Genomic DNA, 55,525 nt, shown 5'->3' with positions numbered 1-55,525 from the left:
CCTCGCCGGGCAGGCCATAGAGCGCTTCGAGCTGTTCGACGCTGGTGATCATGGACATGTTTTCGTCTCCAACCTTTGCCGGCGCTACTCCAGACGCATGACATTTTCACGACACGATGCCCGTTTGTCCGTCATCAGGAAACGGGTGTCGAGGGACCGCGAACAAGCGCAAACCGCTTTCGTGCTGACAGAAACGGAGGCCAAAATGGAGAAACCGCTCGGCCGGCGACGCACCGCCATGGAACTTATTGAAAACATGTTCAATGTTGAAATGCGTTTCCTGCAATCAGGCTCGGAGAGCCTCGATATGCTTGCCAGCGCATTTCATGTCGAGATTGTCGTGCATGAGCCTCGCTCCCTGCCCTATGCCGGTGGCTGGAACGGCCTCGACGGCGTTGGCGCCCTTTTCCGCAAGATGCGGGAAATCTGGAGCGACGTGGCGGTGGAGGACCTCCAGGTCGCCCAAAACGATGACATGGTGTTCATGAGCTGCACGCTTTCGCTGACATCGCGAGCCAATGGTGCAACCATCAAGCAGCCGTTTGCCGAAGTCTTGCGCTTCAAGGATGACCGGCTGATCGAAGGCACGCCGTTTTATCACGACACCAGCGAAATACTGGCGATGCTGCGTTGACCGGAGCGTCCCGCGAAATCAGTCAGCGGTCGCGGCTCAGCCCCTTCTCTTCCAGCTCGGCGAGATAGGCGGCCCAGCGTGCATCCTTCTCATGACCCAGCGTATGCAGGTAATTCCAGGTGAAGATGCCGGTGTCGTGGAAATCGTCGAAGGTGATGCGCACGGCATAGTTGCCGACCGGCTCGATCTTAAGGATCGCTACATGGCGCTTGCCGGGAACGGTGACGCGCTGTTCGGGCGAATGGCCCTGCACCTCGGCCGACGGCGAGGCAACACGCAGCAGCTCGGCTGGCAATTCGAACAGCTGATGGCCCGGAAAGGTGACGGAAAGCAGCTTGCGGTCCTTCGAGACCCTGAGTTCCTTTGGCGCTGTCATGCTGGTCGATCCTGCGGAAGACAGCCTTCCCTACGCCGCTTCGCGTTGAGGGAAAAGGCCGTTTCAGAACTTCCGACATGATCTGTCGGCGTCGGGATGTTACCGAAGATCGCGAGCTTCTATCTTGAATGGCCAGTTGGCGCGTATCACATAGCCATATATAACGAAGCCGTTCACGGCCACGGGAAGCGCATAGCATGGATATGATCGATCCTTTCGGTCGCACGATCACCTACCTGCGCGTGTCGGTCACCGACCGCTGCGATTTCCGCTGCACCTATTGCATGGCCGAGGACATGACGTTCCTGCCCAAGAAGGACCTGCTGTCGCTGGAAGAGCTCGACCGGCTTTGCACGGTCTTCATCGAAAAGGGCGTGCGCAAGCTCCGCCTCACCGGCGGTGAGCCGCTGGTGCGCAAGAACATCATGCATCTGGTGCGCCAGCTTTCGCGGCATCTCGAGAGCGGTGCGCTGGAAGAGCTGACGCTGACCACCAACGGATCGCAGCTTTCACGCTTTGCCGCCGAGCTCGCCGACTGCGGCGTCAAACGCATCAACGTCTCGCTCGACACCCTCGTTGCCGACAAATTCCGCCAGATCACCCGCTGGGGCAATCTGGATAAGGTCATGGACGGCATCGACGCGGCGCAGGCGGCGGGGCTGAAGGTAAAACTCAATGCGGTGGCCTTGAAGGACTTCAATGATGCCGAATTGCCGGAAATGCTGCGCTGGGCGCATGGCCGCGGCATGGATCTGACGGTCATCGAAACAATGCCGATGGGCGAGATCGACGCCGACCGCACCGACCAGTATTTGCCGCTGTCGCTGCTGCGCGCAGCACTCGAGCGCCAGTTCACGCTGAGCGATATTCCCTATAAGACCGGTGGCCCGGCCCGCTATGTCCACGTCGCCGAGACCGGCGGGCGGCTCGGCTTCATCACACCGATGACGCATAATTTCTGCGAAAGCTGCAACCGGGTCCGGCTGACCTGTACCGGCACGCTTTACATGTGCCTCGGCCAGGAAGATGCAGCCGACCTGCGCGCGCCGCTGCGTGCGTCCGAAGGCAACGAGCTGGTCGCCGACGCCATCGACGAAGCAATCGGCCGCAAGCCGAAAGGCCATGACTTCATCATCGATCGCCGCACCAACCGTCCATCGGTGTCGCGGCATATGAGCGTCACCGGCGGCTGATTTTTCACCGATTTCGTGCAAGAATAATCGCCTTGGCATCGGCTTCGAGGCAAGGCATGCAGCGGCTTTTTGCAATCCCGACGTTTTTCGGAGTGATGGCGGGGACCATGGCAGTTGCCGCGCCATTCACCTATACGAACGAGCGCTTCGGTACCGTCTGCACTTTTCCGGATGAGATCTTCACTCTTCGCCAGCCTGAGCCGGACAATGGCGATGGACAACAATGGCTCACTGCCGATGGCGCCAGCCTGATCTGTTCAGGCATCCTCAACATCGATGATGAAACTCCGACAGCCTTCGTCTCCGCCGAGAGGGCCAGCAAGGAACTTGGCTACAAGATTACCTACAGTAAAACCGGCAAGGACTGGGCGGTGCTGTCGGGCATCAGAACATCTTCTACGAACGCCGCCTGTTCGGAAAAGACGGTGTCATCCGTACGGTCTGGATCGACTATCCGCCAACCTTGAAATCGAAATACGACCCGCTCGTCGGTGCCATCGCCGGCAGCCTCAGGGGACCGTGAGCATCCGGCGACGTCAGAACGTATTCGCAGCCCGTTGTTTTTGCTAACGAGTCACGGCTGGCGCGTGTAGTCATACCGCACGGCAAGCCATTTCTTGCCGCTGCCATTGGCCTGGAGGAAATGCTGCTCGGCCACTTCGTGATTGTCGCCGTCCCTGGAAATGACGAAATCGGAGGCAGTGAATCGCCCTTCGACCTCAGGCCCGAAGCCGACGAAACCAAGCGGCTCGAAAAGCAGCGAAATCTTGCCGTCCTCCTCGCCACCAAAACTCCAGGCGGGCATGATCCCTGCCGGGAAACGGGTATCCATCGAGACATACTTCCAGCGGCCCTCCACCCGGTCATAGCTCAAATAGGCTATCCGCTGGAAGTCTGGGATTTTCGACCCGGGCGCCGGTCGCATCACCTCCTGCATGAAGGGGCCGATCATCGTACGCTCGGCCACCAGCCCGGTCATCACAATCGGCTGGGCGCCGGGCGTTGGCCAGATCGTGTTGACGACGGACCATTTCCCGACGCGGCGAGCGAGTTCATCCGCTTCGTGACCCGGCGTGGACATCCGTTCGACTGCCGACGCCGAAGCGCCGTTCTCGGCGAAGGCAGGCGCCATCGCCATGAGGATAACCGCCAGTGCAGAAGAGAACCGGGAAGCCGACGAAACGTGCCGCCTGCTGCCTGTGCCAAGCATGTCCGCATTGCCTCGTGCATTCATCATGGACCACCTCCCCAGACAAGATCAGAAGCCTACAATGACCAATTTGGTGAATCTTGCCGAGCAAATTTGATCTCGTCGAAAAATTTTCCTCGAGCCGCAGTGTGATCGATTTGCCCTCCGAACCCATCCTTTGGAACGGCACATTTCGGGATCACACCCAGAAAAGGTCTTGTCCGCAAACGGTTACCGGATTTACCGCAAGCCCGTTCGGGCCTAGCCTCTGCTCTGGAGCGGTTCTTCGCCCAGTGGGGGAATACGATATGCACAAACTCATTCTTTCTGTTGCATTGCTCAGCTTCGCGGCCCTGCCCGCGGCGGCCCAGTCGATCGGCGGCACCTATGCCGTGGCCGGCACCAACTTCGATGGATCGTCCTATGGTGGCGACGCGACGATTACGCTGACCAGCGAGACTACCTGCACGATCCATTGGGAGACAGGCGGCTCGTCCTCGGACGGCATCTGCATGCGCAACGACGATGCCTTCTCCGCCGGCTATGTCATGGGCAAGGCGGTTGGCCTTGTCGTCTACAAGGTGCAGGAAGACGGCTCGCTGCATGGCCTGTGGACGATTGCCGGCAAGGAAGGCAACGGCACCGAGGTGCTGACGCGCAAATAAGCCTGCCGCTCTTGCGAGGTAGATGTCACGGGCCACAGAAAGGCTGTGGCCCAGCCCTTTGACGTTGCTGTTTTGCGGGTGCCTGCTAGACGCTTGCTGCAGGACTCACCCGGTAATCGCCTTGCCTCTTTCGCCAAATCTGCGCGGCGCGTTGTTCATGATGGTGGCCATGATTGGTTTCACCCTCAACGATGCAATCACCAAATTCTCGTCGGAATCGATGAACATGGCACAGGTCATGCTGATCCGCGGCGCCTTCGCTTCGCTTTTCGTTGCCCTGCTTGCGTGGCAACGCGGCGCGCTTGCCCGGCCTGGCTCGATGCTGCAGCCGACAGTTGCGCTGCGCGTCGCCAGCGAGGCCGGCGCCACGGTGTCGTTCCTGGTTGCTCTGGCACATCTTCCGATCGCCAATGTGTCCGCCGTGCTGCAGGCGCTGCCGCTGGCTGTGACGATGGGCGCCGCGCTTGTGTTCAACGACGGCGTCGGCTGGCGGCGCTGGCTGGCCATTGCCGTCGGTTTTGCCGGCGTGCTGATCATTGTGCGGCCGGGCTTCGAAGGGTTCAGCATGTTTTCTCTGCTGGCACTGGCTAGCGTGGCATGCTGCGCGGTGCGCGACCTCGCCACCAAGCGGATTCCGCAGGCAATTCCGACATTGCTGGTGTCGACCGCCACCGCTCTTGCCATGACCGTTCTGGGCGCAGCATTGCTTTCGCCGATGGGCGGTTGGACGCCGATGACGGGAAAAAGCACGGCATTCCTGGCGCTGGCGGCGGTGCTCGTGCTCATTGGCTACCAGTTCATCATCATGGCGATGCGGGTGGGCGATATCTCCTTCATCGCGCCGTTCCGCTACACCGCCCTGCTCTGGTCGATCCTGCTTGGCTTCACGATCTTCGGCGATGTCCCCGATCTGCCGATGATCGTCGGTGCCACGATCATCATCGCCTCAGGCCTCTATGCGCTCTACCGCGAACGGATCGTCGGCCGGCGAAAGACAGCTGCCGAAAGCGCTGGACCGGACATGGCGCCGGACGGCATATAGGCGCGACCGTTGACGACCGTCTGATTTGAAAACTTGATTTGGTCATAGGGTCTAGCAGCAAACGATGGGCCGAGATATCGCAGGGATCATTCTGGCCGGCGGCCGGTCGAGCCGGATGGGCGGCGGCGACAAGACGCTGCTTGCGCTTGGCGATGCGACCCTGCTCGACCGTGTCGTTTCGCGCCTTGGCCCGCAGGTCGGCCCGCTGGCGCTCAACGCCAATGGCGATCCGGCACGGTTTGCCGCGACGGGGCTTCCCGTGCTTGCCGACACCGTCAAGGGTTATGCCGGGCCGCTTGCCGGGATCCTGACCGGCCTCGAATGGGCTTCCGACACCACTTGCCAGGCGCTGGTCACGGCTGCAGGCGATACGCCTTTCCTGCCCAAGGATATGGTCGAGCGGCTGCTCGCGGCAGCCTATGCACGCCCGGGCTCGATCGCCGTTGCCTGTTCCGGCGGCAAACGGCATCCGACGTTTGCGCTCTGGCCGCTGGGGCTCGACCAGGCCTTGCGCCAATTTCTCGTCGAGGAAGACAACCGGCGCGTTTCGGCGTTCATCGACCGGCACGGTTTTGTCGAAGTGGATTTTCCCATCCTGAAATCCAGAGGGGCCGAGATCGATCCCTTCTTCAACATCAACACTCCCGACGACCTTGCCCGGGCCGCGCATCTGTTGCAGAGCATCGAGCCATGAACAGACGTATCTTCGGCATCACTGGCTGGAAGAACTCCGGCAAGACGACATTGACCGAAAAGCTGGTAGCCGAACTCGTCCGGCGCAGCTGGAAAGTGTCGACTGTAAAACACGCCCATCATGATTTCGACATCGACAAACCTGGAGCGGATAGCTTTCGCCATCGCCAGGCGGGAGCGATGGAGGTGGCGATCGTGTCGGGCAGGCGCTGGGCGCTGATGCACGAATTGCGTGGCGAGGACGAGCCGACGCTGGAGGCGATCCTGTCACGGCTGGCACCCTCCGACATCGTGCTGGTCGAGGGCTACAAGCGCGAGGCGCACAAGAAAATCGAGACGCGACGGCTCGAGGCCAAGGACCGGACACCGCTCTCGGCAGGCGATCCACACATTATCGCCGTCGCCTCCGACTTTCCCATTGTCGGCGAAGACTTGCCGGTCTTCGATCTCGACGACACGAATTCGATAGCCGACTTCATCGAACGCGCCACCGGCCTGACGCGCTGAGATTGCGGCCGCGGGGAGCTTCCCGCCACTTTCTCTCCATTTAGGCGTTTGACCCAGCGTCACCGTTTTCTGAACATGACCTTCCCTCAAGCGGCGGTTTTGCAGTTGCTTTTTCTTGGGAAAGAATGGGAGTATCGCGCCAGCGGGCGGTCAAAAGCACCGCCCACAGAGCCGTTCGGGAACGACGGCCGGGACCAACAGAGAGGACCATTATGCGTATTGCACTGCGTATCGCGCTCGCCGCATCGGCTGCGCTGCTGACGCTTGGCGTTGCCCAGGCCCAGGAAAAAACCTTGAGGATCGGCACCGAAGGAGCGTATCCGCCATTCAACAACCTCACCGCCGACGGCCAGCTCGTGGGCTTCGATATCGATATCGCCAAGGCACTGTGCGACGAGATGAAGGTGAAGTGCACTTTTGTCGCGCAGGACTGGGACGGCATCATTCCAGCCCTTCAGGCAGGCAAGTTCGACGCCATTGTCGCGTCTATGTCGATCACCCCGGAACGCGCCGAGAAGGTCGACTTCACCCACAAATATTACAATACGCCGCCGGCAATCGCCGCGCCTAAGGACACTGATATCAAGGGTGTCACCAAGGAAGATTTGGCCGGCAAGACGATCGGCGTGCAGGCATCCACCACGCATTTCAACTATTCGACCAAGACTTACACCGACAGCACCGTCAAGCCGTATCCGACCGCGCAGGAATACCAGCTCGATCTGGCCAATGGCCGGCTCGATGCCGCCAATGACGACATCGTCGTGCTGCAGCAATGGCTGGATTCGCCGGACGGCGCCTGCTGCAAGCTGGTCGGCACAATCAAGCCCGTCATCGAAATCCACGGTCCGGGCGCCGGCATTGCCGTGCGCAAAGGCGAGACCGACCTGGTCAACCAGTTCAATGCGGCGATCGACGCGATCCGCGCAAACGGAAAGTACAAGGAAATCAACGACAAATACTTCAAATATGACGTTTACGGCGGCGAGTCCTGATCGACCGACATAGGACAACGTGAACGGCGGGAGATTCCCGCCGTTCTTATAAGGATGCCGCGCACGAGGGGTGATGCGGTACGGGTCTCAACGAGCCTTAAGGAGAACAGGCAGGCGGATGCAGAGCGCACTGACGCTTCTCAGTTGGGGACCCGAAGGCTGGCTCGACGACATCGCCGCGGGTGTGTTTGTCACAGTATGTCTTGCGCTGGCCACGCTGCCCTTCGGGCTGACGCTCGGCTTTTTCGTGGCGCTGGCCAAACAGTCGGAAGAGCCGTCTCTGAGACTGGCCGGGAACATCTACACCACGATCTTTCGCGGAATACCCGAGCTGCTCACGCTGTTTCTGATCTTCTTCGGCATCCCATTAATCCTGCAATACATTGTCCGGCTGGTGAGCCCCGGGACATCGGCCGACGTCAACAGCTTCGTCGCCGGGATGATCGCGCTGTGCTTCATCTTCTCCTCTTATTCCAGCGAGGTGTTTTTATCCGCCTTCCGCGCGATTCCAAAAGGGCAATATGAGGGAGGCTATTCGATTGGCCTGTCCAGCGGCCAGACGATGCGGCTGATCGTACTGCCGCAGTTAATCCGCATCGCATTGCCCGGACTTGCCAATCTTTGGCTGATCCTGCTCAAGGACACCGCGCTCGTCTCGGCCGTCGGCCTCAACGAGATCCTCCGGCAGAGCGGGGTTGCCGCTCGCGTCACCAAGCACGCCTTCCTGTTTTACGGTTTTGCCGGCCTGATCTATCTCCTGCTAGCGATCGTCTCCTCCTTCGGCATCAATGCGATCGAACGAGCGGTTGGCGGCAGCGAGGTCAAGAGATGAGCCTGGCCACCGACACGCTGAAGGTTGACCGGCCGCCGCCGCCCGCACGCGGCTGGTCGCGCCAACGCATCCTCGGCCATGTCCTGGTCGGCCTGTGGATCGCTCTCGGCATTGGCGTGGTCGTCTACCTAGTCACTGCGTGGAACCCGGAGTTCTTCCAGAAATATGCACCCGGCTACATATCCGGCCTTGGCATCACCCTGCTGCTGGTTGCCATCTCGATTGTGCTTGGTGCGATCCTGTCGGTGCCGATCGCCTATGCACGTATGTCGAACAATCCGATCCTTTCGGGGTTCGCCTATGCCTATGTCTATTTCTTTCGCGGCACGCCGCTGTTGGCGCAGACCTTCCTGGTCTACTACGGGGTCGGCTCCTTCCGACCGGAGCTCGAGATGGTCGGCCTGTGGGGCTTCTTCCGCGAAGCGTTCAACTGCGCGATCTTCGCCTTTTCGCTGAATACGGCCGCCTACCAGGCCGAGATTTTGCGTGGCGCGATCGAGAGCGTGCCAAGGGGCCAATGGGAAGGTGCCGCCTCGCTCGGCCTGCACAAACTGCAGACGATGTGGAAAATCATCCTGCCGCAGGCGCTGATTGTGGCGCTGCGCCCTTATGGCAACGAGATCATCCTGATGATCAAGGGCTCGGCAATCGTCGCCATCATCACGGTCTACGATTTGATGGGCATCACCCGGCTCACTTATGCGCGCACCTTCGACTTTCAGTCGTATATCTGGGCGGCGATCATCTATCTGGTCATCGTCGAAACATTGCGCCACGGCGTCGAGTGGATCGAACGGCGTATCACCATCCATCTGCACCGCTGACTCCCATCCCCTTGCCTGATCCGATAAGAAGGCCGCAAAGCAGGTTTCTAAGGGATTCGAAAACATGGCTTCGGTGGCATTTCTCGGTCTTGGCGTCATGGGTTATCCGATGGCCGGGCATCTCAAGAACAAGGGCGGTCACGACGTCACTGTCTACAACCGCACCAGGGCCAAGGCCGAGCAGTGGGTTGCCCAGCATGGCGGCAGCTTCGCCGTGACGCCGGCAGAGGCGGCCGAGGGCAAGGACTTCGTTTTTTCCTGCGTCGGCAATGACGACGATCTGCGCTCGGTGACGACCGGCGCCGGAGGCGCCTTCAATTCAGTGAAGAAGGGCGCCATCTTCGTCGACAACACCACGGCATCGGCCGAGGTCGCGCGCGAACTGGCGCAGCAGGCGCAAGCGCTCGGGTTTTCGTCCCTCGACGCTCCGGTCTCCGGCGGTCAGGCAGGCGCTGAGAACGGCGTGCTGACCGTGATGGTCGGCGGCGAGCCAGACGCCTTCGACAGGGCCAAGCCGGTCATAGATGCTTATGCCCGCATGGTCGGGTTGATGGGACCGGCAGGGGCTGGCCAGCTCACCAAGATGATCAACCAGATCTGCATTGCCGGCCTCGTTCAGGGACTGGCCGAAGGTATCCATTTCGGCAAGCAGGCCGGGCTCGACATCGAAAAGGTGATCGAGGTGATTTCCAAGGGCGCGGCCGGTTCCTGGCAGATGGAGAACCGCCACAAGACGATGAATGCCGGCAAATATGATTTCGGCTTCGCCGTCGACTGGATGCGCAAGGATCTTGGCATCTGCCTCGCCGAGGCCGACCGCAACGGCGCCAAACTGCCGGTGACGGCACTTGTCGACCAGTTTTACAAGGACGTGCAGGCGATGGGCGGCAAGCGCTGGGACACGTCCTCGCTGCTGGCGCGGCTGGAGAAATAGGATTTCACCGTGGCCGAGCTTTCGCCTCAATCCAGCGCCGACGAAATCGTCGCTCATCTGCGCTCGATCGCCTCGGAGGAAAATCGCCTTGGCATGCTGCGCTACGGCATCAAGATCGAACGTGCGCTCGGTATCTCGCATGGCGTGCAGCGGCAGATTGCCAAGAAGATCAAGCGCAACCATGACCGTGCCTTCGAGCTTTGGCAGACAGGCATCATGGAGGCGCAGTTCATCGCCTCCGTGACCGCCGATCCAGAGCGGTTCTCCGCCGCGGATGCAAGACGATGGGCGGCGACTTTCGACTCGTGGGATATCGTCGACGGGGTCTCCGATCTCTTTGTCGATACGGATTGCTGGAGGGAACTGATCGCCGAATTCGCGGTCGACGAACGGGAATTCGTTCGGCGCACGGCGTTTGCGATGATGGCTTGGTCGGTGGTCCACCGGAAGAAGGAACCCGAGGCGACCTTCCTCGAATTCCTGTCGATCATCGAAGCGCATGCGACCGACGGCCGCAATTTTGTGAAGAAGGCGGTGAACTGGGCGCTTCGTTCGATCGGCAAACGATCGATGAATTTGCACGGCCCTGCCCTTGCCCTGGCGCAAAAACTAGCGGCCTCGACAGACAGGACTGCGCGCTGGATCGGCAAGGACGCCGTGAAGGAACTTTCCGATGCCAAGACGCTCGAACGGCTCGCCGCCAGAAAAGCTTGACCTGAGCAAAGTGCGCTTCACGGAGGTGACGCAATCGACGCGCGCTGATTTCGAAAACCTGTTCGAGCAACCCGGCGGGCCGAAATATTGCTGGTGCATGGCCTGGCGCAACCTCGACCGCCGCGAGCATGTCGAGAACGACGAGAAGAAACGCGCGATGATGGCGCTGATCGAGGCTGGCACGCCGGTCGGCATTGTCGCCCAGATCGATGGCCGGACCGTCGGCTGGTGCTCGGTCGCGCCGCGCGAGACCTACCGCAGGCTGTCGCGGCAGCAGGACGATAGCGAGATGGGCATCTGGTCGATCGTCTGCTTCTATGTACCGAGAGCGCTGCGCGGTGGCGGGCTGGCAAGCGCATTGCTCGACGCGGCCATCGATCACGCCGTTGCCAAAGGCGCCAGGATGATCGAAGCCTATCCGGTCGACGATGCTTCGCCGAGCTACAGCTTCATGGGGTTTCGCGGCATGTTCGTCGCCCGTGGCTTTCGCGAGATTGGCATAGCCGGCTCGCGCCGGCATGTGATGCGGCTTGAGCGTTGACCAGTGGACAGCGGCAGCTTTACTTGATGGCCGCAGATCAAGGCTCAACAGCGGAGCAGCGATGAGCAACCGTTTTAAATCAGGCGCGGTCTTGGCGACTGCCTTGTTGGCGTCCGCCATCGCGGCAAGCGCTTCCGCTGGGACCATGCACATTTTCTGGAAGGATCTGCGCCCAGCGACCCAGGCAGCCGCCGAAAGCGTCGGACTGCCAATGATCGCGGCCAAAATGCCGGATCATGGCGAAACGCTCTCTCACGATTTGCAGGACCAGACCGTGCAGCTCGCGGGCTACGCACTGCCGGTCGATCGCGACGGTGATCTCGTCTATCAATTCCTGCTGGTGCCCTGGACAGGGGCCTGCAGCCATATGCCGACGCCGCCGCCCAACCAGATCGTCCTCGTTACGCCTGCGCAACCCTACCGGATGTCCGAGGCCTACCAGCCGGTTTCGATAACTGGCGCACTAGAGCCAGGCATGGAGAAGAGCCAGCTTTTCATCCTTGACGGCGTCAGTGTCATCCAGTCGGGCTACACTGTGCGCAAGGCCGAGGTGGTCAACGTCGACACCGTGCCGGACACGATCACGCTGCCGGTCAACTCGCCATGGACTTTCCTCAACAAAAAGAAGAACTAAGCAGAAGAATCTCAAGCGGCGTTGGCGCCGGACTCCTTGTCGAGCACCATGTAATCCAGCGGCATCTCGGTGGTGTATTTGATCTGCTCCATGGCGAAGGAAGACGACACGTCGCGGATCTCGATCTTGGCGATCAGCCGCTTGTAGAAGGCGTCGTAGGCGGCGATGTCGGGCACCACGACGCGCAAGAGATAGTCGACATCGCCGCTCATGCGGTAGAATTCGACCACTTCGGGAAATTCCTGGATGACCTCCGAAAAGCGCCGCAGCCATTCATGGCTGTGCGAATTGGTGCGGATCGACACAAACACCGTGACCCGCACATTGACCTTTTCATGGTCGAGGATGGCGACGCGCCGCTTGATGACGCCCTCTTCCTCGAGCTTCTGGATGCGCCGCCAGCACGGCGTCGTCGACAGGCCGACCTTCTTGGCGACGTCGGCGACCGCAAGCGTCGCATCCTCCTGCAGGAGGCGGAGGATTTTTCTATCGAGGCGGTCCATTGGGTGCTCCCCCTGATGCAAGTCGTCCAAAGTGCGCAGCGGCTTTGGCACAACGATATGCATAAAAACAAGAATTTAAAAGCGCGTCCCCTCATGCGCTACGCGCTTCGAGGAATAGATTACCATATTCCCTCTTGTCATGGCCTTTTACAAGAAAGAAATTCTGTCGGATAGCGCGAAAGCGAGTGATTTCTTGCTGAATGCCTAGCCGATGCGATAGCGGATTTCCGATCTTAGAAATGGCAGCAAATCCATTTCAAACCATGGATTGCGCTTCAGCCAGCCGGTGTTGCGCCAGGACGGGTGCGGCAGCGGCAGGACTTTCGGGTCAGTCGGTGCCGCCCAGATGGCGCGCCAGTCCAAGACTGTTTCTGTCAGCGAGGGACGGCGCGCCGCGCCCATATGCCAGCTTTGCGCGTAGATGCCGATCGTCAGCACCAGATCGACTTGCGGCATCAGCGCCATCAGCGATACGCGCCAGGCCGGCGCACATTCGCGGCGCGGCGGCAGGTCGGCGCCCTTGGCGTCCTGACCCGGAAAGCAAAAGCCCATCGGCACAATGGCAAACTTGTCCGTGTCATAGAATTCCTCGCTGCCGACGCCGAGCCAGCTTCGCAGCCGGTCGCCGGAGGCGTCGGTGAACGGCATGCCTGACACGTGGACCTTGGTACCCGGCGCCTGGCTGGCGATCAGGATGCGGGCGCTCGAAGATGGCCTGAGCACCGGACGCGGCTGGTGCGGCAATGGCCTGCCGGCCGGCTTATCGACGCAGATGCGGCAGGCGCGTACCCTCGCTGCCAAGGCTTCCAACTCTTCGCTCATTCGGAACTCATTGTCAGGCGGCGGCACTCGGCCGGCTTGAGATTGCCCGATACCAGCGCAGCACGTTGGTGCACTCTTCGGGTACCTTGATGCGAGCCGGCTTCATGAAGTCGATGGCGACCAGCCCGGTGATGTCGGCGATCGAATAGGTATCGCCGGCGACGAATTCCCTGCCGGCGAGCTCAGTGTCCAGAAATCTCAGGAATTCGATCGCCTTCGGCTTGTTGGCCTCGCCCCATTCGGGGATTTGCGGGATCTCCCATTCCCTCATTGCGGGATGGATATGCCGGAACGCCGCGGAGACGCAGCCGAACAGATTGAACTCCACGCGCCTTTGCCACATCTCGACGATTGCCTTGCCCAGCGCACCACGCCCGAACAAAGCCGGCTCGGGGTGCAGTTCCTCGAAGTAACGGCAGATTGCGACGGACTCGGTGATGATGGTGCCATCGTCGAGTTCGAGCACCGGCAGACGCTTCAGCGGATTGCGCGAGCTGACCGGCTGCTCTTTGTGCTCCAGCGCACCCATGTCGACCGGCACCAGCGGAACTTCAACTCCCTTTTCAGCCAGGAAAATCCGAACCCGACGTGGATTGGGCGCGCGCCCGCCGTCGAACAGCTTCATCTCTATCCTCCTCGTCCGTACGACGAATTATAGGCGCAGCTCACCAGAAGCGAAAAATCTCCCGCAGGGCGTCGCCGATCGACGCCAAGGTGCCGTGTTTTCTTTCGACCAGCTCGTGCCCGTGGCTCTCGCGCCAGTTCTTCGGCTCGTCGAAAGTTCCGGCCCAGATGCCGACCTTGCCTGCGCGCGCAGCGGCTTCCTCGGTCTCGAAGTCGCCAAAGGCGACCGCCCAGCCGGCCTCGACCTGAGCGCGGTTGAGATCCTTGCCGCCGACCTTGCAATCGCCGAGCAGCCTGCCGTAGCGGTCGCGCTGCCAGCCGCTGCAGGAAACCGCTTTGCCGGCAATCAACCGCACCAGGGACTGCCGCGCGAGCTTGCCGCAGGGATAGTCGGCACCGTCCTTGCGACAGATCTGCGAATATTCCGGCGCATCGATGCCACGCATGCGGACACGCTCGCTGCCGAGGGTGATGCTATCGCCGTCATTGACAATCGCCGCGCCCTCCGTCTTGCGCGTCTCCACCCGGTCGAGGCGCGCCGCCAGGAGCATCAGCAGCCCAAGCACGATGAGCGTCAGCCCATAGTCCATCAGCCTGCGCCACGGGCTTCGCGGACGCGGCGCATAGTATCGCTGGCGCGGCCATCGCGACCACGAACGGCTCATATGGCAAACCGTTGGTTAATCATTCGAACGTAGCTTAACGATTTGAAATTGCTGCCCGCGTAAATTGAAGACTTCATGCCCCTGCAACGCTCGACCACGGCGGACAAGTTTATTGTGGACCGCAGGAAACGCCATCGCAACAGCGATGTCGCGCGCGCGGTGCGCAAGACGCGCGACCGTCTTTCGCAGCAAGCCGGAAATCCCGACTTCGACCGCGAGCTGTTGAAGCTCCACGCGCTGTCGATGACCGGCGGCGTGGTCGTCATCCCGCTGCTCGTTCTGGCAACTGCCGCCGCAGGCTTGTTCGCGGGCATCGGCAAGGAGATCGGCGTCTGGGCGCTGTTCACATTCATCTGCTACACCATCGTGGCGTTCATGGCGAGACGCGTCACGCAAGCGTCCGAGCTCAACCCGCTGGAAACGCATAGGGATTTCCTGATCGGCCATTTTCTTTGCGGGCTTGGCTGGGCCTGGTTCGCATGGCTCGGCTGCGAAACTTGCCAAATCGATCAGTTCCAGGTCGCCAAGGCGGTGGTGCTGCTGCTCGCCATGTCGGCAACCGCGATCCTGGCATCGTCCCTGCGCGGTGCGCTGTTGGCGACCTTCGCCCTCCCGGTCGCCATCTATGCCTATGCCAGTGCAAAATTATGGCTGCCCGTCGAGGTGATCATGGCAGGTTTGCTGATCGCCTCGCTACCTTTCTTCGCCTATGTGGCGCGCCAGCTCAACCGTTCCTCGCTGATGCTGCTGTCGTTCCGCTCCGAAAAGGATGCGCTGATCGCCGAACTGGAGACGGCGAAATCGATGTCGGACGAGGCACGGCGGCGGGCGGAAGACGCAAATCTGGCGAAATCACGTTTCCTGGCCTCGATGAGCCACGAACTGCGCACACCGCTCAACGCCATTCTCGGCTTTTCCGAAGTGATGGCCAACGAGGTGCTCGGCCCGATGAGCAACCCGACCTATCGCGACTATGCCCGTGACGTGCATGACTCCGGACAGCATCTGCTCGACCTGATCAACGAAATCCTCGACTTGTCGCGCATCGAAGCGGGTCGCTACCAGCTCAATGAGGAGCCGATGATGCTGCTCTCCGTCGTCGAGGATTGCTGCCACATGATGGAGCTGAAGGCGCGCAACAAGGACATCCGCATCGTCCAGGATTTCGAAAACGCCTTGCCGCGCCTGTTCGCCGACGAACGCGCGGTGCGGCAGATTGCGCTCAACCTCTTGTCCAATGCCATCAAGTTCACCGCCACCGGCGGCGAAATCCGCGTGCGCGTCGGCTGGACGGCGGGCGGCGGGCAATATCTCTCCGTCAAGGACAATGGGCCGGGCATACCGGAAGACGAGATCCCGATCGTACTCTCGGCCTTCGGCCAGGGCTCGATCGCCATCAAGAGCGCCGAACAGGGCACCGGGCTTGGCCTGCCGATCGTGCAGGGCCTGCTGGCCATGCATGGCGGCGAATTCCAGCTCCATTCCAGGCTACGCGAAGGCACCGAGGCGATCGCCATCTTCCCGCTGAGCCGGGTGATGGAGGAACTGCCAGCGCTGCCGACCAAGGCGGTTGCTTCGCGCCGGCGCTGAATGCTTAACCGCGGACCGCGGCTGCCATGCCGGAGCTGGTCAGCGCGGCCGCCTTGACCAGTCCAGCGGCAAGAGCCGCCCCTACCCCCTCGCCCTGGCTGACGCCCAGATCGAGCAGCGCGCGAAGGCCGAGGCGCTCGGCGGCCTTGGCATGGCCCGGCTCCGGCGATAGGCTTGCGAGGAGACAATGATCGAGCGCGGCGGGGTTGGCGGCATATAGGGCGGCAGCGGCCGCGGTCACCGCAAACCCATCGAGCAGCACCGGGATCTTCTGCATCCGCGCCGCCAGAATGGCGCCGCAGATCGCTGCGAATTCCCGTCCACCGACCCGGCGAAGCGCTTCCAGCGGATCCTTGAGGCTCGCGCCGTGAAACGCCATCGCGGCATCGACCACCTCCGCCTTGCGCCTCTGCATCGCTGCGTTGGCCCCCGATCCAGGGCCGACCCAGTCGGCGCCGGTGCCGCCGAACAGCGCCGCGCAAAGAGCCGCGGCGACAGTCGAATTGCCGACGCCGAGGTCGCCAAGGCAAAGCAGGTCGGTGCCGCCGGCAATCGCTTCCATGCCGAAGGCCATGGTGGCGGCGCAACCGCGCTCGTCCAGTGCCGCGTCCTCGGTGATGTCGGCTGTTGGAATGTGCAGAGCCAGATCGAACACCTTCAAGCCGAGATCGTTGGCGATGCAGATCTGGTTGATCGCTGCACCGCCGGCGGCGCAGAGCTCGACCGCATTTGCCGTGGCGGCGGCGGGGCGCGGCGAAATGCCGTGGCGGGTGACGCCATGATTGCCGGCAAAGAGCGCCACCAATGGCCGCGTCACCGCCGGTGGCGCGCGGCCGCTCCAGCCGGCGAGCCAGGCGGCGACGTCCTCGATGCGGCCGAGCGAGCCTTTGGGCTTGTCTGCCTTGGCAAACAACTGGCGCACGCGGGCGTTGGCCGCCATATCTGCCGGCGGCAGGCTCACCAGAAGGTCGCGAAAATCGTCGAAAGGCAGCGCGCTGGTCATGTCGATGGCGATCGTCCCTGTGAATTGGTGAGCGGCATAGCCGCCTTGGCCAGCCGGCACAACCTCGGCGTAACTTGGCGGTATTGACGCGAAAGCACTTGTTGGCGGCGCACCCCGGAGGGCTTGCATTGACTTTGTCGTTGCACCATGTGGAGGCTAGCCAAGGAAATCCTCATGACGGCCATTGAATCCCCGTGCATCCTGGTCTGCTCGATCGACATGAAAACCGGTTTCTGTTTCGGTTGCGGGCGCACGCGCGAGGAAATCGCCGCCTGGATCGACATGACCCCGCAAACCCGCCGCAGCGTCATGGCCGAGCTGCCGGCAAGGCTGGAAACGGTCGAGCGACGCCCCCGCCGGGAAACCCGTCGCAGCCGCATGGCACGCGAACGCGACGCCCTCTCGTGAACCGGCCGCAGAGATGAACCGACTGTTGTGGATTCTGATCGTCGCGATCGGGGCGGGTGTGCTCCTGCTCATGCTCAACGATTCCGCCGGCAGCACGTTCGGCATTGAGAATTACGATTTCAGCCAGCTGATCTGGCTTGGCGCTTTAGCGGCGCTCGTCGGCGCCGGCCTGCTCAGATCGGGCAGGCCGTTAGGCACCATGGCCCGCAGCCTCGGCGCCTGGGGTGCCATCGTGCTGGCGCTGATCGCCGGCTATCAGTACCGCTATGAGTTGCAGGATTTCGCCAGCCGCGTCACCGCCGGCTTTGTTCCCGGCAGTCCGCTGGCACTGGGCGTGGACGAAGGCCATGCCACCGTCACCCTGGACAAGGCCGGCAACGGCCATTTCGAAGCGCGTGTCACGATCAACGGGACGCCGATCCTGACGGTTGTCGATACCGGCGCGACCAGCACCGTGCTGACCGCCGAGGACGCACTGGCGGTCGGGTTCAATTCGGCGGCTCTCCGCTTCACCATACCGATCTCTACCGCCAACGGCATGACACGCGCCGCCGCCGTAAAAACCGATGAGCTGTCGATCGGCGGCATCGTGCGCAAGGACATGCCCATCATGATCGCCGCACCCGGCACGCTCGGCCAGAGCCTGCTCGGCATGAATTTCATCGGCTCGCTATCGGGCTTCGACGTCCGTGGCGATCGCATGATTTTGCGGGATTAACTTCTTTCCTCAGGCCGCCTCTGCGGTCCTGCCGAAATCGACTTCTGCGAAGGCCGCCTTGAGCACCTGCGGTCCGGCACCCGGCTTTGTCGCCTCGGTGGAAAGGATCTGCCGATAGCGGCGTGCACCGGGCAGGCCGTGAAACAGCCCGACCATGTGCCGGGTGACATGCCCGAGGCGTCCACCCTGCTCGATATGGCGTGCCGCGTAATCCGCCATGGCATCGATCAGCGCGGCAAAATCGAACGGCTCAGCCGTGCCGCCGTAAAACGCGGCATCGATGCCGGTCAGTATCCCGGGCGTGTGATAGGCGGCGCGGCCGAGCATAGCGCCATCGACATGGTCGAGATGCCTCAGCGCCTCTGCAAGAGATTGAATGCCGCCATTGATGCCGATGAATTTGTTTTGTTTTCTGGCTTTCAGCCGATATACGCGGCCATAGTCGAGCGGTGGGACGTCGCGATTTTCTTTTGGGCTCAGACCTTCCAGCCAGGCCTTGCGGGCGTGCACCCACAGCGCGTCGGCGCCGGCCGCGAAAACACCGTCGGCCAAGGCATCGAGTGCCGGTTCCGGATCCTGCTCGTCGACGCCGATGCGGCACTTGACGGTAACCGGTATTTTCACCGCCGCCTTCATCGCAGCGACGCAATCCGCGACGAGCACCGGCGTCTTCATCAGGCAGGCGCCGAACGTGCCCGACTGGACGCGGTCGGACGGACAGCCGACATTGAGGTTGATTTCATCATAGCCGAAGGCTTCGCCGATGCGCGCCGCCTCGGCCAGCTTTCCCGGATCGGCGCCGCCGAGCTGCAGCGCCACCGGATGTTCGCTGTCGTCGAAGCCGAGCAGCCGCTCGCGTGCGCCGTGGATGACCGCATCTGCCACCACCATCTCAGTGTAGAGCAGCGCCTCGCGCGTCAATTGGTGATGGAAGAACCGGCAGTGCCGGTCCGTCCAGTCCATCATAGGTGCAACGGCAACTTTGTGTCCTAACATCCTAATTTTATTATCTTTTTTATGCGTCAGTCCGTCCAATACCCTGTTGGAACGACTGAGCAATTTGGAAAGAAGCGCGTAGCCAAACGTAACCGAATTTACGACTATGCTGGCGCAAACTGAAGGCCATTTAGCACATCACGCCGCTCACTGCACACGTGGTGCACACGAAATCTTCCGTCATCCCACCGGCCCGACCATCGATCAGATGACCATCAATAGCTTCGCTTGGCTGAACAAGGCCTTGACACGCAACTGGCATGCACACTGCCTCAACCACTTTAGTGACAGCATCGGGCTGTATCGACTTCAAAGGCGTTGCCTGCGGCTTATCGGCGAACTGAATTTGCTCTCCGCTAGTCTGAGCAATGTTATGCGTCAGCCCGAGGCCAGCCTGACCGGTTGGCTGTTCGGCTGCCGCGCGGAAAGCAGGGCCGCGAACTGGTCCACAGCCTGTCCGGCCCGCGCCAGGACTAGCGGATCCACGAGCTTGCCATCGGCAAAGTCGCTGTCGCTGCCGTAGACGGCGCTCGGCACGGTCAGTGCGGAGTAAAAGCCGAACAACGGGCGAAGCTGATGCTCGACCACCAGAGCGTGGCGCTGGCCGCCGCCTGTCGCGCCGATCAGCACCGGCCGGTCGACAAGCGCCAGCGGATCGATGAGGTCGAACAGATGCTTGAAGAGGCCGGCATAGGAGCCGTTGTAGACCGGCGTCGTCACGATCAGCGCGTCGGCCTGTTCGACAGCCTCCACCACATTCAGCGCCTCCGGCGTCAATTCCTTTCGCGTGAACGCAGCACCCAGACCACGGCCGGCATCGACAAGATCGAGGAAATTCACCGTGGCGGATAATCTTTCGCGCAGTGCCTCACCCAGATGATGCGCCAGCGTCCGTGATTTCGATGGCCTATGGGTGTTGCCTGACAAAACGACGATGCTCTGGCGCAGCCGTTCGACATGGAAATTCATGGGCTCTCTCATCTGTCCGAAACGATTGGAGACTCTGGCGGGCCGCCGGCCCCGCCAGTCCACAGCTGACCGTCAGGCGGCGCGCAGAGGCCGCGTCAGCGGGATCGGTGCGGCCGGCTCGGAACGCGGCACGCGGCCTTCGACCGGATGGCTCGGATCGTTGAATCGGTGCGTCGAGGCATGGCCGGCTGTGACGAGGCGGTCGACAAAGGCCTCGTCTTCAGCGGTCAGCCTGAAGTCCAGCGCCTTAGCGTAGCTGTCCCACTGTTCCTCGGTGCGCGGGCCGGCGATCGCCGCCGTGACCAGCCGGTTGTTCAGAACCCAGGCCAGCGCAAAATCGGCGGCGGAGACGCCGCGTGATTTTGCGTGCGCCGCGATCTGCCTGGCGATCTCAATCGATTCCGGGCGCCACTCGGTCTCGGCGATACGCTTGTCGCCACGGCCGGCCCGCGTGTCGGCAGCTGGCGCCTGGTTCGGCTCGTATTTGCCGGTCAGCACGCCGCGCGCCAGCGGGCTGTAGGAGACGACGCCAAGACCAAAATAGGCGGCGGCCGGCAGTTGCTCAGCTTCGGCGGTGCGGTTGACGATGTTGTAGAGCGGCTGGCTGGCCACCGGCCGGTCGATGCCGAGTTCATCGGCGAGATGCGCGACTTCGGCAATGCGCCAGCCACGGAAGTTCGACACGCCGAAATAGCGCAGCTTGCCTTGGCGGATGAGGTCTGCAATCGCCCGTACCGGCTCCTCCAGCGGCGCATCGAAGACGGCACGGTGGAAGTAGAACAGGTCGATGTAATCCGTCCCGAGGCGGCGCAGGCTGTTCTCGACGGTCTGGATTACCCATTTGCGCGAATGGCCGCCAAGATTGGGACCCTTGTCATGCGAGTTGACGAATTTGGTCGCTACAACCCAATGATCGCGCGTCGCCTTGATGCCGCGGCCAACGATTTCTTCGGACTTGCCGTTGTGGTAGACGTCGGCGGTATCGATGAAATTGATGCCTTGCTCGCGCGCCTTGTCGATGATGCGGTGTGCGACATTTTCCTCGGTCGGCCCGCCAAACATCATCGTGCCGAGGCTGAGCGGCGAAACCTTCAAGGCGCTGCGGCCAAGATAGCGGTAATCGGACATTTTTCTGCTCCGTTGAACTTTCAGTTGAGGGTTGGTTCGGCGTAGTGGCAGGCGACGTGGTGTCCCGCCGCGATCGCCCGGAATGCCGGCTCCTGCGAACGGCAAAGATCGGTCGCCAGCGGGCAGCGCGTGTGAAAGCGGCAGCCGCTCGGGATGTTCTGCGGGCTCGGCAGGTCGCCATGGATCGGCGCGGCCTGACGCCGGCGCGACGGGTCCGGCACGGCGTCCATCAGCGCGCGCGTGTAGGGGTGCTTGGGCGAGGTCCACAGCGTCGCATTGTCGGCGCTTTCGACGATGCGGCCGAGATACATGACCAGCACCCGGTCGGCAAAATAGCGGACCACCGACAGATCGTGCGAGATGAAGAGGTAGGACAGGCCGAGCTGCCGCTTCATGTCGACTAGCAGGTTGAGGATCTGCGCCTGGATCGAGAGGTCGAGTGCCGACACCGGCTCGTCGCAGACGACCAGTTCCGGATTGAGGATCAGCGCCCGTGCTATGCCTATGCGCTGACGCTGACCGCCGGAAAATTCATGCGGGTAGCGACCGAGCGAATCCTTCGGCAGACCGACACGCTCGATAATGTCCTCGACGATGCCGCGCCGCTCGGCCTTGTTGCCGATGCCATGGACTTTCAGCGGCGCGGTCAGGATGTCGCCGATCGTGTGGCGTGGGTTGAGCGATGCGAACGGATCCTGAAAAATCATCTGGATATTGCGGCGCGCCGCCTTCAGCCGGCTGGCGTCGAGAACGGTGATGTCGGTGCCGTTGAACTCGATCTTGCCGCCGGTCGGATCGACCAGCCGCATGATCGTCTTGCCGAGTGTCGATTTTCCGCAGCCGCTTTCGCCGACGAGACCAACCGTTTCGCCGCGCCCGACCTCGAGGGAAACGCCGTCGACAGCGCGCAGCGCACCGCCCTGGGCGTGGAAATGCGTCGAGAGGTCAGAGACCGAGAGCAACGCCATGCGCAACCTCCGGAATGAAGCTGTAGGGACAGGCAACGAGGCGATCCTCGCTCACCTCGACGAGGTCGGGTACGAAATGGGCACAGCTGTCGCGCGCCACCGCGCAACGCGGCCGGAACGGACACCCTCTCTCGCCGGCAGCCGAGACGATGCTGCCGGGAATCTCCGTCAGTCTGGCGTCGCGGTAGTGGAGATTGGTCTTCAGCCGCGGCGACGCAGCCAGCAGGCCGCGCGTGTAGGGATGAAGCGGTGTTCTGAACAGCGCGCCCGGCAACGCCTGCTCGACCTTGCGGCCGGCATACATGACGACGACCTTGTCGGCCCATTGCGCGACGACACCGAGATCGTGGGTGATCAGCACGACCGCCATCGACAGTTCGCGGCGCAGCGTATCGAGCAGGTCGAGCACCTGCGCCTGGATGGTGACATCCAGCGCCGTCGTCGGCTCGTCGGCAATCAGCAGGCGCGGCCGGCAGGCAACGGCGATGGCAATCATGACGCGCTGGCGCATGCCGCCGGAAAGCTGGTGCGGATAGTCGTCGATGCGCCGCTGCGGATCGGGAATGCGCACAAGCGAGAGCAATTCGATCGCCCGCGCCCGCGCTGCCTTGCCGCGTATGCCCTCGTGCAGCGTCAGCACCTCGGTGATCTGCCGGCCGATGGTCAGCACCGGGTTGAGCGAGGTCATCGGCTCCTGGAAGATCATCGCGATCTCGCGCCCGCGCAAGTTCCGCATCGCCTTCTGGTCGAGACCGAGCAGATCCCTGCCGGCGAACTCGATCCTGCCATTGGGGATCTTCGCCGAGCGCGGCAGAAGCTGCATCAGGGCAAGTGCTGTCAGCGATTTGCCGGAGCCCGATTCGCCGACGATCGCCAGCGTCTCGCCTTCGCCAACCTCGAAACTCAGCCGGCTGACCGGCTCGGTGGTCGGGAAGCGAACCGTCAGATTGTCGACCCTGAGCAAGGGAGTGGCCATCTCTAGCGCTCCTGCGAGAAGCGCGGATTGAGCGCGTCGTTGAGGCCGTCGCCGATCAGGTTCAGCGCCAGCACGGTAAAGACGATCGCTAATCCCGGCAGTGCCGTCAGATACCAGGCGGTTCGGATCAGCTCTCGACCGGCTCCGATCATCGAGCCCCAGCTGACGACATTGGGATCGCCGAGGCCCATGAAGGACAGCGCCGATTCCATCAGGATCGCGGTTGCCACCATCACCGACGAGGTCACGATCAAAGGTGGCAGCGCGTTGGGCAATATCTCGCGGAAGATGATGCGGGCATGGCCGTAGCCGAGGCTGCGGGCAGCCATGACGAAATCCTTCTCGCGGATGGCCCGGAATTCGGCACGCGTCAACCGCGCCACCGTTGGCCAGGTGATGACGGCGATCGCCACCGTCACCACAGGCGCCGTCGGCTGCGCGATCGCCACCATGACCACCAGAAGCACGAAGCTCGGTATGGTCTGAAAGATTTCGACCAGGCGTACCAGCAGGTCGTCGATCCAGCCGCCGAAATAGCCGGCGGTAGCGCCGACGAGGATGCCGAAGCTGAGACCGAGCGCGGTCGCCATCAGCCCGACGAACAGCGAAATCCGCGCGCCATGCAGAATGCCGGAAAGCACGTCGCGGCCCATCGAATCCGTGCCCAGCGGGAAGGCCGGATTCTGCCCCGGCCACAGGAAGGGCCGTGCTACCATCGACAGAGGATCGGCCGGATAGAGGACGGGCGCCAGCAAGGCTGCCAGCACGACAAGCGACAGGAACACCACGCCGAACATGGCGTTGGGATTGCGCAGGAAAACCTTCAGCGCCCGGCCACCGGCCGCAATCGGTACCGACGCCGCAGAGGCGGAGCGCGCGTCGGGCGCGTGAAGATTGCTCCAGCTCTTCGCCTCGGGTTCAGCCGGCACCGCAGGCTCGCGGGTATCGGCATAGAGGCGGCGGGAGCGGGCATCGCCGGCGGCGAATTCGGTGGAAGCCATCAGCGTACTCCGATGCGGGGATCGAGCCAGGCGTGCAGCAGATCGACGGTCGCATTGGCGACAATGACCAGCAGCGACGACAGCAGCAAGATGCCGAGCAGCACCGTGAAATCACGGCCCATGACCGCCTCGAAGGCGAGACGCCCGAGGCCAGGCCAGGAATAGACGGTCTCGACGACCACGGCGCCGCCGAGCATGCCGCCAACATGCATGCCGGCCATGGTGGTGATGGGGATCAGTGCGTTGCGCAGGACATGCCGGATGGTGATGACGGTCGGCGACAGGCCCTTGGCGGCGGCGGTGCGCACATAGTCCTGCGACTGGACTTCCAGCATCGCCGCCCGGGTCAGCCGCGCATAGATCGCCACGTAGAACAGTGCCAGCGACAGCGCCGGCAAAATCATGTAGCGCACCTTGTCCCAGAGGCCGGCAAGGCCGGTCAGGTTGCTGCCGATGGTTCCCGAACCGCCGCTCGGCAGCCAGCCGAGCTTGACCGAGAACAGGACGATCAGCATCAACCCGATCCAGAAGCCCGGGATCGAATAGAACAGCAGCGAAACGACCGAAAGCAGACGATCCGGCAGGCGTCCCGAAAACACCGCCATCAACGATCCGAGGACGAGACCGAGTGCGATGGCGATGGTCAGCGCCACCGCCATCAGCAACAGCGTTCCCGGCAGCCGCTGGCCGATCAGGTCGGCGACCGGCATGCCGTAGCGCGGCGAAAAGCCAAGACTGAAATGCGCCAGATTGTAGAGATAGTTGAACAGCTGGACGAGCAGTGGATTGTCGAGTCCGAAGCGCTGGCGCAACGCCGCCATGGTTTCCACCGTGGCCGAACCGGCCTCGCCGGCCATGACGTCGGCGGCATCGCCGGGCGCAAGCTGCAGCAGAAAGAAGTTCAGGATCACGATGCCCAGAATGGTCGGCACCGCCTGGATCGCGGTGCGTCGAAACGTTCGGCCAATGCGCGTCAGGGTCGACATCATTTTTGCTTTCCCGGCTGTGGCTGACGATGCGGGTTTGCTGTTTCCCGGAAAGTTCCGTGCTTTTTAGTTGACAAGATTTATAGACATTGTCAAACCTGATTTAAGAAATTTTGTTCTGCAAATGCCGATATTGCAGAATAGAATTTTATTTCATACTACAAAAATCGCGGTTTGAAGTATGAAATCTTAAGCGTGAGGGCGGGCCGGCCAAATCTTTTCACAAACGGGTCCGCTTTTGGAACGAGGGATTTTTCATCCAGCGGCCGACGACCGGCCGATCGATGGCTGCAGCAAAAAAAGGACTACGGCTCCATGTCTGATTTCCTCATTGCGAACCGCCGCAGGTTCCTCGGCATCTCGGCCGCGGCGCTCGGAGCGACGCTGTTGCCGGCGTCGCGCCGCGCCTACGCCGCAGAGCCGAAACAGGGTGGGACAGCGACGCTGCTGCTGTCGGCCGAGCCGCCGGTGCTGACGACCATCGCCCACACGGCGTTCAATTCCGTCTACGTCTCAGCCAAGACCACCGAGGGCCTGCTGACCTATGATTTCGATCTCACGCCGCGCCCGTCACTCGCCAGGCAATGGTCGGTCAGTGACGATGGGCTGCAATACACCTTCAAGCTGCGCGAAGGCGTGACGTGGCATGACGGTCAGCCGTTCACCGCCGCCGACGTCGCCTACTCGATCGCCACGATCAGAGAGGTTCATCCGCGCGGCCGCAACACCTTCCTCAACCTTGTCGATTTCCAGACGCCGGATCCGCTGACCGTTACGCTGGTTCTGTCGAAGCCGGCGCCTTACCTGATCACGGCGCTGGCCGCGGCCGAAACACCGATCGTGCCGAAGCACCTCTATGACGGCACAAGGGCAGCCGAAAATCCGGTCAATGTCGCTCCGGTCGGCACCGGCCCGTTCGTCTTCAAGGAATGGGTGCGCGGCAGCCACATCGTCTATGAACGCAATCCCGATTATTGGGACGCGCCGCGCCCCTATCTCGACCGGCTGATCGTCCGTTTCATCCCGGACGCTTCGGCGCGCGCCCTGGCGCTGGAGACGGGCGAGGTCGACCTGGCGCCGGCAACGCCGATCCCGTACAGCGATTTGCAGCGTTTCGAAACACTGCCGCATATCGGCTTCGAGAAGCAGGGCTATCAGTATTCCAACGGCATCAGCCGGGTCGAGTTCAACCTGGAGAAACCCTATTTCCAGGATGTTCGCGTCCGCCGCGCCTTCGCCCATGTCATCGACCGCAACGTCATCCGCGACACCATCAACTATGGCTATGGCGAGACCATTCCCGGTCCGATCAATCCCAATCTGAAGAAGTGGTTCGTCGCCGATTTGAAGACCTATCCGGTCGACATTGCCACTGCCGAGAAACTGCTCGACGAAGCGGGCTTGCCACGCGGTACCGACGGCATCCGGCTCAAGCTGGTCCACGACTATGTCCCGAGCGGCGAGACCTACAAGCGCGGCGCAGACTACATCAAGCAGGCATTGGCCACAGTCGGGGTCGAGGTCACCGTGCGCAGCCAGGATTTCGCCACCTACACCAAGCGCATCTACACCGACCGCGATTTCGACTTCACCTTCAACGGCATGAGCAATCTGTTCGATCCGACGGTCGGCGTGCAGCGGCTCTACTGGTCGAAGAATTTCAAACCGGGCGTGCCGTTCTCCAACGGGTCGAAATACAGCAATCCCAAGGTCGATGAACTTCTTGAAGCTGCCGCCGTCGAGGTCGATCACGAAAAGCGCTTCGAGCAATGGGCCGCGATCCAGCAGATCCTTGTCGAGGACCTGCCCGACATCGGCATCGTCAGCCAGCCGGAAATCACCCTCTACAACAAGCGCATCGCCGATCACACAGTGGGCGCCGAGGGCAATGCCGGCAGCCTCGCATCAACCCATATCGTCGCCTGATCCGCCGCCCCATGCGCGGTCTTTCGCGCATGGCATCTCTTTCTCCTTCCCCGAGAGATTCCCCCATGACGCTCGCCCACAAGCCTGGTTCCATCGTCGGCACGCCCTTCTTCAAGGCGCCGACCGACTATCCGGACAGCCCGCTATCGAAAGCGCTTCAGCAGCCGGTGCTGCTCGGACTGTTCCTGCCGATCCAGGCCGGCGGCTGGACCAACTCGACCCTGCCGCGCTCGACCGACTGGCGCTTCGATTACAATCGCGACCTGACGCTCAAGGCCGAGGAGCTTGGCTTCGACCTCGTCTTTGCGCTCAGCCAGTGGCTGCCCAAGGGCGGCTATGGCGGGGTCTTCAACGGCCAGGCGCTGGACAGTTTCGTCTCCATTGCAGCCATGGCCGCGATCACCAAGAAGATCATGCTGATCTCGACCATGCATGTTCTCTACGGCCCGTGGCATCCGCTGCATCTGGCCAAATTCGGCGCCACGCTCGATCACATTTCTGGCGGCCGCTGGGGCATCAACGTGGTCACCGGTCATCGCGCCGTCGAACACGAGATGTTCGGCTGGAACCGCATCGAGCACGACCGTCGCTACGAACTCGCGGCCGAGTTCGTCGAAGTGCTGCAGCGGCTGTGGCAGGACGACGAGAATTTCTCCTTCTCTGGAGAATCGAGCTGGAAGCTTAATGGCGGCTTCGTCACGCCGAAGCCGAATTACGGTCGGCCGATCCTGGTCAATGCCACCGGCTCCGATGCCGGCATTTCCTTTGCCGGCCGTTATTCCGACATCGTCTTCGTCACCAGCCCGGCCGGCTCCGACATCGCCAGCGCGCTGGAGGCGCTGCCGGCGCATACGAAGAAGGTGAAGGACGCCGCCCTCGGTGTCGGCCGCACCGTGCGCACGCTGCTCAATCCGCTGGTCATCAGCCGTCCCACTGAGAAGGAAGCCTGGGCCGTCGCCGACCAGATCGTCGCCCGTGCCGACAGCCGTACGCCGAAAGGGTTCCAGACCTTCAACAGCGACGCCCAGGCCTGGAAGGGCCGCGAAGGCCGCGACGATCCCTACGCCAAGGTCGGCGGCAACATTTATCTCATCGGCACGCCCGAGCAGATCGTCGACCAGTTCGTCAAGCTCAAGGACGCCGGCATCGATGGCCTGCAATTGTCCTTCTTCGACTTCAAGCCGGACCTCGAATTCTTCGGCGAGAACATCCTGCCGCTGATGAAGCAGGCCGGCCTGCGCAACGCCTGAGGAGCACTCATGACCACGACTGCGATCTCCGAAATCTGGTACACACGCTGCCCGGTGCCGACGCCTGTCGGGCTTGCGGCGCAGCTCGGACTTCTCGACGAAACCTTTCGCAAGGAGGGGATCGAATTGAAGTCGATCATCGATTCACCCAACCGCGACATCCGCCAGAGCCATTTCAACCACACACTCGACTGGTCGTTCCGCCACGGCGGCAACGTGCCGCCGATCCGTGCGCGGTCCGAAGGGCGCAAGACGCGTCTCGTCGGCATCACCTGGACCGACGAATTCCAGGCGATCATCACCTTGCCCGGCACCGGCATCAGAACAACCCAGGACCTGAAAGGCCGCCGCTTCGGCATCGCCCGGCGTCCGGAAGGCATCGTCGACTTCATGCGGGCGACGGCGCTGAAAGGGCTGGTCTCGGCGCTCTCGCTTGAAGGCCTCAGCCATGCCGACGTCGAGATCGTCGACATCGCGCTGACCGACAGCGTGCTCGACAGCCAGGAAGGGCCGTCGCTGTTCGGCCTCAAGCGCAAACAGGCCTATGGCGAGGAGGCAGCCGCGCTGATCCGTGGCGAGGTCGACGCCATCTATGTCAAAGGCACGGCCGGCATCAATGTCGCCAATCTGATCGGCGCCATCCAGGTCGCCGAATTCGGCTTTCATCCCGACCCGAACATCCGCATCAACTCCGGTTCGCCGCGTGTGCTGACCGTCGACGATTTGCTGACCGAAGAGCGCCCTGATCTGGTCACGCGCCTGATCGAGACGATCCTGCGCGCCAGCGCCTGGGCTAAGGCGCATCCGGAAGAGACGCGGCGCTTCGTCGCCCGCGAATCCGGCGCCACCGAAGAACAGGTGCTGGCCGCCAACGGTCCGGATGTCCACAACCATCTCGGCCTCGGACTGCAGCCTGAGCTCGTCGCGGCGATTTCCCACTACAAGGATTTCCTGCGCGACTGGGGTTTCCTTGCCAGCGATTTCGACGTCGAGGCCTGGGTCGATCGCCGGCCGCTCGATCAGGTGACCATCCGCGCCGCCGCCTGAGAGGAAGCCAGCATATGACCTCGACGATCCCCGAGTTCCCACAACTCCTCGACACGGTAGCGAGCCTGGCCGACGACTTCGCGCTGACCGCCGCACATCACGACGCGACCGGAGAATTTCCGTTTGCCAATTTCGGCCGGGTTCACCAGGCCGGTCTGCTTGGCCTGGTCACAGCGCGCGAGCATGGCGGCCTCGGCGGCGGGCTGACGGAAGCCCAGGCGGTGATCGCCGAGATCGGCCGCGGCGAGCCGTCGACGGCGCTTGTGCTGGCCATGCATTACAACAGCCAGTATGCGCTGCGGAAATCCGGAAAATGGCCGCGCCATCTGGTGCAGCGGATTGTCGAGGCCGGCCGTCTTGGCCCTGCCTTGATCAATGCCGCCCAGGCCGAGCCGGGGATCGGCTCGCCCGCCCATGGCAAGCCGCCCGAAACCATTGCCCGGCGCGACGGCAATGTCTGGCGGATATCCGGCCACAAGAACTACGTCACCGGCATTCCCATCCTGAAATGGGTGAACTTGCTGGCATTGACCGACGAGCCGCAACCGCGCCTCGCCTCGTTCCTGGTGCCGACCAATGCGCCGGGATTGCGCGTCGAAAAGACATGGAACGCCGCCGGCATGCGGGCCACCGCCAGCGACGACGTCATTCTGGATAATGTCGCCGTGCCTGCCGAGGACATCACCGAGGCGCAGCCGGCGTCCGAGCCACTGCGGCGGGAGGAAGGTGCGACGGCGTTCTTCTTTTCGCTGATCGGCGCTGTCTACCACGGTGCCGCCCGCGCTGCCCGTGACCGGCTGGTCTCCTTCGTCACCACGCATGCGCCGGCGAGCCTCGGCGCGCCGCTGTCGACCGTGCCGCACATCCAGGCAGGGCTGGGCGAGATCGAGGTCAGGCTCGCAACCAGCACGCGGCTGCTGCGCTCGCTCGCTGATGACGTCGACGCCGGCCGACCGGTCGGCACCGACGGCATGACCGTCAGGCATGTCGTCATCGACAATGCCGTGGCAGTTACCTCGCTGGCGCTGGAGCTTGCCGGCAATCCCGGTCTTAACAGAGACTTCCAGCTCGAGCGTCACCACCGCGATACGCTGACTGCCCGCTCGCACGCACCGCAGAACCATATGATCCGCACGATCGCCGCCAAGGCGGCGCTCAGCCGCCACGCTGCCAGCCAAGTGGCCGAGCCGCCGGCTGTTGCCGCTGTCAAACCCAGGCTCAAGGCGGTCGGGTGAGCGACGCCATGATCTCCGAACATGTCGAAGTCGCTATCATCGGCGGAGGCCCCGGTGGCCTGACATTGGCGCAAGGCCTGAAGAAGAACGGCATCAGCGTCGCGGTCTTCGAGAAGGATCGCGCCCGCAATGACTACGTCCAGGGTTTTCGGCTGCGCATCCGCCAGCGTGGCATCGATTCGCTGATCGCCAACTTGCCGCCGGAACTCTACGAGGCCTTTGTCGCCACGCTCGGCCGAGCGCCGGACCGCAACATCCTGCTCGACGAAAATTTCGAGACCTTGGGCGAGGACGCCTGGGGTGGCGGCAACGCACTCGGCGAGGCCGACGACACGCATATCGAAAAGTCGGTGAGCCGCATCACGTTGCGCCAGGTGCTGCTTTCCGGCCTCGACGGCGTCGTGCGCTACGGCAAGGTCTATTCCCGCTACGAAGAGCAGCCGGACGGTTCGGTGATCGCGCATTTCGAGGACGGCTCGACAATCCATGCCGATGTGTTGGTCGGTGCCGACGGCGCCCGCTCGCGCGTGCGCCAGCAGCTGGTGCCGCATGCGCGAAGCTTCGACACCGGCGTCAGGCGCCTGGCCGGCAAGATGACGCTGCATGCGGCTGCCCTTCACCAGATCTCGCCGCTGCTGCTCGACTACAATGTCGGCGTCAGGCCGACGGAAGGTCACGGGCTGATGGTCACCAGCCATCGGGTCAATGTCGAGGCATTTCGGAAGCATGGGCTGATCGGGCTGGACGACGACACCCACAAGGACATTGCCGGTTTCCATTTCAACAACACCACCAGCTATGTCTGGTGGAACACCGCCTATGAAAATGACGAACTCGCTACGGACGAAGCGCTGGCAAAGTTCTCCGGCTCGGAGTTGCTCGGCCTCTTGATCTCGAAGATCGGCCACTGGCATCCGGAGATCCTCAACCTCATTCGCTACACCGACCCGTCGACGGTGGCGCTGCTGCATGTCCACAGCTCAGAGCCTGTCGATCCGTGGCCGACGAAACAGGTGACACTGCTCGGCGATGCCATCCATGCCATGACCTATTTTCGCGCGCTCGGCGGCAACACCGCGATCTATGACGCCGGGCTGCTGGTGCCTGAACTGGTGGCCGCTAAACGCGGCGACAAGCCGCTGCTTGAAGCCCTGTCAGACTATGAGGCGAAGATGCTGAAGCACAGCGCCAATGCGGTGCGGTCTTCGCTGACGGCGATGCAGAAGAATGTCCTTTCAGGCCGCCGCCGTCAAAAGGAAGCCGCCGAATAGCTGCCTCCAAAAATCGCCCGACAGCTCCTGCCCTACGCCGCTTCCACCAGGCTGGCCGACTGGAAGTCATGCTGGAGGATGGCGATCTCGTAGCCACGGCGCTGCAGCCAGTGCGCCGTCGTCGCCGCGCGGACACCGAGCAGATCGTCGATCAGCACGACACGGGCGCCACGCACGGCAATGGTTCGATAGGCGACGCCGAGCAACTGCCCGCCCTCCGACGCGATCGAGCCCGGAATGTGGCTTGCCGCGAATTCCTCCGGCGTGCGCACATCGAGCTGGTAGGTCGTGCGCCTCTCGTCCTTCGCCCAGGCTGCGGCCGTCGCCGCATCGATGCGCGGGAAGCTGTCGCCTTCGGCAAGTTTTGCGATGCGCTCCTCGGCGAATCGCTTCGCGTCCTCGCTCGCCGAACCATAGGCAGCAGTCCTGCCGGTTTCGAGCGCAAGGCCGGCCTCGCGCCACGCCTTGGTGCCATCGTGCAGATAAGCAACTTTGTTGGGCACGCCGGCATCGATCAGCGTCTGCGCGCCGATGTGGCGCGCGGCAGGCCGGCGCAGGAGACGATCACCTGCGTGTCCGGCGACGGCACCAGGTCGGCGAAGCGCAGCACCAGCTCAGCACCCGGAACGCTGATGGCGCCCGGTACATGGTCCTTGTCGAATTCCGCCACCGTCCGGCTGTCGAGCACGACCACGTCGGCTTTCTTGGCCTTGAGCGCCGCAAGCTTTGCAACGGTAATGACCGGCGTCCCCTTCTCGTCGCGGATCGCCAGCGAAAAATCGACGCCCGGCGTGTCGAAGGTCGGCAAGCCTTCCACATCGTCCTTCGTCCATTCCGGAATTCCGCCGGCCAGTGCGAACACCTGGCTGCGGCCGCGCTCGGCAAATCGCTCAGCAAGCCGCTCGGCGACGCCGCTGCCGTCATCCGCCAGCACGGTGCGCACCGCCTTGCGCGGGATGAAGCGGTCGATCTCCGCCTCGACCTGTGCTGCGGGCAGATTGGTGGCGAACAGCGGCGAGGCATATCCGACAATCGCGCTGTCTCGGATATCCAGCACCGCAAGTTCCTCGCCATCGGCCAGCCATTGGCGAAACGTCTCCGAATCGATCGTGCTCGCGCTCATGATGCTTTCCTTTCCTGGTGTTCGGTGGCGCCGCGGACCGGACGCGCAAGGCCGAGATTCTCGCGCAACGTCCCGCCCTCGTAAGCGGTCCGGAACAGGCCGCGCCGCTGCAGTTCCGGAATGACGAGATCGACGAAATCGGTGAGGCCCGTCGGCAGGATCGGCGGCATGACGTTGAATCCGTCCGCCGCGCCGCCGACGAACCATTCCTCCATCATGTCGGCCACGTCTTTTGGCGTGCCGACGATCTGGAAATGGCCGCGCGCGCCGGCAACGGCGAGATACAATTGCCGGATGGTCAGGTTCCGGCTCGAGGCCAATTCGGAGACGACTTTCAGGCGGCTCTTCACCGCATCGGAACTGCCCAGTTCCGGCAACGGTCCGTCGAGCGGATGGCCGGAAAGATCGACGCCGCCGAGCAATCCGGAAACCAGGGCGACGCCGACCACGGGATCGACCAGGCGTTGGATGGCGTCGAACCTGTCCTCGGCTTGCGCGCGCGTCGGCGCGACGACCGGGAAGACACCGGGCATGATTTTCAGGGAATCGGCAGAGCGGCCAAACGACGCCAGCCGGCCTTTCAGCTCGGCATAAAAACCGCGCGCCGATTGGATGGTCGGATGGGCGGTGAAGACCACTTCCGCCGTCCGCGCCGCCAGATGCTGGCCGGCATCGGAAGAACCCGCCTGGACGATGACGGGATGGCCTTGCGGCGGGCGGGCGACGTTGAGCGGCCCTTTGACCCGGAAATGCCGGCCGGCATGGTCAGGGGCATGGATGCCATGCCGGTCGATGGCGATGCCCGAAGCCTTGTCGGCGACGAAAGCATCGTCGTCCCAGCTGTCCCACAGCTTCTGCGCCACGGCGACGAACTCCTCGGCGCGGTCATAGCGGTCGGCATGAACGGGATGCTGGTCGCGGCTGAAATTCGCCGCCGCCGGCGCATCGGCCGAGGTGACGACATTCCAGCCTGTCCTGCCGCCGCTCAGGTGGTCGATCGAGGCAAACAGCCGCGCCAGGTGGAAAGGTTCCCAATAGGTGGTCGAAGCGGTGGCCACCAGCCCGATCCGTTGCGTGATGGTCGAGAGCGCCGACAGCAGCGTCAGCGGCTCGAAATGCACGACATGGCCGGTGCGCTCGAAAGTCTCGATCGGCTGCTCGCCATTGCGCGCACTGAGGCTGTCGGCAAGGAAGACCATGTCGAAGAGACCGCGCTCGGCGGTGCGCGCGGCCTCTGCGTAGTGCTGAAAGCTCAGGCCCGGATTGGCGGGGACATCAGGATGGCGCCAGGCAGCGACATGATGTCCAGGGCCGCGGATGAAGGCTCCAAGCTTTATCTTTCGATCTTCAGTCATTGGGGCTCTTCGGGGGCGTTTCTCGGGCTGGTCGCAAAGGCCTTTCATCTCTAACGCCTGCCAGACCCGCTGAGCGAAAGAATGCCTTTCGCCAGCTGGCAATTATTGTTTTTTGACATCGGGTTATGGGACAGCACGATGGTCGCTGCCGGGGTGATGGGCTAGAGCCACGGACCGCCGGCGTCGTAAGGGTCCTTGATGCTTCATACTTCTTCCTCCCCGCGTTCGATCCCTCGTTCAATCATCATTGTAGGCGGCGGCTTTGCCGGCGCGGTTACCGCGATCAAGCTGCTTGACCGTTCGACCGAACCACTGGCGATCACCATCATCGAGCGCCGGGCGGAGCTCGGTCGCGGCGTTGCCTACAGCACCGTCGATCCACAACATCTGGTCAACGGCGCGGCGCGCATCTTCTCGCTGCATCCGGACGATTCCGATCACCTCGTTCGCTGGCTCGTGGCGAATGGGCCTGAGCATGGCTGGACGCCGCCCGAAGATGTCCCGGACTCCAGCCCGCCGCGTTGGCTATTCGGCAGCTATGTCCAGTCCGAACTGACGAGAGCCGTCAGAGAAGCGGACGGGCGTTCCTCGCTGCGCCACGTCAAGGCGTCCGCCATCGACATGCTGACCGGTCCATCGGGTGTCTGCGTCGGCACCAGCGATGGCCAGCAATTGCCGGCCGACGAGGCGGTGCTGGCAACCGGAGTGTTCCAGAGCGAGCCATCCGCCACGGAAGCAGCCATCGTCAGCGATCCCCGCCATGTCGCCAATCCCTGGGATCCGGCGGCACTCGACCGGCTAGCCGGCAGCAAGGAACTGCTGCTGATCGGGTCCAGCCTGAGCATGGTCGACGTCGTCGCCAGCATGGAAGCGCGCGGCTTCGAGGGCAGCTACCGTGTCGTGTCGCGGCGGGGACAGATTGTCGAGCCACGGCGCAACACCGAGGCATGGCGCGACTTTCTCGCCGAGCGTCCGTTGCCGAAAACCACCAGGGCGCTTCTCGTACTGGTCAAGGCCGAACGCCGGGCAATCGAAGCCACCGGCCTGGACTGGCAAGGACTGCCGCTGACGATCCGGCCATGGATCCTGGCTCTGTGGCAAGGCGCTACCGACAGGGAGCGTCTAAAGTTCACACGCCATCTGCGCGCCTTCTGGGACGTCACCGCGCACCGGGCGGCGCCGCCGAGCTTTGAGCGCGTTGCGCTGGCGCGAAGCCAAGGCCGATGGGTGGGTGGAGCTGGACGGGTGCTGGCACTCCATCCGCAGGCCGACGGCATTGCCGCTGAGATCCGCTGGCGCGATAGCGGCGCGGTCGAACGGCTGCGTTTCGATGGTGTCGTCAACTGCCGCGGCCATCAGGAGCATGACTGGCGGCGGGTCGCCGATCCATTCGTCCAAAGCCTGCTCGATAACGGCATCGTCAGGCCGCATGCGACCGGCTTCGGCATCGACGCGACGCATGGCGGCCAAGTGATTGCCGGTAACGGCAAGACCCACGGCAATCTGTTTGCCGTCGGCCATCCGCTGCGCGGCGTTGCCTGGGAATCGAGTTCCATCAGTGAACAGCTGGCGCAGGCCATCGCCCTGGCTGGCCTTCTGGTCGGCGCCAGCCCAAGGCTGCGTGCTCTGGCCTGAGATTGCAGCCCCACAAATGACAGAAACGAAAAAGGGCCGCATCGACATGCGGCCCTTTTCTTTTCGGTCATCCGCTGGTTCAGGCGTTCGGATCGATATAGGCGTCGGCGAAACTGGCCGACAGGCCTTCCGCACCCGGCGCGTAGTTCTTGACGGTTTTGCGGGCGATGATGATGGTCGGCGATGCGATCAAATTGATGATCGGCAACTCGTCGGCGATGATCTCCTGGAACCTGAAGAACAGCTGCTTGCGTTTGGCTTCGTCGAGCTCGACGGAAGCGGCTTCCAGCAGTCGGTCGACCTCAGGGTTCTCGTAGTGCGCGCCGTTCGAGAACGGCAGCCCGATCTTGATGTTCTTCGACCAGTAGAGCCGCTGTGCGCCGGCGCTCGGGTCAAAGATGTTGCCGCAGGATTCCGTCGACAGGTCCCAGGTCCGGTCGGTGTAGATGGTTTTGACATAGGTGCCGAAGTCGAATTTCTGGATCTCGGCGTCGATGCCGATCTTCGCCAACGCCTGTTTGAGGAAGTCGGCATAGCCCCACGGGTTATACGGGTTGTTGGTGAGCCTGAGCTTGAAGCGGATGCCGTCCGCTCCCCGCTTGAAGCCCGCCTCGTCGAGCAGTTTTTCCGACAGCGCCGTATCGACGGTCGCGGCCTTCACATCGGGATCGAAATACTTCTTGTTGACGACACTGATCGGCGTCGGCGACACCTGCCCATAGCCGTAGAACACGATGGCATTCACCGCGTCGAGGTCGATCGCGTGCGCGATTGCCTGACGGACTTTCTTCTCCTTCAGGATCGGGTTTTCGAGGTTGATGATCAGCTGGTGCAGCGGGCCGCTATAGGCGAAGACCATGCTGTCGACGACGAATTGCGGCAGCGCCTTGAAACGCTCCAGATCGGCGAACGCCACCGGGTTCGGCCCGATGTCGACCTCGCCCGTCTCCAGCGCTGCGGCACGCGCGCCGGGATCGGTGATGAAGCGGAAGATGATCCGGTCGAGATAGGGTTTGGGCGCATCCCAATAGGTCGGATTCTTTTCGACGATGATGTGGCTGCCCTTCACCCATTCCTTCAGCACGAACGGTCCGCTGCCGATGATCTGCTCGAAAGACGGATCGTCGGCCGGCTTCAGCTTCTCGTAGATGTGCTTGGGCACGACAGGCGATTCCGTCGCGGCCAGGCCAGAGATCAGCGCGGCGGACGGTTTCGACAATTTGATCTTCACGACATGCGGGTCCGACGTGTCGATGTCGGTGACATTCTGGAAGGTGATGCGCCCGCGCGGATGGGCTTCGCGCAGCCGCGAGATCGAAAAGGCCACGTCCTGCGATGTCAGGTCGTGGCCATCGCTGAATTTCACCCCCTCGCGCAGCTTGAAGACATATTCGAGCCCGTCGTCGCTGATCGACCATTCGGTGGCCAGTTGCGGCCTTGGATTGAGGTCGTAGTCGTAAGCGAGTAGGCCGTCGAAAATCTTCGGGCCGATGGTGGCCGGCCCGCCGGCGCTGGTGTTGATGGAAACGATCTGGTTGGGCTCGGGATAGTAGACGAAGTTGAGCGTGCCGCCGGCCACCGGCTTTGCGTCTTGCGCGAAGGCCCCGGCGGGAAGCGCGGTACTCGCGCCGGCCAGCAGCAGGAACTGATTGAATAGGCGTCGGTTGATGGTCATGGTCGGTACTCCGCGTTTGCGCGATTTGTCTTTCATGGAGAAAAGTCGGATCGGCGGCTTCACGCGCCAATCCCAGAAAAAGGAGATCCAAATGCTTATGCGTTTGGCGCGAGCCAGATCTGCGCGAAGCTGTTGTTGATGCCCTGGGCGCCGGGCGCGAAATCCCGGACCTTCTTGTTGGCGACGATCTGGGCGCCGGCGGCGACGAGATCGACCGACACCACGTCGTCATGGATGATGTGCTGGAATTTGTACCAGAGCTCGCGCCGCTTGGTCTCGTCAGGCTCGATCGCGGCGGCTTCAAGGATCTGGTCGACCTCGGGGTTTGCATAGTGGCTGGCGTTGGAGAAAACGAGGCCGATCTTGAAGTTCTTCGACCAGTAGGCGCGCTGCACGCCGAGCGTCGGATCGAAGGTGTTCGACAGCGATTCGATGACCAAATCCCAGGCGCGGTCGGTGTAAACCGTCTTCAGGAACGTCGACAGATCGAGCTTCAGTATCTCGGCATCGATACCGACCGCTGCCAGCGACTGCTTGATGAAGTCGGCATAGGACGCCGGCAGGAACGCGTTGTAGGCGAGCCGGAGCTTGAAGCGCTTGCCGTCTGCGCCGCGCTTATAGCCGGCATCGTCGAGCAGTTTCTCCGCTAGTTTGGGGTCGGGCTCACGCGCCTTGATGCTCGGGTCGTACCATTTGGGCAGTGCGGTGCTGATTGGGCTTGGCGATACCTGGGCGTAGCCGTAGAGCGCGATGTCGACCAGCTTCTGCAGGTCGATCGCATGGGCAATGGCCAGGCGCACCTCGCGCTTGGTCAGGATTTCATTTTCATAGTTGAAGAACAATTGCTGCTGCGGGCCAGAATAGGCGTAGGTGTTGGTGTCGACGACCAGAGCGGGGTTTGCCTTCAGCCGCTCGATATCGGCCAGCGGCACGGGATTGGCGCCGATGTCGATCTCACCGGTTTCAAGAGCCGCCGAGCGCGCAGCCGGATCGAGGATGACATGCAGGACGACACGGTCGAGATAGGGCCTCGGCGCGTCCCAATAGTCTGGGTTGCGATCGAAGATCAGATGGCTGCCGGGCACCCATTCCTTGAGCACGAAGGGACCGGTGCCGATCGTCTGCTCCAGCTTGGGCTGTTCCGCCGGCTTGAACGTTTCGTAGACATGCTTCGGCACGATCGGCGATTCCGAACTGCTCAGCGCCGTGATCAGATAGGGCGCCGGTTTCGACAGCACGATGATGGCGGTGTGCGGATCGGGCGTCTCAACCGCCGTGACATTCTGGTAGGTGATGCGGCCGCGCGGATGCGCCTCCTTCAGCCGCAAGATGGTGAAGGCAACATCTTGTGAGGTGAAGTCCTTGCCGTCATGCCATCTGACGCCCTGGCGCAGCTTGAAGGTGTAGCGCAGGCCGTCATCGCTGATCGACCACTCGGTCGCCAGCAGCGGTTTCGGGCTGAGGTCATAGGCGAAATCAAGCAGGCCTTCATTGACCTTGGGACCGATGGCCTGGCCGGTGCCTGAAGAGGTGTTGATGGCAATCAGCGACGTGGGGTCGGGATAGTAGGCCCAGTTGAGCGTGCCGCCCTGGACCGGCGTGCCTTCGGCGGCAAAGGAAAGACCGGGCAATGCGAAGCTCGCACCGCCAAGCAGCAACAGCTGGTTGAAATGACGACGATTGACAGACATGGTCTTGGGCTCCGGAAAACGGATTGCATCCGGCGGCCGAACGCATTTCGGCGCCTCGACGCAATGATCCCCGTGGCGCCGCAAAACCGGAAGAATGATTTTCTATCGTCTGCCGAAAGCGCCGCTTCGCACGACGGTTTCATTCCAGGACCCGGCTTTGGATCCGGCGAGGCTCGTCGCCGCCCAAATCAGCATCCCGACCTTATTCTACAAGAATAGTAGACATTGCGATTTCTTAGATTTCCGTTCCTGCTGGCGCGACGCTGCGGCAAACGAAATTTTCCCCTGCGTGCTTTGGCGCAAAGCCCGCCCTCGTCGCGCCGGGCCTGAACGTGTTGAATGCGCCTCATGGTTGATTTCATTCGTGCGAAAACAAGGAAGCTGCGACCGACGCTGGCGAGACTTCCGCCGCTGACCTCGCTTCGCGCTTTTGTCGCAACCGCCCGCCATTTGAGCTTTACGCGGGCGGCGGAAGAGCTCCACGTCACGCCCGCCGCTATCGGCCAGCAGATCCGCCTGCTCGAGGATCACCTCGGGCAACCACTGTTCCAGCGCAACCGCGGCGAGCTTCTGCTGACTTCGGCCGGCCAGGCGCTGATGCCTGGTCTCACCGAGGCTTTCGACGTCGTTGTCGAATCGGTCGCACGCATTTCCGGCGACGAGGAAGATGCACCGATCAAGGTGTCGGTCGCGCCCTCTTTTGCCAGCAAATGGCTGATCCCGCGCCTCGACGCGCTGCGCGATGCGGTGCCCGGCCTCGAAGTGCTGGTCGATGCATCGACCAGGCTTGCCGATTTTGCCAGCGAAGACGTCGACTGTGTCATCCGCTACGGCTCGGGCGCCTATAGCGGCCTCGTCACCGAACGGCTGTTTTCGGAAGCGGTGCTGCCTGTCTGCAGCCCGGAATTTGCCCGTACGCACGGCCTCTACCGCGGGCCGGAGGGGCTGCGTAACGCGCCGATCCTGCATGAGGAAGGACCAGAACGCGATCCTAGCTGCCCGGACTGGAAGGGCTGGCTGCGATCCAATGGCCTGTCTGGCCGGCTTGTCGAAGGTGGCATACGGCTTAGCCAGTCGTCGCTGGTGCTCGATGCCGCTGTGGCCGGCAAGGGCATCGGTCTCGGCAAATTCCGACTGGCCGAGCCTGACCTTGCCGCAGGGCGGCTGGTCAGTCCGTTCGGCTCGCCGCAGCCGGTCGAGTTTTCCTATTATTTCGCGACCACGCCGCACAAGGCGAAGCTGGCGACGGTCGAGCGCTTCCATGGTTGGCTGAAGGCCGAGGCGCGGCGGCTTGGGGCTCTCGACTTCACGCCGCCAGTGCCGCTGCCGGCCCGCATCGCCATCGTCGCTGCGGAATAGTCTCACCTCGGTCTCGCGAGCAGGCGCGCGCGCCTATTTTAGCTTGAAGCCCAGCGCTTTGAGCACTTCGCCCAGGCGATCACGGCCTTTCAGCGCCGCCGTGCTGCCGATGCGGTTCGACATCAGCTCGGTCCAGTCGACCTCAGGCATCGACTGCTCCTGCTGGAAGGTGCGAAGCGTCTGGTTGTAGGCTGCGAGATCGTCCGGATGCGGAGCTGACTGGTAGCGCTCACGGTGCAGAACCACTGTCTGTGGCAGTCTGGGCTTGATGTCAGTCGCGGCCAGGAGATCGGGACAGCCGACGGTCAAGCCGAACATCGCGACGGTTTCCGGCGGCAGGCCGAGTTCGCGCGCCACCTCCTGCGGATGATTGCGCATGGCGCCGATGTAGCAGGAGCCGAGCCCGAGCGCATCGATCGCCACCACGGCATTTTGTGCTGCAAGTGCGGCGTCTATCACGGCCAGCAGAAAACTCTCCTGATGGTCGAGCCCCTCGCCCGCCCGGCCATTTGCCTTGGCAATGGTACGCAGCCGCGACAGATCGGCCAGCCAGACCAGCAGCAGCGGCGCCTGCTCGATATGGCGATTGATCGCCGCCAGTCCGGCAAGCCGCGCCTTGCGCGCCGGATCCTCGACGGCGACGACACTCCACGCCTGGAGATTGGAAGAAGTTGGCGCGGACTGGGCGGCAGCGACGATCAGTTCCAGCGTGCCTTCAGGCAGCGGCCTGGCCAGATAGTTGCGGACCGAGCGATGCGAAAGGATCGCCTCGAGGGCTTCGTTCCAGTTTCCGGTATGCGCGCTTTGCGGCGCTCGATAACGCCGCCGTAGCGCCGCTTCACCGCGTAGGTCAGCGTCGGAAGGGCGGATGCTGAAGGCGGCCGGCTGTGACATCGTCTTCCCTATTTGCCAATCTGGCTTATTCGGCTACCCGGCACGTGGCATGCCGATTGATTGAAGCGGCACCGGTCACATCAGAATGGCATTGGATGCGCCCTGTACGCCTCGCCGATCCGTGCCAGTATGTCCGGCGACAGTGCGACCGAGGCTGCATCGAGCGCATGGTCCAGTTGTTCCACGCTGGTCGCCCCGACGATGGGGACAACGGGCAATGGGCGAGACCGGACGAAAGCGACTGCCATCGTCACAGGGTGGATGCCGGCCTCCCGGGCGATCGAAATATAGGCGTCGACCGCCGGCCACACCCTCGGCGTGCAACGGCCGCCGAGATCGCCATTGAGCGCGCGACGCGATCCTTCGGGCGAGTAGTCGGGCCGGTATTTGCCGCTGAGCACACCCGCTCCCGCAGGCGAATAGGCAAGCAGCGTTACCCCCTCGTTCACGGCAAGCTCCGCGAGGTCCGTATCGTAGTAGCGGCAGAGCAGCGAATATTCGTTCTGGATCGTCAGCGGGCGAGGACCGACATCGTCATCGGCCAAGCGCAGCCACTGCGCGATGCCCCATGTCGTTTCGTTCGACAGCCCGAAATGCCTGATCTTGCCTTCATTGCGAAGCGCGGCGAGCGTTTCCAGGCATTCGGCCATGCCGGCCACAGTCTCAGCCTTCACCTGTCCGGACGGATCGAAGCTCCAGACCCGGCGAAAATGGTAGTGACTTCGGTTGGGTACGTGGAGTTGGTACAGATCGATGTAGTCCGTCCTCAACCGGCGCAGTGAATTTTCAACCGCGGTCCGCAGCGTCTCGGCGTTGATCTTCGCGCCGCCGCGCACGACGTCCTGGCCGAGACCCGACACTTTGGTGGCAATTACCAAATCGTCACGGCGGCTTTTCGGCGCGAGCCAGCTTCCAATGTAGCTTTCGGTTCGACCGACGGAGTCTTCTCGAACCGGATTGACAGGATAGACCTCTGCTGTGTCGATGAAATTCACGCCACGCTCGACCGCACGATCAAGCTGTGCGTGCGCCTCGGCCTCGGTGTTCTGACGACCCCAGGTCATTGATCCCAGGCAGATCGAACTCACATGCGGGCCTTCCGGACCCAAAATCGTTCTCTTCATCCAAACCGTTCCCTGCACACGCTTCACTCGCCGGCACTTGCCGGTTCAAGAAGCGCGGCTTGGGCCCCATTGCGCAAAAGCGGAAGCAACTGATCGCCCTGCCGCTTGATCTCGGAAAGATACGGTGTGTCCGAGAGCACGAAGTGCGTGATGCCCAGATCCCGGTACCTGCCGAGCGCGCGGGCGACGTCGGCGGCCGAGCCGACCAGCCAGGTGGTGCCGGCGCCGCCGCCGCCGTATTTGCCCGGCGCAGTGTAGAGGTTGTCGTCCAGGACCTCGCCGCGCGCGTGCAGATCGAGCAGACGCCGCTGGCCCACCGCTACCGCCCGACCGTGATCGTTCCAGCCGGCGCCCTTGCCCTTGGCCATCTCGTCAACCTTCGCCTCGGCGTCCGCCCAGGCCTGCTCAGTGGTGTCGCGGACCAGCGTGGTAACCCGCAACCCGAATTCCAGAGGCGGGAGGTCTCGGTCGAGTTCCCTGCTCAAGGCTTTGAGCCGCTCGATCCGCTCCCGGACGCCGTCGAGCGGCTCTCCCCAGAAGAGCTGCACATCCGCCTCCCTGGCCGACACCCGCTCGGCCGCCTCCGACGCACCGCCGAAGTAGAGCTTGGGATGGCGACGATCGCAACGGACAGGGATGCGGGGCATGACGGTAGACCCTGTGACCTGGAAGTGCTCGCCGGCAAAGGTCACGTTCTCTCCGGACCAAAGTTTGCGAACCAGCCGCATGAACTCTCTGGTGCGGGCATAGCGATGTATCTGGTCGCCTTCGCTGTCGCCATACGCAGCGAGGTTGTCCTTGCCCGACACTATGTTGATACGCACGCGACCGGCAGTCAGCTGATCGAGCGTGGCTACGGCTGATGCGAAGTGCGCCGGCCGCCAGTAACCCGGGCGGATCGCGATGAGCGGCTCGAAGGAGGTGGTTCGGGCGGCGAGTGCGGCCGCGACGGTAAACGTGTCGGGCCGACCCCAGCCGGTACCGATCAGCGCGCCCTTCCAGCCGTGGTCCTCAAGCGCCTTCGCGTGGCTGGTCAGTGTGTCCAGGCTGTTGTGGTCCACGGCGGCCGGCTCGCCACGGTGACCGGGATCGACCTGGTTCGGTATGTACCAAAGAAATTCGGGATCAGCGCTCATTGTCAGGCCTGTATTTTTGTCGGGCATGGAGGTCGATGACAGGACTTTCAGCTCCGTTGTCGTTTGATGATCGTTCAATGGGTGGCCCCGAGCAACCCTGGCGCCTTGTGCGGCTGCGGCGCAAAACGACTTTCGGGCCGGACAAGGCCGAGATGGTCTCGCAGCGTGCGCCCTTCATAGTCCGTGCGGAACAGGCCTCGCCGGCGCAGGATCGGCACCACCGTATCGACAAAGACCTCCAGTCCGGTCGGCAGCACGTCCGGCATCAGGTTGAAGCCGTCGACGGCGCCGGCGACAAACCATCTTTCGATATCGTCGGCGATCTGCTCCGGCGTGCCGACGATGGTGCGGTGGCCGGTGCTGCCGTTCAGCGCCCGGATCAGCTGGCGAACCGTGAAATCGTTGCTGCGCGCGAGCGCGAGTGTGGCCTTGAAGAAGGTGTGGCCGCCATTGGGGGGCAGTTGAATCCCTTCTGGCAGCTTCTCGTCGAGCTTCAGCCGCTCGCGATCGATGCCGAGCACGCCGGACAGCCGCCCAAGGCTGTAGTCGAGCGGGATGCGATCCCACAGCTCTTCTTGCCGCCGCTCCGCTTCCCCCTCGGTGCTGCCGATGATGGTGGCCAGGCCGGCAAGGTTGAGCGGCACGCCGCCGGTGCGGCCGTAAATCTGGGCGCGTGTCTTCAGCTCTTGTGCATAGGAAAGCGCTTCTTCGAGGGATTGAGAGGCCGAGAAGACGGCTTCGGCGTGGCGTGCGGCGAGGTCCTTGCCGTCATCGGAACCGCCGGCCTGGACGACCACCGGATGTCCTTGCGGCGAACGCGGCACATTGTGCGGCCCATGCACCGAAAAATGCGCGCCCTTGTGGTCGATGGCGTGAACCTTGGCGGCATCGACGAAGCGCCCGCTGGCGACGTCGCCGATGAAGGCATCGTCCTCCCAGCTGTCCCACAATGCCTTGACGATGTCAGCGAATTCCGCCGCCCGCTCGTAGCGCCGGCCATGATCGATGGCACCGCTGAGGCCGAAATTGCGGGCCGAGGCGGGATCGGCCGTGGTGACGATGTTCCAGCCGATGCGCCCGCCGCTGACATGGTCGAGGGTCGCGAAGCGTCTGGCGATGTTATACGGCTCGTTGAAGCTGGTTGAAGCGGTGGCGATCAGCCCGATGCGCTCGGTTGCGGCGGCTACCGTCGCCAGCACGATGGTCGGCTCCAGCGACGTGATCGGACGATAGTCGATGCGGTCCGATATCGCCGCCTGGTCGGCAAGGAATACGGCGTCGAGCTTGGCGCGCTCTGCGATCTTCGCCACCTGCACATAGTGGTCGACGGTGAAGGCGGCATAGGGGGCGACGCCGTCCATCCGCCAGGCCGCCGGCGAGAAGCCGGCATGCAGGATGTTGACGTTGAGATGGAGCTGCCGGCCGCTCATCGAAAGACGCCGGGCTCGGGATAAGCGCCGGTCAGATACCAGGTGCCGACGGTGCGGGTCTTGTATTCGGCAGGGTTGTGCAAGGTGTGAATGCGTGCGTTGCGCCAGAAGCGGTCGAAGCCGTATTTGCGCACTGCGGAGCGGGCACCCATCACCTCGAATATCTCGGTCGTGACTTCGAGCGCGACATCGCCTGCCAGCACATTGGCCGCGGCGACGGCAACCGCCGCCTCGCCGCGTTCTTGCTCGGTCAGCGCCTTGCCGCGGGCGATCGCATGATCGATCGCCGCCGCCGCGCGATCGGCCAGCACCGTTGCCGCTCGCGTCTTGACCCAGAGCTCGCCATATTGCCGCTTGATCCACGGATCGTCGATATGGCGCTCGACGCCGGAATACATCCACGGCCGCGAACTGTTGAGCGTGTAGTCGCGTGCCGCCAGCAGAGCGCCCTGGGCTGTGCCGATGAAAACATTTAGCAAAACGCTTTGCTGCTGCAGCGGCCCGATGGTGCGGATCGGCAACGACGCGTCGACCCAGCCGCGCACCAGCTCGCTGTCGTGGATCCTGACGTCCTTATAGGCGACCTTGCCGCTGCCGGTCTGCGTCTGGCCGATGCCATCCCAGTCGTCGAGAATGGTGATGCCGTCACGGTCCGCGGGGATTGCCGCGAATTTCCTCTCGCCGCTGATCTCGTCTTCCCACGAGGTCGAAAGATAATCGGCCACATGCGAGCCGGAGGCGAAGGGTTTGAAACCATTGACGATCGTCCACTCGCCATCCTTGCGACCGAACAGCGTTTTGGAAAAGCTGTTGCCGGTGTTGCCCCAGAACCAGTCGCCGGCAGCCGAACGCCGCAGCAGATCGGCCGAACGCGGCTCGTCCGAATTGAGCCTGGCGGCGATCAATGCGCTGAAATGGTAGCCGTAGATGTGGCCGATCGAGCCGTCGACCTTGGCGAACTCGCGGCCGATCTTCAGCGCCGTCGAATAGGGTTCGCCGGCGCCGCCGAATTCCTTGGGGATGACGATTGTGAGCAGGCCGCTTTCCTTGAGCAGGCGTATCTGTTCGCTCGGCCTGCCACCAAGCTGGTCGCGCTCGACCGCGTCGCGGGCAAAGATGTCGCGCAGCTCGACCGCCTTGGCGATCCATGGATTGGAGGTATCGGGATCGAAGGTCATGCTGTCACTCATGCAGATGCGGGAAGCCGTGGCGCTCGGCCAGAAGCGCAAGAATGCATTTGGTGTCGTCGGCGAAGGCCTGGCCCTTGGCCGTCGGCAGGTCGGTGGGCGGATCGCCGCCGATGACGAGCACCGGCAGGGACTGATGCCGCTCGCCGAGCGCGTCGATCACCTTGTCCCTCGGCCTCGCGAACGGCACGCGCTCGACGTCCAGTCTGGCGGCGAGATCGGGAAAGGCGGCGAGCATCCCTTCGACCTGGTTGCAATAGGGACAGACGAATGTCCGGCCTGGATGTTTCGGGTCGGAGAAACCCGGCTGAATGAGAAAGAGCTTGTCGCGCGCCATGGTCTGCCTATTCCGCGGCTGCCGCGGCGGACCGCGAAAACCGATTTGCCGGCCGCTTCAGGCCGAGATTGTCGCGCAAGGTCCTGCCCTCATACTCCTGACGGAACAGGCCGCGGCGGCGCAGTTCCGGCACCACCAGTTCGATGAAATCCTTCAAGCCGCCAGGCATGATCGGCGCCATGATGTTGAAGCCGTCGGCGCCGTAATTCTCGAACCGCTCTTCCATGGTGTCGGCGATCTGTTGCGGCGTGCCGACCACCTGCCAGTGGCCACGGGCGCCGGCGATGCGCAGATAGAGCTGCCGAATGGTCAGATTCTCGCGCCGTGCCAGGTCGATCACCAGAGCCTGCCGGCTCTTGCCGGCGTTGGTCTCGGGCAAATCCGGCACGGGCCCGTCGAGCGGGTATGAGCTGAGATCGAAGCCGCCAGCCAGCGCCGACACCAGGCCGAGGCCGACTTCCGGCTGGATCAGGTCCTGCAGCTGTTCGAACTTCTCCTGCGCCTCGGCTTCGGTCCGGCCGACGACCGGGAAGATGCCAGGCAGCACCTTCAGGTCATCTTCCGAGCGGCCATAGTTGCCGAGCCTGCCCTTGACGTCGGCATAGAATGCGGTGGCTTCGTCGAGCGTGATCTGCGCGGCGAAAATCGCTTCCGCGGTACGAGCCGCCAGCTCCTTGCCCGGACCGGACGCCCCGGCCTGGACCACAACCGGATGACCTTGCGGCGTTCGCGGCGTGTTCAGCGGACCGCGCACCTTGAAGTGCTGGCCCTTGTGGTTCAGCACGTGCAGCTTGTCCTTGTCGAAATAGCGCCCACTCGCTTTGTCGCGCGAGAAGGCATCGTCTTCCCAGCTGTCCCAGAGGCCGAGCACCACATCGACGAATTCTTCAGCCCGGTCGTAGCGGTCGCCGTGCTGGATATGCGCCTCGTGGCCGAAATTGAACGCCGCTTCCGGATCGGAAGAGGTGACCAGGTTCCAGCCGGCACGGCCGCCGCTCAAATGATCGAGCGAAGCGAACTGGCGGGCCAGATTGTAGGGATCGGAATAGCTGGTCGAAGCCGTGGCGATCAGGCCGATGTTCCTGGTCGCCGCCGAAAGCGCCGACAGCAGCGTGATCGGCTCGAACGGATAGACGCCGCTATGCGCCTTGCGGCTGGCGACCTCCAGATCCTTCAGCCGCGCCGCGACGCCGTCGGCGAAGAAGATCGTGTCGAACTTGGCCGCTTCCGCCAACCTGGCAAGTTCAATGTAGTCGCTGAGGCTGGTTCCCTCGCCCGCCGCCGGATGACGCCAAGCGGCGACATGGTGGCCGGTGAAGAGCAGAAACGCTCCAAGCTTGAGCTTGTCCTTGCGCCTGGCCATGTCTCCCGCCTCCTCAGCGATACAATCCGCCGACCGGGAATTCCCCGGTCAGCAACCAGGTGCCAATGGTGCGCTTCTTGTACTCGGCCGGATTGTGCAGCGTGTGCGTTCGCACGTTGCGCCAGAACCTGTCGAAGCCGTTGGCCTTGGTGGCCGAGCGGGCGCCCATCACCTCGAAAACCTCGCTCGAGGCATCGAGGCCGATTTGCCCGGCATAGACATTGGCGGTGGCGAGATCGATCGCCGTCTGCCCGCGCTGCTCCAGGGTCAAGGCCTCGCCTTGGCTATAGGCGGCATCGAGGCTTTTCGCCGCCACATCGGCGAGTTCGGCCGCGGCGAGCGTTCGGATATAGAGATCGCCATATTTGCGCTGCACGAACGGGTCGTCCGTGTGCTTCTCGTAGCCGGAATAGATCCAGGGGCGCGATTGCGAGACCGTATAGTCGCGCCCTTCGCTCAGTGCTCCCTGCGCACTGCCGACGAACAGGTTGAGCAGGACCGCCTGCTGGAAAAGTGACGTCAGCGTCTGGAACGGCGTTAGCGGCGCCGCGGGTGAGCCGATCAGTTCGTCGTCGCAGACATGCACATCCTTGAAGGTCACCTTGCCGGAACCCGTCTGGCGCTGGCCGACACCATCCCAGTCGTCCTCGATGACGATGCCTTCGCGATCGGCCGGGATCGCCGCTGCCAGCCGGTCCTGACCGTCCTCCCAGGCGACCTGGATATAGTCGGCGATATGCGAACCGGAAGAAAAAGGCCGAAAGCCGCTGAGGATCCAGCCCTTGCCGTTGCGCTTGGCCGTCGAGGTCTTTGACATGGCGTTGCCGGAATTGCCCCAGACCCAGTTTTCCCGGGCTGAGCGCGTTAGCAGCTGATCCTTTTGCGCCTGCGTGCCGCGAAACAACACGCCGTTAAGCGGCAGATGATGGTAGCCGTAGAGATGGGCGAGCGAACCATCGGTGCGGGCGAATTCGCGCACCACGCGAAGCACCGACAGCCAGGATGCGCCCTTGCCGCCATAGCGCTTGGGAATCTGCGCCGACGGCAAGCCGCTCTCCTTCAGCAGCCGGATCTGTTCGACCGGCCGTCCGCCGGCCTTGTCACGCGCCACCGCATCCCGATCGAAGATCTCGCGCAACTCAACCGCCGTGGCGACGAACGGGTCGGAAAGGTCAGGGCTGAAGGTCATCGGCACTTGTCCATTGAAATGCGTCTATTCCGCCGCGATGGTCTGCGCCGGCCGCCAAACGGCAGAGGCATAGGCCTCTTCGCCGAATTCGGCCGGATGGCTGCCGGTTATGCGGCTCTCATGGCTGTCGAGATCGGCGAGGAAGAGATCGCGGCTGATGCGGGCAACCACGGCGGGCACATCGCGCCTGATCGACGGGATATCGCCGATCGGCAGGCCGAAGCTGACGAAGCCGCCGGGATTGAAGACATGGACATCCTTCAGGAACGGCGCCTCGCCCGGCGCCTTCTCAAGGAATTCATGACCGAGACCGAGATAGGGATGGGCGCCGAAGAATTTATCGCGTTCTGCTTTGGGCGGCGCGTACTGGTCGCGCCACAGGCGGATAGAGGCGGCGAAATCGGCGAATTCGGGCTTGCGTGTCGGGTCGGCGAAATAGCCGGTACCGGCGATGACGAAGTCGAAGGCAAACGTCTCACCGGCGATCTCTGTGACGACCTTACCGCTGTCGACACCGGCCTTCGTCCATGGGGCGCCGAGGTGCAGGTGGAAATTCTGGTGCCGCACCACCCGCTCCACCGCATCGGGTGGCGGCGTCGAACCGGCATCGCGAAACCGCAGCGCCTGGCGCCAGCGCACCGCATCCGGCAGCAGCGGATAGTTGTCATAGGCACCGGGATAGCCGCGGACGCGATTGATCGGCACGCTGGCAATGCTGTTGCGGCGGGCAAAGAGACGCACCGATTTTGCCCCGGCCTCAAGGGCCGTCCCGGCTGCATCGAATGCCGAAGCCGCGGAACCGACGACAGCGATCGCCTTGCCCTTGAGCGAGGCAAAATCGATTGCCGCCGAACTGTGCGCGACGATACCCGGGGGAAGAGCTGCGAACACATCCGGTATCACCGCACCGCCGCTGCCGCCAAAGCCATTGGCCAGGATGATCTTGCGCGCTGTTTCGACCGATCGTTTGCCTTCCGCTTCGAGATCGAGGCGGAAATGCCCGGCAGCCGGCTCGATGCGCAGGAGACGCGTGCCGTAGCGGATGCCGATACCGAGGAACTCTCGATACCATTTCAGGTAACTCGCCCAATCCGTCCGCGCGATGCGGTCGAAACCGGCATACGCTTCCGCACCGTGGCGGGCTTCATACCATGACTGAAAGCTCAAGCCTGGCAGACCGAGTTCTGGTCCCGGCAGGCCTTTCGGCGTCCGCAGCCGGTTCATCCGCGCATGGGTAAGCCAGATGCCGGCCTTGCCTTCGTCCGATGCGGCGTCGATGACCGTGACCTTGCCGATGCCGGCGCGCCTCAGCGCGAAGGCGAAGGTCGCGCCCGTCTGCCCGCCACCGACGATGAAGACATTGTGGTCGATGCCCTCCCGATCCGGCACCCAGTTCTGCGGATCGGGACCGATCAGTCGAAGTGTTTCGCGGGCGTCGTGATCTGGATCGGACGGTAAGGCCATTTCGGTCCCGGCTGAAGTTCAAGCGTTGCGCCAAACTCCGCCTCGCTCGACAAACAGTCCAGAAATGTCTGCTTTGATTGCCCGGTAGTTTTTTTCACTTGCATTGCAACGACGCGCTTTCACCGCCGACCGAATGGGCGGTGGGTGTGGCCTCCCTGAAGCCGGAGCATCTTTTGATATTGCAGCGAGCGCAGGCACTGTTACGGCTCCCGCACAATACGCATGCGTAGCCGGGCATTGGTGTCGAGGACATCAGCAGCGCCGCGTGGGATCAGCTTTGTGTGACGTCCGCCATCTGGCAGACGGCAGATCGCGGATACACTGGCGACGGCCCTCGCGAGATAAGTCAGCGCAGCTATTCAAAAGGCGTCCTAAGAGTGCGGTCGGATACTCCGTCGCAAGAACGGATATGGACGAGAAGGAGAACTTTCGTGTGCAGTTGTTGCACACAAACCCTCATAAACATTTGATTTTATTTATCTATCTTCCCCATCCATCATTGGCGCCACCGCAAGTCTGTGGCGTAACATATTCATTTCATTATCTTCTTAATGTCTCTGTCAGACCAATTTGGCGAGGATGCCCGCCCAAACGTAACCGAATTTACGATTTTGCCGCCGCAACTGAAAGCCCCTCAGCTACATCAATCTTTCGCTGCACACGTAGGGCGCACGAAACCGGTGAGCAACGTCCGCTCCGCCACTGCGCATCGCGCTGCCACGCTGGTCGTGTCTGACGATCGAACGCGCCGTGCCTCAGGTGGATTGGCGGATCACCAGTTCCGGATCGATCAGCGTCACGATCGGCGTCGGTAACGGCTTGCCGATCATCGACAGGATCCGCTCAACCGCATGGCTGCTGACCTCGGCGGCGGCATAGTTGATCGATGTGATCGGCACCGAGCTGAAGTCCGCCGCTTCGGTGTTGTCATAGCCGACGATCGCCAGTTCGCCGGGCACGGAGACGCCCTGCTCGCGACACCAGCGCAACGCTCCAATGGCGAGCGAATCGGTCGTGGCAAACAGCGCCGTCGGCCGCTGCTTCGGCTTCATTGCCTCGCCGATCGCCTGAAAACCGTCGGTCGCCGAATGGCCGCCGGGCTTGACCACGACGAGCGCATCGGCGGGAAGCCCTGCCTCGGTCACGGCGCGAAACGCGCCGTCATGCTTTTCGCTGTTGCCGAGCAGCTGCGCCGCGTCGAGCATGGCGATGCGACGATGGCCGCGCTCGATCAGGTGCCGGACCGCCTTGTAGCCGCCGCTGCGGTCGTCGATCGCCACCACGTCGAGGCCGGCAACCGGAATATCGGCAAGCACCAGTGCGGGATATCCGACCTGACGCACCGCGCGGATGTGGTCGAGCCGGTCGTGGTTGGTCGGATAGATGAGGATGCCGTCGACCTGCCGCGAGCGGAACACGTTCAGCGCACTCCACTCCTTGGCGGAATCGTGGTCGCTGGCGGCCAGCATCAGGGAATAACCACGCTGGGCGAGCTCCCTCTCGAGGAAACGCGACACCAGCGTCAGCGTCGGGTTCATGATGTCGGTGAGCACCAGCCCGATCGTCCGCGTCTCGCGGCTGACCAGCGCCTGCGCGATGGTGTTCGGAAAATAGTTCAGGCTCTGCGCGGCCGACTGGATACGGTCGCGCGTTTCCTCCGGAATTCGCAGACTGCCGCGCAGCGCCAGCGAAACGGTGTTCGCCGAGTAGCCGGTGGCCACCGCGATGTCCTTCAGTCGGGTACGGGTTCTCTGCAAGATCTCGTCACATTGGCCATGTTGCCTGAGAGGACTTAAGCCGGCAGCAATCCCTCTTCGCGCAACCGTTTCAGACCCTTGTACTGAAGGCAATCGGCGTGCATCTCCATCAGCTCGATGCGATTGCCGTCAGGATCCTCGATCCAGGCCTGGCGGTTGCCGTCGAGCCCGTCCTTGATCTGTGCGGTCAGCTTGATGCCGTTGGCCTCGATCGCCGGGCAGAAGCTGTCAAGATTATCGATCGTCAGGCACATGTGATTGACGCCGTTGGCGTTCCAGCCGGGAGCGCGATCGTTTTCCGCGCCGGGAAATATCTCCAAGAACACCTCTTCCGTGATCCTGAGATACACCAGCCAAGTGCTGCCGTCCTTATTGTGAAGGCGCAGCATCTCGGGAAAGCCGAGCTTGTCCCTATAGAAGGCGAGGCTGGCGTCCAGGTCCTTCACCTTGATGGCGGCGTGGCCGAAGCCGGTGATCCCTTTCATGACGTTTTCCTCCCGATAGGTCGAATTTCGTATGAGCGTTAATATCGCCTTTGCTCCCCGCCGCGCGCTTTGTCAATATGAATTCTCACCCGCCAAAGCGCGGGTTTGCTGCGCTGCAGCGTCGTTTTCTCGAATGCCCGGTGCCATTTGATCCCGATTTGCTTGTCACTGTTGACAGAGCGATATCGTCATGATTGGTTTAACGCTAATATGAAAATTGCCAGAGCCGCGATCGGCTAAGGCAGGCCTTCGAGGGAGGAACCCGAATGGCGCTCAGGTGGAGCAAGGTCTCGCCGCAGCTTGCGCTGATTCCTGCGCTCACTGTCACCCTGGTGGCCTTCGCCGGCGCCATCGGATGGACGATCTGGATGTCGTTCACGCGTTCGCGTCGTTTCCCTGACTACGCGATCGACCCCGCAGTTTGGCGCGCCAGTATGACCGGCTTTTCAGCGACGGCGTCTGGATGACCTCGCTCCGGAACGTCGTCGTCCTGGCGATCGGCAGCGCGCTCGCCATCGTGCTGGGTTTCATCCTGGCCGCGATGATCGAGAAGGAAAAGCGCGGCGAAGGCTTCTTCCGGACGATTTTTCTCTATCCGCTCGCGGTGTCGCTGATCGTCACCGGCATCGTCTGGCGCTGGATGTTCAACCCGGCCCTCGGTGTCCAGAACTTCCTGCACCAGCTGGGCTGGGAAAGCGCCAATTTCAACTGGCTGGCCGATCCTGCCACGGCAATCTACGGCATCATTCTCGCCTCGATCTGGCACGGGCTCGGCTTCTACATGGCGCTGATGCTGGCCGGCCTGAAGTCGATCAACACGGAAATCTGGAGCGCCGCCAAGCTCGACGGCGTGAGCTTCTGGCGGCTCTACGTCGAGATCATCATTCCGATGCTGAAGTTCACGTTCCTGACCTGCGCGATCCTGCTGTCGCTCGGCGTGGTCAAGACCTACGACATCGTGCTCGCCATGACCAATGGCGGACCCGGTACGTCAACCTGGACGCCGGCCTATTTCGTCATCAACGCCTATTCGACCCGTTCCAACATCGGTTACGCGTCCGCCTCAGCAGTCATCATGCTGTTGATCACGGCTGCCGTCTTCCTGCCGCTGATGCTGGTCACCGCCTGGCAAGTCCGCCGTCGCCAGGCCGCCGCCGTATGAATGCCGTGTCCGCTTACGAGACATCAGCGGCCGCGCGCATCGGCGGGCGCGTCTACCCCCGTAGGCGCCGCCGCATCAAGGGAGCGTCGATCGCCGTCCTCGTGTTCCTCGCCATGTGCGCGGCCTTCATTTCGATCCCGCTCTACGTGGTGATCGTCACCTCTTTCAAGACAATGGACCAGATCGCGCTCGGCGAGGTCTTTTCGCTGCCGACCACCTGGACATTCGAAGGCTGGTGGAAGGCCTGGGCAGAAGTCTGCTCGGGCATGACGTGCGAGGGTGTCAGGGCACGGATTCTTCATCTCGCTCGCCATTCTGTTCCCGAGCCTGTTCCTGTCGATCGCCCTGGCGTCGGTCACCGGCTACGCGCTGGCTCTGTGGAACGTCCGCTGGGCTGGCCCCTTTCTGTTCGTATTGTTCATGTGCGCCTTTGTGCCGTTCCAGATCATCATGATCCCGTTGGTCGCCCTGACCGCCTCGCTCGGCATCTACGGCACCATTTGGGCGATCGCCGTCATCCACGCCGTGCTGGCGATGCCGCTGCTGACGTTGATCTTCCGCAATTTCTACAAGGACGTGCCGCCCGAGATCATCAACGCGGCGATCATGGATTCCGGTAGCTTCTGGCGCATCTTCGCCGAGATCATCCTGCCGATGTCCGGCAACATCATGATCGTCGTGCTGATCCTGATGATCACCAGCGTCTGGAACGACTTCCTGATCGGGCTCACCTTTGGCGGCATGGGCGCCCAACCGATGACCGTCATCCTGGCCAACACCGTCATCACGGAGCGCGGCGAGGTCCACTACAATGTCGACATGGCCGCAGCTTTGCTGACGGCCATCCCGCCGCTGGTGGTCTATTTCGGGCTCGGCAAATTCTTCGTCCAGGGCATCACCGCCGGAGCCATCAAGGGATAGCCGTGCCGAAGGTCGAATTCAAAAATATCGTCAAGCAGTTCGGGCGCGTCACCGTGCTCGAGGATCTCGACCTCACCGTCAATGACGGCGAGTTCCTGGTGCTGCTCGGCCCGTCCGGCTGCGGCAAGACCACATTGCTTAACCTGCTTGCCGGCCTGCAGGAGGTGACCGCAGGCTCGATCACCATCGGCGGCCGCGATGTCACCGATCTCGATCCCAAGGACCGCGGCCTGGCCATGGTGTTCCAGTCCTATGCGCTCTATCCGACAAAAACGGTGCGCGGCAACCTGAAGTTCGGCCTCTCGGCGCAACGGCTCGACCGCGGCGAGATAGAGCGGCGTGTCGCCTGGGCCGCACAGCTGTTGCGTATCGAACCGCT

56 protein-coding genes and 2 pseudogenes (2 of these 58 cut by a window edge) are annotated in these 55,525 nt (G+C 62.7%); 28 read left to right on the top strand and 30 right to left on the bottom strand.

The features are described 5' to 3' along the window. On the bottom strand, window positions 1-58 hold the 5' portion of the coding sequence (locus tag NKH05_RS06755; protein ID WP_352640841.1) for a pyridoxamine 5'-phosphate oxidase family protein. 554 nt of this gene lie to the left of the window's left edge; the window shows 58 of its 612 coding nt (coding positions 1-58); its start codon is at window positions 56-58; the stop codon falls past the left edge of the window. A gap of 147 nt (window positions 59-205) precedes the next feature. Here NKH05_RS06755 and NKH05_RS06750 point away from each other — a divergent pair, with 147 nt between their 5' ends. Beyond that, window positions 206-634 (top strand): nuclear transport factor 2 family protein, encoded by a 429-nt coding sequence (locus tag NKH05_RS06750; protein ID WP_352894862.1) that lies wholly within the window; start codon window positions 206-208, stop codon window positions 632-634. Window positions 635-656: 22 nt separating this feature from the next. Here NKH05_RS06750 and NKH05_RS06745 read toward each other — a convergent pair whose 3' ends face one another. Next, a complete protein-coding gene (locus tag NKH05_RS06745; RefSeq protein ID WP_353025172.1) occupies window positions 657-1,010 on the bottom strand; it encodes a gamma-butyrobetaine hydroxylase family protein in 354 nt (117 codons plus the stop codon). A 197-nt stretch (window positions 1,011-1,207) separates the two neighbouring features. Between NKH05_RS06745 and moaA the strand changes: the two genes are divergently transcribed. After that, a complete protein-coding gene (gene moaA / locus NKH05_RS06740) occupies window positions 1,208-2,203 on the top strand; it encodes a GTP 3',8-cyclase MoaA (RefSeq protein WP_353025171.1) in 996 nt (331 codons plus the stop codon). A gap of 56 nt (window positions 2,204-2,259) precedes the next feature. Then, window positions 2,260-2,670 carry a hypothetical protein gene (locus tag NKH05_RS06735; protein ID WP_352894865.1) on the top strand — a complete coding sequence of 137 codons (411 nt, stop codon included), beginning with the start codon at window positions 2,260-2,262 and terminating at the stop codon, window positions 2,668-2,670. A gap of 107 nt (window positions 2,671-2,777) precedes the next feature. On the opposite strand, the gene NKH05_RS06730 is transcribed toward NKH05_RS06735, so the two are convergent. Then, window positions 2,778-3,440: a DUF1579 family protein gene (locus NKH05_RS06730; RefSeq protein ID WP_031193573.1), complete on the bottom strand. Its 663-nt coding sequence runs from the start codon at window positions 3,438-3,440 to the stop codon at window positions 2,778-2,780. Between the two features lie 260 nt (window positions 3,441-3,700). On the opposite strand from NKH05_RS06730, the gene NKH05_RS06725 reads away from it, so the two are divergent. From NKH05_RS06725 to NKH05_RS06675, 11 genes are all read left to right on the top strand, one after another. Continuing rightward, on the top strand, window positions 3,701-4,057 hold the full coding sequence (locus NKH05_RS06725) for a hypothetical protein (RefSeq protein ID WP_023717633.1): 357 nt from the start codon (window positions 3,701-3,703) through the stop codon (window positions 4,055-4,057). Between the two features lie 121 nt (window positions 4,058-4,178). Beyond that, window positions 4,179-5,099 carry a DMT family transporter gene (locus tag NKH05_RS06720; protein WP_353025168.1) on the top strand — a complete coding sequence of 307 codons (921 nt, stop codon included), beginning with the start codon at window positions 4,179-4,181 and terminating at the stop codon, window positions 5,097-5,099. A gap of 64 nt (window positions 5,100-5,163) precedes the next feature. Beyond that, the gene (gene mobA, locus NKH05_RS06715; protein ID WP_352894871.1) at window positions 5,164-5,793 is read left to right on the top strand and encodes a molybdenum cofactor guanylyltransferase MobA; all 630 of its coding nucleotides are present in this window, start codon (window positions 5,164-5,166) and stop codon (window positions 5,791-5,793) included. Then, a complete protein-coding gene (mobB, locus tag NKH05_RS06710; protein WP_023717636.1) occupies window positions 5,790-6,299 on the top strand; it encodes a molybdopterin-guanine dinucleotide biosynthesis protein B in 510 nt (169 codons plus the stop codon). Before mobA ends, mobB begins: the two co-directional genes overlap by 4 nt. Before the next feature lie 212 nt (window positions 6,300-6,511). Continuing rightward, window positions 6,512-7,294: an ABC transporter substrate-binding protein gene (locus NKH05_RS06705; protein WP_023717637.1), complete on the top strand. Its 783-nt coding sequence runs from the start codon at window positions 6,512-6,514 to the stop codon at window positions 7,292-7,294. A 118-nt stretch (window positions 7,295-7,412) separates the two neighbouring features. Continuing rightward, the gene (locus tag NKH05_RS06700; protein ID WP_023717638.1) at window positions 7,413-8,126 is read left to right on the top strand and encodes an ABC transporter permease; all 714 of its coding nucleotides are present in this window, start codon (window positions 7,413-7,415) and stop codon (window positions 8,124-8,126) included. Next, entirely contained in the window at window positions 8,123-8,950 is an 828-nt protein-coding gene (locus tag NKH05_RS06695) for an ABC transporter permease (RefSeq protein ID WP_023717639.1), read from the top strand. The genes NKH05_RS06700 and NKH05_RS06695 overlap by 4 nt, the downstream gene beginning before the upstream one ends. 64 nt (window positions 8,951-9,014) lie before the next feature. Then, window positions 9,015-9,884 (top strand): NAD(P)-dependent oxidoreductase, encoded by an 870-nt coding sequence (locus NKH05_RS06690; RefSeq protein ID WP_023717640.1) that lies wholly within the window; start codon window positions 9,015-9,017, stop codon window positions 9,882-9,884. Between the two features lie 9 nt (window positions 9,885-9,893). Beyond that, window positions 9,894-10,598 carry a DNA alkylation repair protein gene (locus NKH05_RS06685; protein WP_023717641.1) on the top strand — a complete coding sequence of 235 codons (705 nt, stop codon included), beginning with the start codon at window positions 9,894-9,896 and terminating at the stop codon, window positions 10,596-10,598. Further along, window positions 10,558-11,139: a GNAT family N-acetyltransferase gene (locus tag NKH05_RS06680; RefSeq protein WP_352482601.1), complete on the top strand. Its 582-nt coding sequence runs from the start codon at window positions 10,558-10,560 to the stop codon at window positions 11,137-11,139. The genes NKH05_RS06685 and NKH05_RS06680 overlap by 41 nt, the downstream gene beginning before the upstream one ends. A gap of 61 nt (window positions 11,140-11,200) precedes the next feature. After that, window positions 11,201-11,773, top strand: a complete 573-nt coding sequence (locus tag NKH05_RS06675; RefSeq protein WP_023717643.1) for a DUF3299 domain-containing protein — start codon at window positions 11,201-11,203, stop codon at window positions 11,771-11,773. A gap of 11 nt (window positions 11,774-11,784) precedes the next feature. On the opposite strand, the gene NKH05_RS06670 is transcribed toward NKH05_RS06675, so the two are convergent. From NKH05_RS06670 to NKH05_RS06655, 4 genes and pseudogenes are all read right to left on the bottom strand, one after another. Further along, complete coding sequence (locus NKH05_RS06670; protein WP_006333679.1) at window positions 11,785-12,276, bottom strand: Lrp/AsnC family transcriptional regulator; 492 nt, start codon at window positions 12,274-12,276, stop codon at window positions 11,785-11,787. A 204-nt stretch (window positions 12,277-12,480) separates the two neighbouring features. Next, window positions 12,481-13,172: pseudogene (locus tag NKH05_RS06665) on the bottom strand (uracil-DNA glycosylase family protein). Continuing rightward, complete coding sequence (locus NKH05_RS06660; protein WP_023717645.1) at window positions 13,112-13,723, bottom strand: glutathione S-transferase; 612 nt, start codon at window positions 13,721-13,723, stop codon at window positions 13,112-13,114. The pseudogene NKH05_RS06665 and the gene NKH05_RS06660 overlap by 61 nt, the downstream one beginning before the upstream one ends. A gap of 40 nt (window positions 13,724-13,763) precedes the next feature. Then, window positions 13,764-14,387 carry a thermonuclease family protein gene (locus NKH05_RS06655; RefSeq protein ID WP_352587234.1) on the bottom strand — a complete coding sequence of 208 codons (624 nt, stop codon included), beginning with the start codon at window positions 14,385-14,387 and terminating at the stop codon, window positions 13,764-13,766. A 75-nt stretch (window positions 14,388-14,462) separates the two neighbouring features. Here NKH05_RS06655 and NKH05_RS06650 point away from each other — a divergent pair, with 75 nt between their 5' ends. Continuing rightward, the gene (locus NKH05_RS06650; RefSeq protein ID WP_353019076.1) at window positions 14,463-15,977 is read left to right on the top strand and encodes a sensor histidine kinase; all 1,515 of its coding nucleotides are present in this window, start codon (window positions 14,463-14,465) and stop codon (window positions 15,975-15,977) included. A gap of 4 nt (window positions 15,978-15,981) precedes the next feature. Here NKH05_RS06650 and NKH05_RS06645 read toward each other — a convergent pair whose 3' ends face one another. After that, a complete protein-coding gene (locus tag NKH05_RS06645; RefSeq protein ID WP_352482679.1) occupies window positions 15,982-16,980 on the bottom strand; it encodes a nicotinate-nucleotide--dimethylbenzimidazole phosphoribosyltransferase in 999 nt (332 codons plus the stop codon). Window positions 16,981-17,154: 174 nt separating this feature from the next. Here NKH05_RS06645 and NKH05_RS06640 point away from each other — a divergent pair, with 174 nt between their 5' ends. Both NKH05_RS06640 and NKH05_RS06635 read left to right on the top strand, forming a co-directional pair. Then, window positions 17,155-17,388 (top strand): DUF1289 domain-containing protein, encoded by a 234-nt coding sequence (locus tag NKH05_RS06640; RefSeq protein ID WP_031193575.1) that lies wholly within the window; start codon window positions 17,155-17,157, stop codon window positions 17,386-17,388. Between the two features lie 13 nt (window positions 17,389-17,401). Continuing rightward, window positions 17,402-18,106 carry a TIGR02281 family clan AA aspartic protease gene (locus NKH05_RS06635; protein ID WP_352482604.1) on the top strand — a complete coding sequence of 235 codons (705 nt, stop codon included), beginning with the start codon at window positions 17,402-17,404 and terminating at the stop codon, window positions 18,104-18,106. 9 nt (window positions 18,107-18,115) lie between these two features. Here the strand turns inward: NKH05_RS06635 and dusA are convergent, their stop codons facing one another. From dusA to NKH05_RS06600, 7 genes are all read right to left on the bottom strand, one after another. Next, complete coding sequence (gene dusA, locus NKH05_RS06630; protein WP_352482605.1) at window positions 18,116-19,102, bottom strand: tRNA dihydrouridine(20/20a) synthase DusA; 987 nt, start codon at window positions 19,100-19,102, stop codon at window positions 18,116-18,118. A gap of 378 nt (window positions 19,103-19,480) precedes the next feature. Further along, a complete protein-coding gene (gene msuE / locus NKH05_RS06625; RefSeq protein WP_031193577.1) occupies window positions 19,481-20,071 on the bottom strand; it encodes an FMN reductase in 591 nt (196 codons plus the stop codon). Between the two features lie 72 nt (window positions 20,072-20,143). After that, complete coding sequence (locus tag NKH05_RS06620; RefSeq protein WP_023717652.1) at window positions 20,144-21,199, bottom strand: aldo/keto reductase; 1,056 nt, start codon at window positions 21,197-21,199, stop codon at window positions 20,144-20,146. Between the two features lie 20 nt (window positions 21,200-21,219). Continuing rightward, window positions 21,220-22,167 (bottom strand): ABC transporter ATP-binding protein, encoded by a 948-nt coding sequence (locus NKH05_RS06615; protein ID WP_352482606.1) that lies wholly within the window; start codon window positions 22,165-22,167, stop codon window positions 21,220-21,222. Continuing rightward, window positions 22,145-23,143 (bottom strand): ABC transporter ATP-binding protein, encoded by a 999-nt coding sequence (locus tag NKH05_RS06610; protein WP_352482607.1) that lies wholly within the window; start codon window positions 23,141-23,143, stop codon window positions 22,145-22,147. The genes NKH05_RS06615 and NKH05_RS06610 overlap by 23 nt, the downstream gene beginning before the upstream one ends. 2 nt (window positions 23,144-23,145) lie before the next feature. Further along, window positions 23,146-24,144 carry an ABC transporter permease gene (locus tag NKH05_RS06605; RefSeq protein WP_352482608.1) on the bottom strand — a complete coding sequence of 333 codons (999 nt, stop codon included), beginning with the start codon at window positions 24,142-24,144 and terminating at the stop codon, window positions 23,146-23,148. Further along, complete coding sequence (locus tag NKH05_RS06600; RefSeq protein ID WP_353025193.1) at window positions 24,144-25,130, bottom strand: ABC transporter permease; 987 nt, start codon at window positions 25,128-25,130, stop codon at window positions 24,144-24,146. The genes NKH05_RS06605 and NKH05_RS06600 overlap by 1 nt, the downstream gene beginning before the upstream one ends. Before the next feature lie 315 nt (window positions 25,131-25,445). On the opposite strand from NKH05_RS06600, the gene NKH05_RS06595 reads away from it, so the two are divergent. The 5 genes from NKH05_RS06595 (at window position 25,446) to NKH05_RS06575 (ending at window position 31,859) form a co-directional block, all read left to right on the top strand. Further along, window positions 25,446-27,056, top strand: a complete 1,611-nt coding sequence (locus NKH05_RS06595) for an ABC transporter substrate-binding protein (RefSeq protein WP_353025165.1) — start codon at window positions 25,446-25,448, stop codon at window positions 27,054-27,056. Window positions 27,057-27,121: 65 nt separating this feature from the next. Further along, window positions 27,122-28,306, top strand: a complete 1,185-nt coding sequence (locus tag NKH05_RS06590) for an LLM class flavin-dependent oxidoreductase (protein ID WP_023717658.1) — start codon at window positions 27,122-27,124, stop codon at window positions 28,304-28,306. Between the two features lie 9 nt (window positions 28,307-28,315). Continuing rightward, window positions 28,316-29,353, top strand: a complete 1,038-nt coding sequence (locus NKH05_RS06585) for an ABC transporter substrate-binding protein (protein WP_353025164.1) — start codon at window positions 28,316-28,318, stop codon at window positions 29,351-29,353. A gap of 14 nt (window positions 29,354-29,367) precedes the next feature. Then, window positions 29,368-30,588 (top strand): acyl-CoA dehydrogenase family protein, encoded by a 1,221-nt coding sequence (locus tag NKH05_RS06580; RefSeq protein WP_352482611.1) that lies wholly within the window; start codon window positions 29,368-29,370, stop codon window positions 30,586-30,588. Between the two features lie 8 nt (window positions 30,589-30,596). Further along, window positions 30,597-31,859: an FAD-dependent oxidoreductase gene (locus NKH05_RS06575; RefSeq protein ID WP_352482681.1), complete on the top strand. Its 1,263-nt coding sequence runs from the start codon at window positions 30,597-30,599 to the stop codon at window positions 31,857-31,859. A 32-nt stretch (window positions 31,860-31,891) separates the two neighbouring features. On the opposite strand, the pseudogene NKH05_RS06570 reads toward NKH05_RS06575, so the two are convergent. Together NKH05_RS06570 and NKH05_RS06565 are read right to left on the bottom strand one after the other, a co-directional pair. After that, a pseudogene (locus NKH05_RS06570) lies at window positions 31,892-32,982 on the bottom strand (rhodanese-like domain-containing protein). Next, on the bottom strand, window positions 32,979-34,337 hold the full coding sequence (locus NKH05_RS06565) for an LLM class flavin-dependent oxidoreductase (protein WP_023717662.1): 1,359 nt from the start codon (window positions 34,335-34,337) through the stop codon (window positions 32,979-32,981). Before NKH05_RS06565 ends, NKH05_RS06570 begins: the two are co-directional and overlap by 4 nt. Window positions 34,338-34,535: 198 nt before the next feature. Here NKH05_RS06565 and NKH05_RS06560 point away from each other — a divergent pair, with 198 nt between their 5' ends. Beyond that, window positions 34,536-35,972, top strand: coding sequence for an FAD/NAD(P)-binding protein (locus NKH05_RS06560; RefSeq protein WP_352790225.1), 1,437 nt, complete (start codon window positions 34,536-34,538; stop codon window positions 35,970-35,972). Window positions 35,973-36,051: 79 nt separating this feature from the next. On the opposite strand, the gene NKH05_RS06555 is transcribed toward NKH05_RS06560, so the two are convergent. Beyond that, entirely contained in the window at window positions 36,052-37,647 is a 1,596-nt protein-coding gene (locus NKH05_RS06555) for an ABC transporter substrate-binding protein (RefSeq protein ID WP_352855945.1), read from the bottom strand. A 95-nt stretch (window positions 37,648-37,742) separates the two neighbouring features. Continuing rightward, window positions 37,743-39,338 carry an ABC transporter substrate-binding protein gene (locus tag NKH05_RS06550; protein WP_023717665.1) on the bottom strand — a complete coding sequence of 532 codons (1,596 nt, stop codon included), beginning with the start codon at window positions 39,336-39,338 and terminating at the stop codon, window positions 37,743-37,745. A gap of 348 nt (window positions 39,339-39,686) precedes the next feature. Between NKH05_RS06550 and gcvA the strand changes: the two genes are divergently transcribed. Continuing rightward, window positions 39,687-40,697: a transcriptional regulator GcvA gene (gene gcvA / locus NKH05_RS06545; protein ID WP_352482616.1), complete on the top strand. Its 1,011-nt coding sequence runs from the start codon at window positions 39,687-39,689 to the stop codon at window positions 40,695-40,697. A 33-nt stretch (window positions 40,698-40,730) separates the two neighbouring features. Here gcvA and NKH05_RS06540 read toward each other — a convergent pair whose 3' ends face one another. The 11 genes from NKH05_RS06540 to NKH05_RS06490 all read right to left on the bottom strand — a co-directional run bounded on the left by NKH05_RS06540 (window position 40,731) and on the right by NKH05_RS06490 (window position 53,063). Continuing rightward, window positions 40,731-41,591, bottom strand: coding sequence for an NADPH-dependent oxidoreductase (locus tag NKH05_RS06540; protein ID WP_353025163.1), 861 nt, complete (start codon window positions 41,589-41,591; stop codon window positions 40,731-40,733). Between the two features lie 80 nt (window positions 41,592-41,671). Then, window positions 41,672-42,715, bottom strand: a complete 1,044-nt coding sequence (locus tag NKH05_RS06535; RefSeq protein WP_353025162.1) for an aldo/keto reductase — start codon at window positions 42,713-42,715, stop codon at window positions 41,672-41,674. Window positions 42,716-42,738: 23 nt separating this feature from the next. Then, on the bottom strand, window positions 42,739-43,851 hold the full coding sequence (locus NKH05_RS06530) for an LLM class flavin-dependent oxidoreductase (RefSeq protein ID WP_023717668.1): 1,113 nt from the start codon (window positions 43,849-43,851) through the stop codon (window positions 42,739-42,741). A 74-nt stretch (window positions 43,852-43,925) separates the two neighbouring features. Continuing rightward, window positions 43,926-45,281 (bottom strand): LLM class flavin-dependent oxidoreductase, encoded by a 1,356-nt coding sequence (locus tag NKH05_RS06525; protein WP_352790216.1) that lies wholly within the window; start codon window positions 45,279-45,281, stop codon window positions 43,926-43,928. Continuing rightward, complete coding sequence (locus tag NKH05_RS06520; RefSeq protein WP_352855937.1) at window positions 45,278-46,459, bottom strand: acyl-CoA dehydrogenase family protein; 1,182 nt, start codon at window positions 46,457-46,459, stop codon at window positions 45,278-45,280. Before NKH05_RS06520 ends, NKH05_RS06525 begins: the two co-directional genes overlap by 4 nt. Before the next feature lie 4 nt (window positions 46,460-46,463). Further along, entirely contained in the window at window positions 46,464-46,805 is a 342-nt protein-coding gene (locus tag NKH05_RS06515; RefSeq protein WP_023717671.1) for a DUF3088 domain-containing protein, read from the bottom strand. Between the two features lie 7 nt (window positions 46,806-46,812). Further along, window positions 46,813-48,168, bottom strand: a complete 1,356-nt coding sequence (locus tag NKH05_RS06510) for an LLM class flavin-dependent oxidoreductase (protein WP_352494623.1) — start codon at window positions 48,166-48,168, stop codon at window positions 46,813-46,815. A gap of 13 nt (window positions 48,169-48,181) precedes the next feature. Further along, the gene (locus tag NKH05_RS06505; RefSeq protein WP_023717672.1) at window positions 48,182-49,357 is read right to left on the bottom strand and encodes an acyl-CoA dehydrogenase family protein; all 1,176 of its coding nucleotides are present in this window, start codon (window positions 49,355-49,357) and stop codon (window positions 48,182-48,184) included. Between the two features lie 24 nt (window positions 49,358-49,381). Further along, entirely contained in the window at window positions 49,382-50,821 is a 1,440-nt protein-coding gene (locus NKH05_RS06500) for an NAD(P)-binding domain-containing protein (protein WP_023717673.1), read from the bottom strand. Between the two features lie 755 nt (window positions 50,822-51,576). Next, entirely contained in the window at window positions 51,577-52,578 is a 1,002-nt protein-coding gene (locus NKH05_RS06495) for a LacI family DNA-binding transcriptional regulator (protein WP_031193584.1), read from the bottom strand. Between the two features lie 35 nt (window positions 52,579-52,613). After that, complete coding sequence (locus tag NKH05_RS06490) at window positions 52,614-53,063, bottom strand: VOC family protein (RefSeq protein ID WP_023717674.1); 450 nt, start codon at window positions 53,061-53,063, stop codon at window positions 52,614-52,616. Between the two features lie 266 nt (window positions 53,064-53,329). On the opposite strand from NKH05_RS06490, the gene NKH05_RS06485 reads away from it, so the two are divergent. From NKH05_RS06485 to NKH05_RS06470, 4 genes are all read left to right on the top strand, one after another. Then, window positions 53,330-53,530, top strand: coding sequence for a hypothetical protein (locus tag NKH05_RS06485; RefSeq protein ID WP_353025161.1), 201 nt, complete (start codon window positions 53,330-53,332; stop codon window positions 53,528-53,530). Next, window positions 53,527-54,225, top strand: a complete 699-nt coding sequence (locus tag NKH05_RS06480) for a carbohydrate ABC transporter permease (protein WP_353025160.1) — start codon at window positions 53,527-53,529, stop codon at window positions 54,223-54,225. The genes NKH05_RS06485 and NKH05_RS06480 overlap by 4 nt, the downstream gene beginning before the upstream one ends. Before the next feature lie 279 nt (window positions 54,226-54,504). Next, a complete protein-coding gene (locus tag NKH05_RS06475) occupies window positions 54,505-55,146 on the top strand; it encodes a carbohydrate ABC transporter permease (RefSeq protein ID WP_353025159.1) in 642 nt (213 codons plus the stop codon). 2 nt (window positions 55,147-55,148) lie between these two features. Further along, window positions 55,149-55,525, top strand: the 5' portion of a protein-coding gene (locus tag NKH05_RS06470) for an ABC transporter ATP-binding protein (protein WP_352482627.1). 727 nt of this gene lie beyond the right edge of the window; the window shows 377 of its 1,104 coding nt (coding positions 1-377); its start codon is at window positions 55,149-55,151; the stop codon falls past the right edge of the window.

This window comes from Mesorhizobium sp. M1399 (assembly GCF_040317735.1).
Classification (GTDB): domain Bacteria; phylum Pseudomonadota; class Alphaproteobacteria; order Rhizobiales; family Rhizobiaceae; genus Mesorhizobium.
The sequence above is the reverse complement of the archived record's forward strand: the minus strand, read 5'-3'. Positions and strand labels throughout refer to the sequence as shown.

Bases quoted from the DNA above. Each gene is read 5' to 3' on its own strand.
- NKH05_RS06750 (WP_352894862.1), top strand. From the start codon at position 206: ATGGAGAAACCGCTCGGCCGGCGACGCACCGCCATGGAACTTATTGAA.
- NKH05_RS06745 (WP_353025172.1), bottom strand. From the start codon at position 1,010: ATGACAGCGCCAAAGGAACTCAGGGTCTCGAAGGACCGCAAGCTGCTT.
- moaA (WP_353025171.1), top strand. From the start codon at position 1,208: ATGGATATGATCGATCCTTTCGGTCGCACGATCACCTACCTGCGCGTG.
- NKH05_RS06735 (WP_352894865.1), top strand. From the start codon at position 2,260: ATGCAGCGGCTTTTTGCAATCCCGACGTTTTTCGGAGTGATGGCGGGG.
- NKH05_RS06730 (WP_031193573.1), bottom strand. From the start codon at position 3,440: ATGATGAATGCACGAGGCAATGCGGACATGCTTGGCACAGGCAGCAGG.
- NKH05_RS06725 (WP_023717633.1), top strand. From the start codon at position 3,701: ATGCACAAACTCATTCTTTCTGTTGCATTGCTCAGCTTCGCGGCCCTG.
- mobA (WP_352894871.1), top strand. From the start codon at position 5,164: ATGGGCCGAGATATCGCAGGGATCATTCTGGCCGGCGGCCGGTCGAGC.
- mobB (WP_023717636.1), top strand. From the start codon at position 5,790: ATGAACAGACGTATCTTCGGCATCACTGGCTGGAAGAACTCCGGCAAG.
- NKH05_RS06705 (WP_023717637.1), top strand. From the start codon at position 6,512: ATGCGTATTGCACTGCGTATCGCGCTCGCCGCATCGGCTGCGCTGCTG.
- NKH05_RS06700 (WP_023717638.1), top strand. From the start codon at position 7,413: ATGCAGAGCGCACTGACGCTTCTCAGTTGGGGACCCGAAGGCTGGCTC.
- NKH05_RS06695 (WP_023717639.1), top strand. From the start codon at position 8,123: ATGAGCCTGGCCACCGACACGCTGAAGGTTGACCGGCCGCCGCCGCCC.
- NKH05_RS06690 (WP_023717640.1), top strand. From the start codon at position 9,015: ATGGCTTCGGTGGCATTTCTCGGTCTTGGCGTCATGGGTTATCCGATG.
- NKH05_RS06680 (WP_352482601.1), top strand. From the start codon at position 10,558: ATGCCAAGACGCTCGAACGGCTCGCCGCCAGAAAAGCTTGACCTGAGC.
- NKH05_RS06675 (WP_023717643.1), top strand. From the start codon at position 11,201: ATGAGCAACCGTTTTAAATCAGGCGCGGTCTTGGCGACTGCCTTGTTG.
- NKH05_RS06670 (WP_006333679.1), bottom strand. From the start codon at position 12,276: ATGGACCGCCTCGATAGAAAAATCCTCCGCCTCCTGCAGGAGGATGCG.
- NKH05_RS06660 (WP_023717645.1), bottom strand. From the start codon at position 13,723: ATGAAGCTGTTCGACGGCGGGCGCGCGCCCAATCCACGTCGGGTTCGG.
- NKH05_RS06655 (WP_352587234.1), bottom strand. From the start codon at position 14,387: ATGAGCCGTTCGTGGTCGCGATGGCCGCGCCAGCGATACTATGCGCCG.
- NKH05_RS06650 (WP_353019076.1), top strand. From the start codon at position 14,463: ATGCCCCTGCAACGCTCGACCACGGCGGACAAGTTTATTGTGGACCGC.
- NKH05_RS06645 (WP_352482679.1), bottom strand. From the start codon at position 16,980: ATGACCAGCGCGCTGCCTTTCGACGATTTTCGCGACCTTCTGGTGAGC.
- NKH05_RS06640 (WP_031193575.1), top strand. From the start codon at position 17,155: ATGACGGCCATTGAATCCCCGTGCATCCTGGTCTGCTCGATCGACATG.
- NKH05_RS06635 (WP_352482604.1), top strand. From the start codon at position 17,402: ATGAACCGACTGTTGTGGATTCTGATCGTCGCGATCGGGGCGGGTGTG.
- dusA (WP_352482605.1), bottom strand. From the start codon at position 19,102: ATGTTAGGACACAAAGTTGCCGTTGCACCTATGATGGACTGGACGGAC.
- msuE (WP_031193577.1), bottom strand. From the start codon at position 20,071: ATGAATTTCCATGTCGAACGGCTGCGCCAGAGCATCGTCGTTTTGTCA.
- NKH05_RS06620 (WP_023717652.1), bottom strand. From the start codon at position 21,199: ATGTCCGATTACCGCTATCTTGGCCGCAGCGCCTTGAAGGTTTCGCCG.
- NKH05_RS06615 (WP_352482606.1), bottom strand. From the start codon at position 22,167: ATGGCGTTGCTCTCGGTCTCTGACCTCTCGACGCATTTCCACGCCCAG.
- NKH05_RS06610 (WP_352482607.1), bottom strand. From the start codon at position 23,143: ATGGCCACTCCCTTGCTCAGGGTCGACAATCTGACGGTTCGCTTCCCG.
- NKH05_RS06605 (WP_352482608.1), bottom strand. From the start codon at position 24,144: ATGGCTTCCACCGAATTCGCCGCCGGCGATGCCCGCTCCCGCCGCCTC.
- NKH05_RS06600 (WP_353025193.1), bottom strand. From the start codon at position 25,130: ATGTCGACCCTGACGCGCATTGGCCGAACGTTTCGACGCACCGCGATC.
- NKH05_RS06595 (WP_353025165.1), top strand. From the start codon at position 25,446: ATGTCTGATTTCCTCATTGCGAACCGCCGCAGGTTCCTCGGCATCTCG.
- NKH05_RS06590 (WP_023717658.1), top strand. From the start codon at position 27,122: ATGACGCTCGCCCACAAGCCTGGTTCCATCGTCGGCACGCCCTTCTTC.
- NKH05_RS06585 (WP_353025164.1), top strand. From the start codon at position 28,316: ATGACCACGACTGCGATCTCCGAAATCTGGTACACACGCTGCCCGGTG.
- NKH05_RS06580 (WP_352482611.1), top strand. From the start codon at position 29,368: ATGACCTCGACGATCCCCGAGTTCCCACAACTCCTCGACACGGTAGCG.
- NKH05_RS06575 (WP_352482681.1), top strand. From the start codon at position 30,597: ATGATCTCCGAACATGTCGAAGTCGCTATCATCGGCGGAGGCCCCGGT.
- NKH05_RS06565 (WP_023717662.1), bottom strand. From the start codon at position 34,337: ATGACTGAAGATCGAAAGATAAAGCTTGGAGCCTTCATCCGCGGCCCT.
- NKH05_RS06560 (WP_352790225.1), top strand. From the start codon at position 34,536: ATGCTTCATACTTCTTCCTCCCCGCGTTCGATCCCTCGTTCAATCATC.
- NKH05_RS06555 (WP_352855945.1), bottom strand. From the start codon at position 37,647: ATGACCATCAACCGACGCCTATTCAATCAGTTCCTGCTGCTGGCCGGC.
- NKH05_RS06550 (WP_023717665.1), bottom strand. From the start codon at position 39,338: ATGTCTGTCAATCGTCGTCATTTCAACCAGCTGTTGCTGCTTGGCGGT.
- gcvA (WP_352482616.1), top strand. From the start codon at position 39,687: ATGGTTGATTTCATTCGTGCGAAAACAAGGAAGCTGCGACCGACGCTG.
- NKH05_RS06540 (WP_353025163.1), bottom strand. From the start codon at position 41,591: ATGTCACAGCCGGCCGCCTTCAGCATCCGCCCTTCCGACGCTGACCTA.
- NKH05_RS06535 (WP_353025162.1), bottom strand. From the start codon at position 42,715: ATGAAGAGAACGATTTTGGGTCCGGAAGGCCCGCATGTGAGTTCGATC.
- NKH05_RS06530 (WP_023717668.1), bottom strand. From the start codon at position 43,851: ATGAGCGCTGATCCCGAATTTCTTTGGTACATACCGAACCAGGTCGAT.
- NKH05_RS06525 (WP_352790216.1), bottom strand. From the start codon at position 45,281: ATGAGCGGCCGGCAGCTCCATCTCAACGTCAACATCCTGCATGCCGGC.
- NKH05_RS06520 (WP_352855937.1), bottom strand. From the start codon at position 46,459: ATGACCTTCGATCCCGATACCTCCAATCCATGGATCGCCAAGGCGGTC.
- NKH05_RS06515 (WP_023717671.1), bottom strand. From the start codon at position 46,805: ATGGCGCGCGACAAGCTCTTTCTCATTCAGCCGGGTTTCTCCGACCCG.
- NKH05_RS06510 (WP_352494623.1), bottom strand. From the start codon at position 48,168: ATGGCCAGGCGCAAGGACAAGCTCAAGCTTGGAGCGTTTCTGCTCTTC.
- NKH05_RS06505 (WP_023717672.1), bottom strand. From the start codon at position 49,357: ATGACCTTCAGCCCTGACCTTTCCGACCCGTTCGTCGCCACGGCGGTT.
- NKH05_RS06500 (WP_023717673.1), bottom strand. From the start codon at position 50,821: ATGGCCTTACCGTCCGATCCAGATCACGACGCCCGCGAAACACTTCGA.
- NKH05_RS06490 (WP_023717674.1), bottom strand. From the start codon at position 53,063: ATGAAAGGGATCACCGGCTTCGGCCACGCCGCCATCAAGGTGAAGGAC.
- NKH05_RS06485 (WP_353025161.1), top strand. From the start codon at position 53,330: ATGGCGCTCAGGTGGAGCAAGGTCTCGCCGCAGCTTGCGCTGATTCCT.
- NKH05_RS06480 (WP_353025160.1), top strand. From the start codon at position 53,527: ATGACCTCGCTCCGGAACGTCGTCGTCCTGGCGATCGGCAGCGCGCTC.